The following is a 57,671-nucleotide window of genomic DNA, read 5'->3' on the forward strand; positions in this document are numbered from 1 at the left end:
GCCGGCCGCGCTGTTGGGCCTGGCCTGCGACGCCGAACCAGAGTTGGACCCTGAGGCCTTGCTGGCCCGCCGCGACGCCAGTTTCGCCCGTTCGCAAAAGCACTATTATGCCGACCCGCCACGCATCGAACGTGGCTGGCGCAACCACCTGATCGACATGCAGGGCCGTTCCTACCTGGACATGCTCAACAACGTCGCCGTGCTGGGCCATGGTCACCCGCGCATGGCGGCAGTGGCAGCGCGGCAGTGGTCGTTGCTCAATACCAACTCGCGTTTCCATTACGCGGCCGTTGCCGAATTTTCCGAGCGTTTGCTGGCGCTGGCGCCTGAGGGCATGGACCGGGTGTTCCTGGTCAACAGCGGCACCGAGGCCAATGATTTGGCGATCCGCCTGGCCTGGGCCTACAGCGGCGGACGCGACATGCTCAGCGTGCTGGAGGCGTACCACGGCTGGTCGGTGGCGGCGGATGCGGTGTCCACGTCGATTGCCGACAATCCCCAGGCGTTGAGCAGCCGCCCGGACTGGGTGCACCCGGTGACCGCGCCCAATACGTATCGCGGTGAGTTCCGCGGGCAGGACAGTGCGCCGGATTACGTCCGAAGCGTGGAGCACAACCTGGCGAAAATTGCCGCGAGCCAACGCCAACTGGCGGGTTTCATCTGCGAGCCGGTGTATGGCAATGCAGGTGGCATCTCGTTGCCGCCGGGCTATTTGCAGCAGGTGTACGGACTCGTCCGCGCCCAGGGTGGCGTGTGCATCGCCGATGAAGTGCAGGTGGGTTACGGCCGTATGGGGCATTTTTTCTGGGGCTTTGAAGAGCAAGGCGTGGTGCCTGACATCATTACAATGGCCAAGGGCATGGGGAATGGCCAGCCGCTGGGCGCGGTCATTACTCGGCGGGAAATCGCCGAGGCGCTGGAAGCTGAGGGGTATTTCTTCTCGTCGTCGGGAGGCAGTCCGGTGAGTTGCCGGATCGGAATGGCCGTGCTGGATGTGATGGAAGAGGAAAAGTTGTGGGAAAACGCCCGGGTGGTTGGTGGGCATTTCAAGGCCCGGTTGGAAGAACTGATTGATCGTCATCCGTTAGTGGGGGCTGTCCACGGCTCAGGTTTTTATCTTGGACTGGAGTTGGTCCGCGATCGGCAAACCCTGGAACCCGCTACTGAAGAGACCACGTTGCTGTGTGATCGCCTGCGGGAATTGGGGATTTTCATGCAACCGACGGGGGATTATTTGAACATCCTCAAGATCAAGCCGCCGATGGTCACGTCTCGACACAGTGTGGATTTCTTCGTCGACATGCTGTCGAAAGTGCTGGATGAACAGTTGTAGATAGTCGATTCTTATCGGCTAAATAATCTCATGGTTATCAGCCATGATGTTTTGTCGCTTCTAAAGCCGATTTTTATCCGTTATAAAGTCGGCTTTACCCCCATTCGGAGTCCTGATCGCCATGACCACCCTGCACAGCACCCCACGCGCCGATGGCTTCCGCATGCCTGCCGAATGGGCACCACAGACTCAGGTCTGGATGATCTGGCCTGAGCGCTCGGACAACTGGCGCCTGGGCGGCAAACCGGCGCAGGCGGCTCATGTGGCGGTGGCCAAGGCCATTGCACGTTTTGAACCGGTCACGGTGGCGGTTTCCGCCGGTCAATACGAAAACGCCCGCGCGCGCCTGGATGTGCCGAACATCCGCGTGGTGGAAATGTCCAGCGATGACGCCTGGGTACGTGACACTGGCCCGACCTTCGTGATCAACGACAGCGGTGAGGTGCGCGGCGTGAACTGGGACTTCAACGCCTGGGGCGGTTTCGACGGCGGCCTGTATTCGCCGTGGAACCGCGATTCGCAAGTCGGCGGCAAGATCCTCGAAATCGAACGCGCGCCACGCTATCGCACCGAAGGCTTTGTGCTGGAAGGTGGGTCGATCCATGTCGACGGCGAAGGCACCCTGATCACCACCGAAGAATGCCTGCTCAACCGCAATCGCAACCCGCACCTCGACCGTGCCGAGATCGAAGCGGTGCTGAGCGCCAATCTGGCTGTGGATAAGATCATCTGGTTGCCGGACGGCCTGTTCAACGACGAAACTGACGGCCATGTGGATAACTTCTGCTGCTACGTGCGCCCGGGCGAAGTGCTGCTGGCCTGGACTGACGACCCGCAAGACCCGAACTACGCGCGCTGTCACGCCGCCATGGACGTGCTGCAAAGCAGCACCGACGCCCAGGGCCGCTCGTTCACAGTGCATAAAATGCCGATTCCGGGCCCGCTGTACGCGACCGAGGAAGAATGTGAGGGTGTCGACCCGGTTGACGGCACCCAGGAACGTAATCCGACGGTGCGGTTGGCGGGTTCCTACGTCAACTTCCTGATCGTCAACGGTGGCATCATCGCGCCGAGCTTCGACGACCCGCTGGACAGCCAGGCCAAGGCTATCCTGCAGGACCTGTTCCCGCAGCATGAAGTAGTGATGGTGCCGGGCCGCGAACTGTTACTGGGTGGCGGCAATATCCACTGCCTGACCCAACAACAGCCAGCGCCGCACAAAAACTGAGTGCAGTTGTAACAGCACCATGACGACGAACCGGCGCTGATCGGTTCAGGCGTCCACAACCAGCCCGCGACCCAGACAGGTCGCGGGCATTTTTGTGGCCAAACGCCTATGAACACGAGACATTGGCATAGCTCTTGTATCGCCGGTGTGACAGTGGCCCAAGGCGATGACTGCGCAGTTCTGTCATAAACCTTGAGTAAGTTAGCCGCTCACGCAGTAGGAGAGAGCGCTGAAATGAATGCCGATATCAACCTGATGTACACGCGCACGTCCCACCCTTTGCGGGTCAACGGCGACGCGATCCATGTGCTGGCGCTCTGGTTGAGGGAAAACGGCCCGCGGCAGATCAGGCAACAGCCTGACTGGCGCAGCGTGATGAGTGAACGTTATCCGGCGGGGTTGTTCAGTGAGGATGAAGTGCACGTGTTGTGCGATTTGTTGAAGAGCCTGTAGGCGCCGGCTTGCCGGCTCCTACAGGGAGAGGCGCTGCATTAGAAGCTGTAAGTCCCTGTCACTACCACGCTACGCGGTTCTCCCGGCTGAATTTGCGCCACACTGGTCGCCGACGCGTAGTAGGTTTTATCCGCGATATTGTTCAGCGCCGCCCTGACGTCCCATTCCTTCTGGCGGAACCCAGCCAACGCATCCCAGCGACCATAGCCCGGCAGCACCACGGTGTTGAGGTTGTCGGCATAGCGATCGCCGACCAGGGTCAAGCCGGTTTCCGCGTACCAGCCCATCTCCGGTTTCCAGGTAATGAACAGGCTGGCATTGCGTTTGGCCACATCGCTGACGCGCTTGCCTTCAAAGCCGTTGTTATCCTTCTCGACCGTGGCCTCTTGCAGGCCGACACCACCACGCACGTACCAGTTGCCGACGATCTTGCCGGTGGCGGTCAGCTCCACGCCGCGTGAGCGCTGCAAACCGCTGAGCAGCGTGATTGTGCGATCCAGGGGGTCGCTGGTGCGGCGGTTGTAGAGTTCCAACTCGTACACCGCCAGGGTGGTGCTCAGGCGGTCGTCGAGCCAGTCGCTCTTGACCCCGATCTCCTTCTGCTTGGTCAGCTCGGGGCTCAGGTCGTTGACGCTGCCGGCAGCGTTGGGGGTGATACCGATCAAGCCACCGCCTGCGGGAGAAAACGTCTTGCTCCACGAAGCATAGAAGGTGTGATGTTCCAGTGGCGTCCAGACCAGGCCGAAGCGCGGGCTGGTGCTGTGGCTTTTGACGTCCTGCTGGGTATTGAGCAGTTTGTTTTGGGTGTCCACTTCGAACCGGTCGTAACGCAGACCGGCCAGGACTTGCCATTGGTCATTCAGGCGCAGTTGGTCCTGCACGTAAAGGGCACGGCTTTCGACTTCGGTGTGGTTGTTGCTCGACAGGCTCATACGGCCGGTGTGGCTGAGGTTGCGGTTGGGCTGGCTGAGGTCCAGGCTCGGCACCGCCTGGCCGCCTCGGTTGACGGCGGTGGCGGTGTACAGCTTCGGATCGCGGCGCTGACTGCCCAGTTCGAGGCCGGTGAGCACGCGATGTTCCAGGCCGTAGGTACTGAAGCCACCTTCCAGCTCGACGTTGTTGAAGACATTGAGGGTGGTGAGGTCTTGCTGCCAGCGTTGGCGTGTCACGCTGTGGGTCGCCGGCACATAGGCGGTTTGATAGGTATTGTCGAAATCGCTGTCGAGCTTGAACACGCCCAGGGTCTGGCGCAGTTGCCAGTTGTCATTGAGTTCATAAGCCAGCTTGGAGCGTAGCGACTGGGTTTTGTCGTCGATGTAATCGCGGTTATCAAAGTAGGTGGTGCTGCGACTGACATCCGCGGGTCGGCCGTTGACGCCGGGAATGCCACGGTCAGGCGTGCGGTTGTAACGGCTGTATTCGTATTGCACCAGCCAGTTCAGGTCCGGCGTGAGCTGCCAGCTCATGGACGGAGCGAACAACTGGCGATTGCCGCTGACGCCATCGCGGAAGCTGTTGTTGTCTTGATTACCCATGTTCAGGCGCAGGCTGATGTTATCCGTGGGGTCGGTGCTGAGGTCGGCGTACACACTGCGCAGATCGTCGCTGCCGCCCTGGGCTTCGATGCTTGATTTGTGCCCGGCCATAGGCAGTTTGCTCACGCGGTTGACGATTCCTCCCTGACCGCCTCGCCCGTAGAGTACGGCTGCCGGCCCCTTGAGCACTTCGATGCGCTCGATGTTGTGCAGGTCGCGCACATATTGGCTGTCGTCGCGAATGCCATCCAGATAGAAGTCATTGCTCGCGTCGAAACCCCGGATGCGCACGCTGTCGAAGCGCGTGTCGGCGCCGCTGCTGACGTTGGGGATGCCGCTCAATGCCTGGCCCAGGTCATTAGTGCCATAGGAACGCAGGCTTTCGGTCTTCACTGAGTCGATGGCCTGAGGCACATAACGCACGGGTGTGGCGGTGCGGGTGGCGGTGCTGGTTTCTTTGACGCGTGGGTCGTCTTCGTCAACTTCGGCGCTGATCGAGGTTTCAGGCAAGGTAGTGGCCGCACAAGCAAAACCGACAGACAGCAGAACGGAGAGCCCAAGGGTGATGGGCGTCAGGCGAAGGGCAGGCATGGAGAAATGTATCCGAATTGTTAGGGAGGCAAACTGCGTTAATGGTAATGCTTTGCATTTACGTGCGTTATCCATTCCCAAACGTATCGGGCCTGAAATATGTTACTAGATGTGTTTCCTGCCTGTTTTGCTGCGGTTTTATGTCGCTTTCAGAACGGCTGTAGGTCCCTCCTTAGAATTATTTCGCCTAAATACAGACGATTCGCGAAATTGACACATAGTTCCGGGCGCGACTAGGATTGCGCCCAACGCCTGTGGCTAACCGCCATGACTCATCCAATAAAAAAAGGCCCGCGGCCTGTTAAGTCGTCCGCGGGCCTTCTTTTTTCCGGAATCAGTCGACACCAGAAAAAGCGACATGGAGCCTGGTGTCACAGCGCGTACTCAACCAGGAATAAGGAATATAAGAAAATGTTGAAGCAACGGATGAGTCTGATCGCTCTGGGGATTTTGAGCGCATCGACAGCCATGGCAAACGATCAGGACCAGTCGAAGGGTTTTATCGAAGACAGCCACCTGAACATCGCCGCACGTAACGCCTACATCAGCCGTGACTACAAGAACGGCAAGCAAGACAAAGCCGAGTGGGGCCAAGGCTTCATCGGCAAGCTCGAATCCGGCTTCACCCAAGGCACCGTTGGTGTGGGTGTGGACGTGATTGGCCAATACGCTATCCGTCTGGACGGTGGTAAAGGCCGTGCCGGCGCTGGCGGTATCGACTTCTTCAAACAGGGCAATGGCACTACCAACCCTGATGGCTCGAACAACCCTGGCTCGGCCCCACACGACCTGGCCAAGGGCGGCGCTGCCGTGAAGTTCCGCGTTTCCAACACCGTGCTCAAGTACGGTGATCAGTTCCCGGCCGTGCCTGTGCTGCAGTACGACAACTCCCGTCTGTTGTCGGAAACTTACACCGGTACGTCGATCGTTTCCAAAGAGATCGCCGGTCTGCAACTGGACGCAGGTCACTTCACCAAAGAAGCCCGCAAGAGCATGGAAGGCACCGACAGCGGTCGCCTGAAAAGCATCGACTACATCGGTGGTAGCTACAAATTCACCGAAAGCCTGTCGGCTGCCCTGTACGCCTCCGATATGCAGGACGTGCTGAAGAAGCAATACGTCAACGTCAACTACGTGCTGGCCCTGCCAGAAAAGCAGTCGCTGACGTTTGACTTCAACGGCTACAAAACCAAGCTGGACCGCAGCTTCGCCCTGGAAAACCAGAAAGACGCTGACGCCCGTGACAACAAGATTTGGAGCCTGGGCGCTACGTGGGCTGTCGGCCCGCACAGCTTCACCGTCGCTCACCAGCGCAGCACCGGCGACACCGGCTACCTCTACGGCGGCTACCGCAACGCTGGCGGCATCGGTGACGGTGGTAACACCATCTTGCTGGCGAACTCCTACTGGTCCGACTTCAACGGCAAGGACGAGCGTTCCTGGCAGCTTGGCTACGGCATCGACTTCGCCACCTTCGGCGTACCGGGCCTGACCTACAACGTTGCCTACGTGCGCGGTACCAACATTGACGACGGTACCAACCGTGGCGATGGTACCGAGCGTGAAATCTGGAACCAGTTCAAATACGTCGTACAGAGCGGTCCAGCCAAAGACCTGAGCCTGCGTGCGCGTGCGTCGTGGTTGCGCGTGTCCAATAACGCCGACCAGTACAACGTGGGCGGTAACGAAATCCGTCTGTTCGCCGACTACCCGATCAACGTTTTCTAATGATCCGGCGTCGTGCCTGATTCCAGGCGATAAAAAACCCCGACTGGTTCGGGGTTTTTTTATGCGCGCTAGTGCGCTGCGGTCTTGTTACACCGCAGTATGAATGAAGTACTCGGCCCCACCTTTATCCCTCCCCGACGCAAGCCTAAATTGACCTCACTGCCCGCCCATCACCCCGATGGCCGGCCACTGGAGTCCCTGCCATGCCCTTTGTCAGCCTGCGCATCACCCGTGACGGCGTTACCTCGGAGCAAAAAGCCCAGGTCATCGCCGAGTTCACCGAAACCCTCGAACGCGTCCTGCACAAACGCCCCGATCTGACCCACATCGTCATCGAAGAAGTCGACACCGACAACTGGGGCTATGCGGGTATCACCACCACCGAATACCGCAAATCCCAAGCCTGAATCCCTACTGGAGAATCCTCATGAAGAAAGTCGTCATCATCACCGGCGCATCCCAAGGTATCGGTGCTGCCGTGGTCCAGGCCTACCGTGCCCTCGACTACCGCGTGGTCGCTACTTCGCGCTCGATCCAGCCATCCACCGACCCGGACATCCTCACCGTCGCCGGCGACATTGCTGACCGGGCCACCGCCCAGCGCGTCATCCACGAAACCCTGGCCACCTTCGGGCGCATCGACAGCCTGATCAACAACGCCGGTATCTTCGTCGCCAAACCGTTCACGGCCTACACGCAAGAGGACTACGCCAACGTCCTCGCGGTGAACCTCAACGGCTTCTTTTACATCACCCAACTCGCCATTGCCGAAATGGAAAAAAACAACGCCGGCCACATCGTCAACGTCACCACCAGCCTGGCGGATCACGCGATTGACGGCGTGCCGTCGGTACTCGCGAACCTCACCAAGGGCGGACTGAATTCGGCCACCAAGTCCCTGGCGATCGAGTACGCCAAACGTGGCATCCGGGTGAACGCGGTGAGCCCGGGGATCATCAAGACGCCGATGCACGGCGCGGAAACCCACGCGGCGCTCGGGCAATTGCATCCGGTCGGGCACATGGGCGAGGTGAGTGACATCGCCCAGGCGATTGTCTACCTGGAGAACGCCGGGTTTGTGACCGGCGAAATTCTGCATGTAGACGGTGGGCAAAGCGCCGGTCACTAAACGTCAGGCTTTGGCCGGCACGAGTTTTTTGCAGTTCTCTTTACGTGCCGGATATTGCTCACACTTGCGCAGCACGGTTTGCACCTGCTGCGCATTTTGCACTTGCTGGTTAGCCAATAATTTCTCGGTGATGAACAGTTCTTCAGAGCCGAGGTGACGTTCCGCCTTGTCGATCATCGCCAGCGCCGACTGCCCATCTCCGCGTTTGAGGTGATAGCTGATCATCAGGTCGAAGGTGGAGGGGCCCGCCAGGCTCCAGTCCTTGATCGCTTGCAGCTCTTTCAGCGCTTCGCCGCTCCGGCCCTGGGCCAGTCGCACGGTGTAGGCGGTGCGGCGGATACCGGGTTGGTCTTTGACGGGAGAGGCCAAGGCTTTGCGGATGAACCCATCAGCGTCTGGGACTTTGTTTTTCTCCAGGGCGTCGTTGGCGAAGTAGGCATCCTTGTAACCTTGCATGGCTTTCGCCACTTGCGGCGTGCTCTTCATTTTCGTCCAGCTTTGCGTGTTGATCCGTGCACGGCGCTCCTGGCGATACTCGCGTTGCAGGTACTGGCGTAACTCGGTGTCGCGATCAGTTGCCGACATATGGGAGCGATTGAAGTACTGGGCGGTCGCGGTGATGCTGGTGGTCAGGCCGTCTTTGACCAGCACATCCAGTTCCTGGGTAAACCGGTTCAGGTTGAACTGCTGCAGCGAATCCTGCATGGCGTTTTTACGCGCGGTCAGAAAGCCCGTGAGCAACGGTTTTTGCTTGCCCTGAAAATCACTGAGGCGTTCAAGGCTGTGGGTCGCGGCACGCGGTGCATAACCGGCGCGGATCATCAAGTCAGTGCCAAGCAAGTCGGCCTGGTCTTCCTGGGTGCGGCCCCAGGCGGTGCTCCAGACATGGTCGGAAAACGTGTTGGCCAGCGCGGTATACAGCACGGTATTCCCGATGGTCTTCTGGGTGCCGGCGGGGTCTTTGCTGAACAATTTCATCGTGCCGGAACTGCGATCCACGCCCGTGTCGGCAGCCATGGTGGCCAACGCGACCGTGGAGGCGACCGTGGTGAACATCTCTTTCTGCTGCTGGAAGGCGGCCATGCGATCGTGGTGGTGCAGCAATACGTGGCTCATCTCATGACCGAGCATCGCCGCGATTTCGTCTTCGCTCCCTACGTTATCCAGCATGCCCAGAGGCACGAACACATTTCCGTAAGGGTCAGCCGAAGGGCCGAAGCTGTAACTGTCGGTGATTTTTACCTGCAAGGCTGGCAACTCGCCCGGCCAGCCCTTGGATAAGCGCGTGACAATACCCTGCAGATACACCTGCAGCATCGGAATATCCACCAGGTTCTGCTGGCGAGCCTCGGCTGCGGGTACTGTGCGTCCGTCATAGCTCAAGCGTTGTTGGCTCTGGCGTTGCGGGTCGAGTTTGTAATACGGGCGCACGTCTGTGTTATCCACATAATGGCCCTGCACCCGGGATTGGGTCGAAGGTCCCACCAGATTCATGAACGCCTGATCGGCGCCCTTCAACGTGGCGCAGCCACTGAGTAGCGTGCTTGCCAGCAGGCTGGCCGCCCATAGAGATCCTTTCACCGCAGCGCTCCTTTTTATTGATTGCAGCCGGCACCAAAACCAATGGTGGAGTTGTTGCGGCTGTCTTTGGTCTGGCTTTTGGTCAGGCCTTGGCAGGGTAGGTCCACCACGTTCAGCGGCGGCTCGATGCGCAGGTCCATCGTGTCCAACCAGACCTTCTGGCCGGCCAGTTCCACCTGCACCAAGTCCAGCGCCTTGTTGTGCTGCAACACCGGCAAGGGCTGCGTAGGCGTTTCCTGCTTCGATAACTCGCGCTGTTGTTTACCTTGCTCATCGAGCACCGCTACCGGGTCGGCGAGGAATGCCTTGATGCTGTGGGTTTCCGCCCAGGCGCCCTGGGTAAAGAGGGTGGCAAGCAAGACAATGAGGCTTCTGTTCATCCTTGGGTTCCTTGAGTCAGACATCTGAGCGGCACACTCAGCGATCTCGGTCGAAGAAGGCTTCGATCCGCTCGCTGAACAGCACCAATGACAGCAATACGATGCCCAGCACGTTGACCGGGGTGATGTTGTTGACGCTCAACAACACACTCATCAGGGCAAGCACCGACATCACTAACAACCACGACGGGCACGGCGAAGAAAAAAACCGGATCTCGCGGCGGCGCCAACGGCTCCAGGGGCGGTGACCCGCCAGCCGTCGCGCATGCAGCGCCTTGAGCACGGCGATCAACGCCAATAGGGCGAGCTCCAGCAGGTCCAGCCAATTGAAGGGCAGGCCGGGAAAGTTGGCGGGCTCATGGGCGTAGTCCATGCCTGCATTGATCAGGTTATCCAAGGCCATGGCGTGCAGGTACACGCCCGGTAGCTGGCCGTGAACCGGCGAGTCCACCAAGTCTCCCGTGGAGGTGATATTGGCGCCGACCAGGACCAGGCGATCGCGCAATAACTCGGTGAGCAATGCCTGGTCCTGCGGGTCGCTGACTTCCAAGTCGCTGGCTGACACCGTCAGGGTATAAGGGCACCGGGCCTGGGCCGAGTCGTCGAGTTTCCAGAACACCGCCTGGAAAAACTGTGCGAGTCCATCCAGGACAAAATGCCGCGCCGGCGCGCAGTGGCGCACATCAGCAATACGCGCTTGCTCTGGCGCCAGCTTCAGCCCCCACTGCACCGCGATCGGCTGCCGCTGTGCGGCGGTTTGGGCATCCACCGGCGGCGACTGGCACTTCTGCGTTCTGCAGAGTTCGCGGTAGAGCACCATGGCTGGTGTTTCCATAAGCCCTAGTGGCGTCTGAACTGCCAACGGGTACTGGTCGTCCACGCCTTCCCAGGCCACCAGGCCTGGGCGGCTGACCTCGGCGAAGGGTTGCAGTGTGTTGGCCTGGCCCGCCTCTCCTCGCACGACGCCGGTATTCGCCAGCCACAGCGGGATACCCTGGCGCTGATAACGCTCGAACACATTTGCCAGTAGCTGGCTGCCCCGCGCCGGGTCGCCAAAAGAATGGTCATGGCTGTACAGCAAGTCCACGAAAACAGCCTTGGGCTTGTACGCCAGCAAACGTTTGAATAATTTGCTCTGCTCGCCGTAGGGCATCGGCCAAGAGGTGCCGTTGCGCATCAGGTAGGCGTCATCGATCACCACCACCGCCACGCGTTGTTGACCTTCGTTGGAATAGTGGCTGGCGAACATGCGGTTAAGCCACTGCGCTGACGCCTTGTCGCTGGAACTGGCCAGGCCGAAAGGGTCCAGGACCGCCAGTAGCACGATGATTGCCGCGAGCCAGTAGCGGCGGTGATTAAAAAGCGGTGGGGTCGACAAATCCATGTCTCGATTAGAAGCACAAGCAAGGCAGGGTTTTTAACGGAGCGGGGAGGGGGTGTCAATGAAAAAGGTGGCTAAGTGCCATATAGGTGTCGCACGCGCGGGTTCTCAGCAATGTTCGTGCGTGGCGAGCGTCCAGCATGGGTTTACAGGCGCGACTGAACGCCGCCTCGGACGCATAGCCAATCGCGAAGACAACGTAATGATCAATTAGCGCCGTCAATTAAATGACTTATTTATGGCTGAGGCTGCCGTTTGGCGGCAAGTTAGACAATACGTTGACAGTCCCTTTCGGATCCAACATTATTCGCGACGATTTTGATGGCTCTAAGCCATTAAAATGACATTAGTGACGCGCATTCGTCCCAGGCTGTGGTTCTTCAAGATTCAGGGATAAGGCGGCTTGGACTCGGATGGCCAGGCGACGTTGGTCAGGGTAGCCCTTAAACACTGTCACCTTTAATTAGCGGGTTCGCTGCTGCGTGCCTGCGCTCGAGTCTTAGGAAGCAAACTTCATGGCTGTAGGACGAATTCTGGTTACCGGCGGTGCAGGTTTTATTGGGTCACATCTGGTAGAAGCTTTGCTGGGTAAAGGCTACAAGATTCGCGTACTGGACAACTTGTCGACCGGTAAGGTGGCTAACCTGCCCGTCGCACATCCTGACCTGGAGCTGATGATTGGCGATGTCGCAGACAGTGCCGTGGTCGAGCAGGCCATGGCTGACTGCAGCGCAGTCGTGCATCTGGCTGCGGTGGCGTCGGTGCAGGCTTCGGTAGACGACCCCGTCGCCACCCACCAGGCCAATTTCGTCGGCACGCTCAATGTGTGCCAAAGCATGCTCAAGGCCGGCGTGACGCGGGTAGTGTTTGCCTCCAGCGCAGCCACCTACGGCAACAACGGCGAAGGCACGGCCATCGCCGAAGACACCCCCAAGTCCCCACTGACGCCTTATGCCAGCGACAAACTGGCCAGTGAGTACTACCTGGACTTCTACCGTCGCGAGCACGGCCTGGAGCCGGTGATATTCCGCTTCTTCAATATCTTCGGCCCACGCCAGGATCCGTCTTCGCCGTACTCCGGCGTGATCAGCATCTTCACCGAGCGCGCGTTGGCGGGTCAGCCAATTACCGTCTTTGGTGACGGCGAGCAAACCCGCGATTTCGTTTACGTGCAGGATCTGGTGAGCATTCTCGTCCAGGCAGTCGAGACCCGCGAACCGGCACCTGAAGCAATCAACGTAGGGCTCAGCCGCTCGACCAGTCTCAATGACCTGATCGCTGAACTGGGCAATGCCACCGGCACCGCGTTGAACGTGACGTACCAGGCACCGCGCCAAGGCGACATCCGCCATTCGCGCGCCAATAACACCCGTCTGCTGGAGCGCTTTGCACTCCCGCAACCGACGTCGATTGGCCAGGGTTTGGCGCAGCTGTTGCGCAGTTTGTAGTTCGCCGGTCACTTCGCCCGACGTTTACGCAGTATTGGCTCAGTCATCTTCAAGAGTAAATTATGGAAATCGTTTTCCGCAGGACGCGTATCCGCGCGATCGCTGAGCGGCTATTCGCCGCTTTTGCCTTATTCGTCGGTGGGCCGGCTGTGCAGGCTGCTGCTTTATCTCAACCGAGCAGCGTGGCTTTCTGGTACGCCGAGCAACCTCCGCTGCCGGAACTGTCGCAGTTCGACTGGGCCGTGGTCGAGCCGGGCCACATGACGCCCGGCGATGTGAAGACCTTGCGGGCGCTGGGTAGCCAGCCGTTTGCGTACCTGTCCATCGGTGAGTTCGATGGCAACAAGGCGGAGGTCGAGAAAGCCGGGTTGAGCAAAGCGGTTTCCCCGGTGCGTAACGACGCCTGGGACAGTCAGGTGATGGACCTCACCTCGACGGCCTGGCGTGAGCATCTCTTCGGGCGCGCCAAAGCGCTTGAAGCGCAAGGCTATGCGGGCCTGTTCCTCGATACGCTCGACAGCTTCCAACTGATGCCCCAAGCCTCGCGCGAAAGCCAACGCGTCGGCCTGGCCAGCTTGCTGCGTGAACTGCACAAGCGTCAGCCGAACCTGAAGCTGTTTTTCAACCGTGGTTTCGAAGTGTTGCCTGAACTGGACGGCGTTGCCGCCGCCGTGGCGGTCGAGTCGATTCATGCCGGTTGGGATGCTTCCGCCAAACGCTATCGCCCGGTGTCCGAGTCCGATCGCCAGTGGCTCGAAACCCATCTGCAACCGCTGCGCGCCAAGGGCGTGCCGCTGGTGGCCATCGACTACTTGCCACCGGAGCGCCGTGAAGAAGCGCGCAAGCTCGCCAAGCGTCTGCGCGATGAAGGTTTCATTCCCTACATCAGTACCCCGGACCTCAACACCTTGGGTATCAGCAGCATCGAGGTCCAGCCGCGCCGTATTGCGATGATCTTCGATCCGCGTGAAGGCGCGCTGGAAGATGCCGCCGGCCATAGCAACCTGGGTGGTTTGCTGGAGTATCTTGGCTACCGTGTCGATTATCTGCCTGCCGACAGTAACCTGCCGCTTTACGGTTTCAGTGGCTTGTACGCAGGCGTGGTCACCTGGATGACCAGCGGCCCGTCGCAGGATGCACCGGCGTTCAATCGCTTTATCAACGCACGCCTGGACGAACAGGTCCCGGTGGTGTTTTTCAGTGGCCTGCCGGTTGAGGACAAGCTGCTGCTCAAGCGCCTGGGCCTCAAGCGGGATGCGCCGCCCGCCACTCAAGTGTTGACCGTCACCCACCAGGACAAGACCCTGCTGGGCGCATTCGAGGCACCGGTGGTGCCTCGCTCCCGTGACCTGGCAGCGGTCTCGGTATTGCCCAACGGCCCCACCCCGGCGTTGTCCTTGAGCGGTGCCAATGGCGCCGTTTTCAACCCGGTGGTGGTTGGCAAATGGGGCGGCATTGCGCTCGCGCCTTACCTGCTTGAAAGCAACAACGAGCGCAGCCGCTGGATTCTCGATCCGTTTGCGTTCCTCCAGGCCAGCCTGCAGCTGCCGGCGCAACCGCGGCCGGACACCACCACCGAAAATGGCCGGCGCATTGCGACCGTGCACATCGATGGCGACGGTTTCCCCTCCCGTGCCGAAGTGCGGGGTACGCCCTACGCCGGTCGCCACACCCTGGACGACTACATCAAGCCCAACCCGTTCCTGACATCAGTGTCGATCATCGAAGGCGAGATCTCGCCGCGTGGCGCGTTCCCGTTCCTGGCGCGTGAGCTTGAGCCGATTGCCCGTGAGATCTTCGCCAACCCTAAGGTCGAAGTGGCCACGCACACCTTCAGCCACCCGTTTTTCATGCAGCCGGAAAAAGCCCAGAAGCGCGAGAATTTCAGCCCGGAATACGGCTTGAATATGAAAATCGCTGGCTACGATAAAATCGACTTTCGCCGCGAGATCTTTGGCTCGCGCGACTACATCAACCAGAACCTGACCACCCCGCAGAAGCCGGTGAAGATGGTGTTCTGGCCAGGTGATGCACTGCCGTCCTCGGACACCATCAAGCTGGCGTATGACGCTGGCCTGAAGAACGTCAACGGCGCTGAAACCATCATGACCAAGGCCAACCCGTCGCTGACCGGCCTCAACCCCTTGCTGCGCCCGACACCTGGCGGGTTGCAGTACTACGCGCCGATCATCAACGAGAACCTGTACACCAACCTGTGGAAAGGCCCGTACTACGGGTTCCGCGAGTTGATCGAGACCTTCGAGCTGACTGACAGCCCGCGCCGCCTGCGTGGCCTGCACCTCTACTACCACTTCTATTCCAGCACCAAGCAGGCCTCGATCAAGGCCATGCACGAGATCTACGGCTACATGCGCGAGCAGCAACCGATGTCGTTGTGGATGACTGACTACATCGATCGTCTGCACGGCCTGTATCAGTCGAGCCTGGCGCGTACTGCCGACGGCGCTTGGCAGATTCGCGGGATGGACGCACTGCGTACCGTGCGCCTTGACGCGCAAATGGGCTGGCCGGACTTGCTCAAATCACAAGGCATTGCTGGCGTACGCGACCTGCCGCAAGGGCGCTACGTGGCCTTGAGCAGCGACCGGGCGTTGCTGGCATTGCGTGCCGACAGAGACCCTCGACCTGCGCTGGAGGAAGCCAACGTGCCGTTACTCGATTGGCGTTACCTGGACGATCGTCGCGTGAGCTTTTCCTTTGCCGGTCAGTTCGACTTGACCTTCTCCGTGCGCTCGGCAACTGCCTGCCGCGTGGAAGTCGATGGGCAACGATTCGCGGGCAAGGCTTCGGCCGGCCTTTGGACTTTTCAACTTCCTATGAAGCAGGTGAGTAATGGTCAACTCCTCTGCAACTAAAAGCAGCCGCCTGCTCAACCCATGGGCACTGGCGGTGGTCGCGGTGGCCGTGGGTGGCCTGCTGTGGGCAACCTTCCAGCGTGAAGAAGTGTTCCAGCCCGACGGGCGTGAGCCCGACGCCGTGTCGGCCAACTATGCCGAGCTATTGCTGACGGCGCATCCGGACGACGACCACTTGCGTTTGCAACTGGTCGACTTGCTGATTCGCCTCGGTGACTACACCAAGGCGCGCCAACACGTGGATGCCTGGCCCAAGCCGCAACCCGAACTCCAGGCCTACTATCGCCTGGAACTGGACGCGCTGATCGCGGCCGGTGGCAATGATCTGATCGTGCAACAGGCGTTGGTCGAGCGTTTGCAAAGCTTCGATCATCGCAAGCTGCCGGTGGCCCAGCTGCAGAGCCTGGCGAAGCTGGCGCTGACCCTGCAGGCTCCGGCGTTTGCCGCCACGGTGTTCGAAGAGATCGCAGGGCGTGACCCGGCGCAACGTACCGATGCGCTCAAATCAGCCGCGCAGTGGTACCTGGCGGGGGAGCAACCTGCGCGCGCGGCAGACATCTATCTGCAACTTAAGCGTGACGCCCAGCAACCGGGTGAGCGACGGGAATACGCGCAACTCGCGTTCAACAGCCTGCTGTCGGCCGGCCGTGACGAGCAGGCCGCGCAAGTGCTGGCTGACGAGTTGCCCCAGCTGAAAAACCCGCAAACTGACGTGGCGTGGCTGGAGCAAGGCGTGGATGTCGCCGTTGCGACCAAGCAGTTCGAACTGGCCCAGCGTGTGCTCCAGCAGTGGCATGACCTGGAGCCTGACAATCGCAAAATCCTGGTCAAAGAATTCCATGTACGCCTGTCTATCAATGATCTGGCAGGTGCGTGGGAAACCGGTCAGGAGCTGGTCATCGATTACCCGGATGACAGCGAGTTGCTGGAGCAAATGGCCAAGCTCGGTGAGTGGCGCGGCGATAACGAAGCCGCGCTGGACTACTGGATTCACCTGCTCAAACTCAAGGAAGATCCGAAAATCCGCGAGCACGCCTGGCGCCTCGCTAGCCTGCAATTCGACTTTGCCCGTTCGATCCCATTGCTTGCAGAGATCATGCAGCAGCGTCCGCTCACGGACATCGAACTGGATGCGTTGATCTACGGCCATGAGTCTCGCGGCACTCCCGCTGAGGCCGAGTCCTGGTTGCGTACTTACCTGCGCAAGTACCCGGGCCATCGCCTGGCCTGGACACGCTTGCTGCAGAACCTGGAAAACACCGGGCAGTTCGCGGCCAAAGGCAAGCTCTACAAGGACTATGCAAACCGCTACAAGCTGACCACCGCCGAATTGGTCGATTGGGCCAGCACGGAAATGAAGTTGTTCGACGAGCAAGCGGCCTGGGAAGTGGTGAAGTCGGACGATGCGTCCATCGATGATCCTGAATACTGGCACACCCGTGCGGCGCTCGCTTGGGGCCTGGAGCGCGACGAAGACTTACGCGTCTCCCTGGAAAAGCTGCTGTCCCTCAAAGGCAAGCTGACCAGTGGCGACGAGAGCCAGTTGATCACCCTGTATCGCACCAGCGATCCGCAGCGTGCCTTGAAGTTGATGGTCGACAGTTGGCACCGTGCCCAAGACCCGCAGCGGTTGGTCGAGGCACTGCAACTGGCCCAGGAGCTCCAGGAGTGGGATCAGGTGGTTGCCCTGTTGGAAGACGCCAAAAAATACCCGGAAGCCTACGAGCAAGCCCAGGTTCTGGCGGTACGCGGTGCCCTGGCAGCGGAGCAGGGCGATGCCACCGAGGCTGAGCGTCTCTATCTGCTGGGCTTGTCGCGCTACCCCGATGACAACCTGTTCCGCGAGCGCTTGACCTGGCTGTATGTCGACCAGGCCGACACGGCAAAACTCAAACCCTTGCTGACCAAATGGCGTGCAAATGCACGGCACGACCGTCTGCTCTGGCTGCCGTTCGCCAGTGCCAGCCAGCTATTGGGGCGCGATGCCGAAGCATTGGCCTGGTATCGCCTGTACCTCAAGCTCAGCCCGAACGACTGGCTGGTGCAGGCGGCGTATGCCGACGCACTGGAAACGTCTGGCTACCAGGACGCCGCCCAGCGCCTGCGCCTGAAGTTGCTGCGCAGCCCTGAGGCCGAGAACCTGCAACCGTCGTCCCAGCGCTACGCGATCTGGTTGCGTTTGATGTCGAGCAGCTATTCACCGCAAAAGGCCCAGCAAGCACTCCTGAAGTGGAAAGACGGTTCGCCGTCGATGAAACAGCTGTGGTTCGAGCGCCTGCTGGCTCGTCTGGATGCGACCAACCAGCAAGCGCAGAAAGACGACTGGCTGGCCTGGGCGCGCACCCAGGGCCTCAAGGTTGACCGTTACGAGCAGATCCAGGAAGCCTTGCGCAGCCGTAATAAAGCCCAGGTCGAAACCCTGTTGGCCAGCAGCGACCTGAACCCGGCGCAGCGCGCACAGGCGCTCAGCCGTTTGGGGCGCACCAACGAGGCACTGGAAACAAGCCTGTCTGCACTGGGCGACGACCAGCCGGATTCGGTGAACGAGCAACTGCGTCGCCAGGCGGTGGAGATCCACGAAGCCACTCCGCAAGGCGCATTGCTGTCGTATCAGAAACAGGATTTCGGTGGCTTGTCGTTTGACTCGCCGCGCCTGGAAATCGCCCACAACCTGGGTGATAACTGGTACGCCGATGTCGAGATGGAACACGGCAACTATAAAGGCGACGACGTCATCTCCTCGCGCATTGGCGACGAGAGCAACGCGGCCCTGACCTTGGTGCGCTCAGTGGAAAACGGCAGCTGGAAGTTGTTCGCCGACACCAGCCAGCGCAAGGACGACGACCGTAACGGCCTGGGCCTGTCGCGCATGTGGCAGTTGGGCGACAGCCACCAGATCGAGACCGGCCTGGACTGGCATCGCAAAAGCGACGACAGCGGCTTGATGCGTGCTTTCGGCCAGCAGGACCGCGCCTGGGTCGGCGGCCGTCACGGCCTGACCGCGCGGGACCAGTTGAGCTGGGAAGTGGCACAGCGCTCGTTCTCGACACGTACCGACAAATCGTTGGGGAATGGTCATGCGCTGAAGCTGGAGCTGAATCACACACTGGAATTCGCCGGGCCTAACTGGACGGTGCGCAGCGGTGTGGATTACCAGAAGAACAACGTGAAGGATCGCAACCTGGATTACCTCTCCAGCGATTTCAATGGGCCGATTCGAGTGCCTGATGTCGCGCCGCCTGAGCCGGGTGATCCGATCGAGTTGCAGACCATTGCGTCGGGCGACCTGCTGCAAAGTCGCTACGGCCAACTCTACGTCGGCACGTCCTGGCGCCGCGGCATCCCTGGTGCCCTGGTGCGCAGCAAGCCGCAGTACACCTGGCTGGTGGACATGACGGCGGGGTGGCAATGGACCGACCAAACCTTCAACTACGGCATCAATACGGGCATTGGTTTCGAAGTCCTGGGTGACGACGAACTGGCCCTCACCTTCGGCTACCAATCTGCGCCACAGGGCGGGGATGGCAAGTCCGGCGGCACACTGGGTATGAGCTACGGCGTGCGTTTCGGGCGCTGATTACAGAATCTACGGGAGAAAAACCTATGCAAGCAATTCGTAACCTGAGCCTGGCTCTGACAGTACTGTTCGTCGCCGGCTGCTCCAGCTTCACCAGTGAAAGCAGCCCGAACCTGCCGCGCAATGCGCAGTGGGGCATCGTGCCGATGGTCAACTATTCGCAGACCCCGCAGGCGGGTGAGCGCAGCGAGCAGATCCTGCTCAGCGTGCTCAGCAGCCACGGCCTGCAACCTCGGGTCTACCCAACCAGCACCCAGGGCGAACAGGCGCTGATGGATGACAATGAGCGCCTCACCGGTGCCCTGGAATGGGCGCGTGAGCAGAAGCTCGATTACGTCGTCGCCGGCAGCGTCGAAGAGTGGCAGTACAAGAACGGCCTCGACGGCGAGCCAGCGGTGGGCATCAGCCTGCGCGTGCTGGAAGCCAACAGCGGTCGCGTGCTCTGGAGCAAAAGCGGCGCGCGCGCCGGTTGGTCCCGTGAAAGCCTGGCGGGCAATGCTCAGACGGTAATCGACAAATTGGTTGGCGCCCTTCGATTCGAGTGAACGCAATGAATTCTCCACACATGGATTACAGCCTGGCGCCTCGCGCCAGCGGGCCGGTGTCTTGGCTGGAAACGCTATTGGTAACGGGCTTGGCCATTGGCCTCGGCTTCTGGCTGACTCCCGAAGACCCGTTGCAAATGCACGGTGGTTTCCCCTGGCCAATCCTGGCGCCGCTGCTGTTGGGTGTGCGTTACGGTTTTGTGCGCGGCCTGTTCAGCGCCGTACTGCTGGTGGCGGCGCTGTTTGCCCTGCGCTACACCGGGCATGAAGGTTATACCCAGCTTGAGCCGTCGTTCATCGTCGGTGTGCTGGTTTGCGGGATGCTGGTGGGCGAGGTTCGCGACCTGTGGGTACGCCGTCTGGAGCGTCTGCAGATGGCCAACGAATACCGTCAGTACCGTCTCGACGAATTCACCCGTGCCCACCAGATCCTGCGGGTGTCCCATGACCTGCTGGAGCAGCGTGTGGCCGGCAGTGACCAGAGCCTGCGCAGCTCGTTGCTGGGCCTGCGTGAAAAACTGCGTGGCATGCCGGTTGAAGGCGACGCATTGAGCGAGTTGGCCGAGCCGATCGTGGCGATGCTCGGCCAATACGGTGCATTGCGCGTGGCGGGCCTGTACCGCGTCGACGAAAGCGAGAAAAACGTACTGCCCCAAGCCTTGGCAATGATCGGCGTGATGGGGCCGCTGGAAACCGATGACGGTTTGATCAAGCTCTGCCTGGAACGCGGCGAGCTGGTGAGTGTGCGTCAGGAACTGATTGATGCCGGTAACGCCGCGCAGTTTTCCTCGCTGCAGGCGTGCATTCCGTTGATCGATGCCGAAGGCCGCCTGCTGGCGATCCTGGCGGTTCGGCAGATGCCGTTCTTTGCGTTCCAGGATCGCACCTTGAGCCTCTTGTCGCTGCTGGCCGGCCACATTGCCGACCTGTTGCGACGCGATTCGCAGGTGCTGCGCCTGCCCGATGCGGACGCCCAGCAATTTTCGTTGCAGCTCAAGCGGTCGCTGGTGGATGTTGAACAGCACACCTTGCCTGCCGGGTTGTTCGCGTTCGAGATGACACGCGTCAACGACGAGCTGACACGCTTGATGGCGCGCAGCCAACGTGGCCTGGACCTGCACTTGCCAGTGCGCAACAACCGCGATCACGCACTGCTGCTGGTGCTGTTGCCGTTGACCAGCCCGGAAGGCACCCAAGGCTACCTCGCGCGTATCGGCCTGTTGCTGCACGAACACTTTGGCATCGACACGGATCTGGACAGCCTGGGTGTACGGGTCATGCCTTTCAATCTGGAGCCTGGCTGTGATCGCAACGGGCTGCGTAACTTCCTTTACAACGAGTGTGGCCTGAATGATCAGCAAGTGGCTGTTTAGCGGCGCCGTGTTGTTGGAGGCGGGCAGTTGGGCCAGTTTGTGGCTCGATGCGCCGCAGTTGCACCAACTGTTGGTGTTTATCGTCAGCCATGGCCTTGCCTGCCTGATGCTGTGCGGCGCCGTATGGTTGCTGTTGCCGGCACGCTACCGGGCACCTTTGCCGTGGAGCCCGTTGTTCATTTTCAGCCTGGCATTTTTTGTGCCGGTGATCGGCACCCTGGGCGTGGTGGCGTCGATCTTCCCGGCGCTGTACCTGCCGCGTAAACGCGACCAGCAAGCGTGGCAATCGGTCGGCATTCCTGGCCTGCCGTTCCGCGCGCAGGCCCAGACGCGCACGCCGATCTTCGCCGACGGTGGTTTGCAGGACGTGCTGCGTCACGCGCCCAACCCCGATCAGCGACTGGCCGCTCTATTGGCGACTCGCCGCATGCCGGGCAAGGACGCGGTTCCTATCCTCAAGCTGGCCTTGGGTGACCCCAGTGATGACGTCCGTCTCCTGGCGTACTCGATGCTCGACAAGCAGGAAAGCGACATCAACCTGCACATCCAGATGGCGTTGGAACAGTTGGCGGGCGTCAGTCCCCGAATGGCCGGCCCGGTGCACAGCATGTTGGCGCGCTGGTACTGGGAGTTGGCCTACCTCGGCCTGGCCCAAGGCAGTGTGCTTGAGCACGTGCTGAACCAGGCGAGTGAACACGCCGAGCAAGGTCTGGCGGCAGGTGAGGGCGGTGAGCTGTTTTTGCTGGCCGGCCGTATTGCCCTGGAGCGCGGTGAAAATGAGCGGGCTGAGGCCCTCTTGCACGAAGCTGAGCGAAACGGCCTGGGTGCGGCTCAGTTACTGCCTTTCCATGCCGAGCTGGCGTTCGAGACGGGTCGCTATCACGAAATCCCCGGGCTGCTTGCCAGCCTGCCGGAAAAAACCCGTCAGCGGCCACCCTTCGTTGAGTTGGTGAGGAGCTGGAATGAATCATAAGGAACCCACCCCGACGGCCGACATCTGCCTGCTGCTGGAAGGCACCTGGCCGTACGTGCGCGGCGGTGTATCAAGCTGGATTCACCAGATGATCCTGGGCCTGCCGGAACTGACTTTTTCGGTGATGTTCATCGGTGGCCAGCGTTCGGCGTATACCTCGCGGCGTTATGAAGTGCCGGCGAACGTGGTGCACATCGAAGAAGTGTTCCTCGAAGACGCAACGCACCCCGCCGACACCCGTGGCAAGCCACGCGATGCCGACCCGCAGCAACTGGCTGACCTCTATCGCTTTTTGCATCACCCGGACCCGCCGGAGCGGGAACTCGGTGAGCGCATGCTCAATTGCATCGCCGAGGGCCATATGACCCTGGATGATGTATTGCGCAGCCGTGCCAGCTGGGAAACCCTCAGCGAAGGCTACCGTCAGCATTGCGCCGACCCCTCGTTCGTCAACTATTTCTGGACCCTGCGCTCGTTGCAGTCACCCTTGCTGATGCTCGCCGAAGCCTCGCGCAAGATGCCGCCTGCGCGGGTGCTGCATTCGATTTCCACCGGTTACGCCGGGCTGCTGGGCTGCATCCTCAAGCACCGCTGGAAATGCACTTACCTGCTGAGCGAACACGGTATCTACACCAAGGAGCGCAAGATCGATCTGGCCCAGGCCACGTGGATTGCCGAAAGCTCCGGGCAGGCGCTCAACCGCAGCCTCGACGGGGGCTCGGGGTATATCCGCACCCTGTGGGTACGCTACTTCGAACGGATCGGCCAACTGGCGTACAACAGCGCCGACAAGATCATTGCCTTGTACGACGGCAACCGTCAGCGCCAAATCAAGGACGGTGCCGATCCGAGCCGTACACAGTTGATCGCCAATGGCATCGACCTGTCGCAATGGTCCCGTGCCATGGAAACCCGCGAGCCGGGCATCGCCCCCGTGGTGGGGTTGATCGGCCGCGTGGTGCCGATCAAAGACGTGAAAACCTTCCTGCGTGCCATGCGTGGCGTGATCAGCGCCATGCCGAATGCCGAAGGCTGGATTGTCGGCCCCGAAGAGGAAGACCCGGAATACGTCAGTGAATGCCGCAGCTTGATGGCGAGCCTTGGGCTTGAAGGCAAGGTGCACTTCCTGGGCTTCCAGCGCATCCAGGACATCTTGCCCAAGCTGGGCCTGATGGTGCTGACCTCGATCAGCGAAGCGCAACCCTTGGTGATCCTCGAAGCCTGGGCCGCCGGTACGCCAGTGATCAGCAGCGACGTCGGCTCATGCCGCGAGCTGATCGAAGGTGGCAGCGCCGAAGACCGTGACCTGGGCATGGCGGGCAAGGTGGTGGCGATTGCCGATCCACAAGCCACGTCCGCCGCCATCCTGGAACTGCTGCGCAGCCCCGCGCGCTGGAAGGCTGCGCAGGCCGCCGGCTTGCTGCGGGTCAACCGTTACTACACCGAAGCCTTGATGCTGCAGCGCTACCGCGACCTGTACCAGGCAGCCATGGAGAACAGTTAAATGGCCGGTATTGGCTTCGAACTGCGCAAGATCCTCTCGCGCGACTCATACACCGCCACCTTGCACGCGTATGTGTATGCGGGCCTGATCAGCTCCGGCCCGTGGGTGCTGTCGATCATCAGCGTGATGCTGGTGGGGATCATCAGCCTGGGCCTGCTGTTGCCCAACTCGTTGGTGGGGCAGTTCCTGGTCACGGTGACCTACCTGATGGCCAGCTCGTTGATCCTCACGGGCGGCCTGCAGTTGTTCTTCACCCGCTTTGTGTCCGACCAGCTGTTCGAGCACAACTATGAACAGATCCTGCCCAACCTGCTGGGCATCCTGTTGATGGTCACGGTCGGCGCCGGGGTGCTGGGGATTATCGTGCTGGCGGTGCTGTTCGATCAGCCGCTGATCTACCGCGTGCTGGTGCTGTCGAACTTCGTGGTGCTGTGCAACCTGTGGCTGGTGATCATCTTTCTCTCGGGGATGAAAAAGTACAACCGCATCCTGATGGTGATGGTGGTGGGTTACTCGCTGATGGTGGCGAGCGCCTACCTGCTGAGCTTCCTGAAAATGCCTGGCCTGTTGCTGGCGTTGTTGATCGGGCACGGCAGCCTGCTGTTCTTGTACCTGTACGACATCCTGCGCGAGTACCGCGCCGAGAAAATGATTGCGTTCGATTTCCTCAATCGTCGCAACGTATTCCTCAGCCTGCTGGTGACGGGGTTCTTCTACAACTTCGGCATTTGGGTCGACAAGATCCTGTTCTGGTTCAACCCAGGCACCTCCAACTCGGTCATCGGCCCGCTGCGTGCCTCGATCCTGTACGACATGCCGATCTTCATCGCCTACCTGGCGATCATCCCCGGCATGGCGGTGTTCCTGGTGCGCATCGAAACCGACTTCGCCGAATGGTACGACCGCCTGTTCCGCGCCATCCGAGACGGCGAGACCTTGCAGCACATCGGCTCGCTGAAAACCGAAATGACCCTCTCCATCCGCCAGGGCCTGCTGGAAATCTGCAAAGTCCAGGGCCTGACCGTGGTGCTGCTGTTCCTCTTCGCACCCCGCCTACTGGAGTGGATCGGCATCTCCAGCTACTACCTGCCCCTGTTCTACATCGACTTGATCGGCGTGAGCATCCAGGTGGTGTTCATGGCGTTGCTCAACGTGTTCTTCTACCTCGACAAACGCCGCGTAGTGTTGGAGCTGTGCGTACTGTTCGCCGTGCTAAACGCCGCTTTGACGCTACTGAGCATGCACCTGGGGCCTAGCTTCTTTGGGTATGGGTTCACGCTGTCGTTGCTGGTGTGTGTACTGCTGGGGCTGGCGCGGCTGTCGTCGGCGCTGGAAGATCTGGAGTATGAGACGTTTATGTTGGCGCGTTAATTGGGTTTGGTGATGTGAGAAAGGCACTTGGCGTTCGCGGCAAGTGCCTTTTTTGTTGTGGGAATGGTGGGGCGGTTTGGCGCTGAACTAGTAACTGAAAAATCAGTTACTTATGGCGTTCGGTGGAATCGAACTCGGGATTTTTTAGATGCCAGCACATTGTCGGTCTGCAAGTCATTCAGAGCCGCATACGGAATGGTAAACCTCCCGAATTCGAACGTTGATGATCATCTCTTCCGTCGAGAATAGGCAGAAGTCCGCCAAAAGCTGCCGTGGCGACAGGCAACAGACGGTCAGAAGTGGACACCTGGATGCCCCCGACCTTTGCATCGCCTTGGACGAGATCACATTGGCCAACCCAAAACGCACCTTGAGCAAACGCGGCTAGGCGCGTTCACGCCGTTATAGTCGACTCTATTGCCGACCGTACGTCCCGGAGCCTTTTCCCAGTGTCTGACATGCCGACCAACTTCGCTTACACAAAACGCTTCAACGCCGTACTCGCCTACATTGATGCCAATCTCGAAGGTGACCTGTCGGTGAAGACGTTGAGCCATGTGGCGAACTTTTCGGCGTTTCACTTCCATCGGCAATTCACCGCGTTCGTAGGAGTGACTGTCTCGCGTTATGTGCAACTGATGCGGCTACGACGCGCGGCCCATCGCTTGGCCTCCCTCGCTGATCACTCGGTACTGGACGCCGCACTCGGTGCCGGCTTTGAAAGTCCCGAGGCATTTTGCAGGGCGTTCAGGCGGGCGTTCGGTATGACGCCGAGTGCGTTCGGGAAAGAACCGAACTGGCAGGTCTGGAGTACGGTATTCGCAATCCCTCACTTTTCCAGGACTATCATCATGCAAGTACGAATCGTGGAATTCCCTGAAGTCAGGGTAGCAACGCTTGAGCACTGCGGACCCGCCGGGCTCGTCAATGAGAGCGTAGGCAAGTTCATCGAGTGGCGTATGCAGAGCGGACAGTCGCCGGTGGCATCGAGTCGCACCTTTGGCATTCCCTATGGCAACCCCGATACGACACCTCCACAAGAATTCCGCTTCGCAATCTGCGGCGAGATTCACGAGGCCGTGGCGTCGAATGAGTTCGGTGTGCACGAGATCGTCATTCCTGGCGGTCGCTGCGTCGTGGTGCGACACGCGGGGTCACCGGATCACATCGGCGAAACGATCTATCCGATTTACCGCGATTGGCTTCCGGCCAGTGGAGAGGAACTTCGTGACCAGCCGCTGTTCTTTCATTACCTGAGCGCCTATCCCGAGACACCGCAGGATCAATGGCAAACTGATGTGTATGTTCCGCTGCAATAGCGGAGCAAGCAGCTTTCGACCCTGGCGGACGTTGACGAGTGTCCGCGCAGCAATGTGACAGGTTCTAGGGGGAGTTTCCAAACCCCAGAAACAACAAAGCCCTCGCATTTCTGCGAGGGCTTTGTTTTGTATGGTGCGGCACCAGACGAACGGTAGTGGTAGGCGGGGCTAGGTTTTCTGCGGGTCTGGAATTCGGTGGAAAATTTGGTGTACCCCTAATAGTAACTATAAATAAATCGGCTCGTCATGGCGTTCAGTGGAATCGAAACCGGCATTTAAAAAGTGTCCTCGCATTGCCGACTTATAAGATTTTTTTGAATTCGTGTCGCTAAATTAAAGCGTGTTGCGCTGACACCAAGTCAAATATTATAGTATTTAGAGAAATTTTAGAAAGATGGCTCGACACCCACTCGTCTCAGTAGCTCACATTGAATTTCTACTGCGGACAATCGTCGTTTTCCTGCGTCAGTTTTAACGTAAACTTCTTGACTTCCCGTTGCGAATAGCAGGGTACGGCGAACTGCTGGGATTCTCACCTCGACAAGATATAGGCCGTCAATAATTTTCATACCGTCACTTACGGGATGCAATTCTATTTGATAAGCAGTCGGTGCTATCGCTGGCGCAATTTTATGGAGCTTCTCTGTGACGACTCGCCGAAGCTCATCACATTCTCGCTCTGACAAAGACACACCAATAATAGATAAGTCTTCGTCGCGAACACCCCAATATATTGAGCCATTTTGCGAAACTCCAGCATTCATGAACGCTACTGCATATTGATCGACAAGTGACTTTATTGACCCTATTGGATTATTTCCTTTTATCTCCTTCAGTTCGCATATACGACTCTCTTGGTTCGGGAATTTAGCCCCTTTTATCCACGCTGGAGCTTGCCTCCGTCTGCGCCCAGTGCTTTGTGGCGCGAAGAGACGGTTGTTGTAACCCGCCAACGCATCTGACATCCTCTCAGGTTGAAAAATTTCGATGGTTGTGCCACTTACGAAAAAGTCTTCCCGGTTTGTGAAAACAACTACTTGGGAAAGTTTTGCTATTTCGTTTAGAACCTCAACTGCAAAGCCCCGAGTTGGCTGATCCCAATGCATCCCGAGGCCATCTATCAAAAGCGGCAGACTTGATTTTGTCTTTTTCCGTATAGCTAGCTCTCGCACAACGAGAGCTAAGTCGTGCTCACCTCGTGACCCGATATATTGATTGGATGACCAGTTGTTACGTATCTGTAACCACCGCTCGTGATACTTGATACCTTCCGGTAACTCGCTTTCGATTACTTTCAAATCGTCATTTATCAGGTCGTGCGATTCGCCTCCTTCCGCTAGAACCAGGCGCGCCCCGTAAGGGTCACTCATTGTAGCTAAGATTTGAATCGCCAATGGACATGGCTCCTGTGAAACGGAGACCCTCCCAGGGGAGTTCTCTGTGACATAAAGCGTCGCCATCTCAGTAAGAAAACCTTCAATCAGTGTGACTGATACCTCTGACGGTCCAGTCGCACCTTCGCGAATCTGAACAGCAGGCCGCCCCACAATCGCAGCAATTATGGCACCACAAAGCTGAGTCTTCCCCGTTGCGTTGGCCCCCACTACGATGTTGATGGCAGACCCCGAAAATTCGAAATCTGCCTTGGAAAATGGACCAAAGTTTCTAAGCGAGACGTGTTTTACATACATATCTGATCCTTTAAGCTCGTAGTCCGGCTTGCAGACGTTCGTTTTCACCCAGCTTGGGCCGGTTGTTGAACCTCGCCTAGTCGTTGAGCTGCCAAGATTTTCCTAAGCGAGTCGTGAGCAAGCGCATGGTCACCAGATAGTCATAGCACGTCGATCCAGCGTGGTGGCGCACGTAGTAATTTAGAAACCATACAAAATGCTTTCGCTGCCAGCCACAGGGGCTATCTCGGTTCCAGCGATCACAGATTGCCGCTGGAATTGTCTTTGCCTGGTAGGTGACGCTGGTGCATGGAATGCGACCTAGTCAAAACACCTGCCTGGAACAGATCCATATCGAATGGCTTGCTCATGCGCGACCACCAATGTAAGCCGATACCACGTCGATACGACCGTGCCCCGGAGGAAAGGGGACGGATCTATTTTCCTGATTGAAAATGGGGTGTCTGCGCGCAGTGGTGCTAGCTTTGAACAACTGTTTGCTAATGCTTCGGTGGAGCTAATACCCACCCCAAGGAAAATTCGTGGTGGATCTACACCAGACGAACGGTATCTAGGGGCGGAGCTAGGTTTTCTGCGGGACTGGAATCCGATGGAAAATTTGGCATACCCCGATCCGTAACCATAAATGAATCAGTTAGTTATGGACTGAAGCGGAATCGAACTCGGGAGTTCCTTTCTTGTGATTGGGGTCCTTGACTCCTATCTCGAACGCAGATTCACAAGCTCAGGGTATGTGCATGTTGTTGGGCCGAGTTGAACCCTTACGGTAGACAGGTGTAATGGCATAATGATAACTTTTCAGCGCTACCGGTGAGCTAATCAGTAGGCGGTGCTTTGTGGCTGGAGCCGAATAAGGTGCAGATCATCTAGTAAAAGTTTCAGCTTACTGGTCAGTATTATTGTTCACATATCGGAGTCATCAAAAGATATGTAACTGGCCGATGGAATGTGCTAGCTAAGTTGAGAAAGATATTTCAGCTGAGAAGGGACTCGTAGATACTTCATGAATAGTACTGAAGATTTTTACTCAACAAAGCCCCGCGAACAAGTAGGTAGAGATACCTTCTTAAGGTATAGGGCTCAGATACGAGCTGCCGCACTAGCCGCCTTAGAGATTTTGGAAGGCGGCGAAGTTGATAGAGTTTTTTGCGATTACCATGACGATTTCGTGATTGGAAAGAAGGTCGCTGGTAAGCAGCAATACGAGTTTTTTCAAGTTAAAACTCGCGCTAAAACCAGTAAGAACTGGACGCTTAACGAAGTATTTGGACTTAAAACCCAAAAGAATGCGAGCCACTCCGCAGAAAATGTGAAGGCTAGTTTCGCCGGAAAATTATTGCAGCATACGGTAACTTTTCCGGACGTGTGTGCAAGAATTGTATTTATGACTAATGCTCACCTGGATGAAACTCTCGAGGCAATGTCTGTAAGCCTTGAACGTAATGATGTTGCCAATAAATATTTGAGATTTATTGTCGATAATTTTAATGACTGCTTCGTGTTGACCGAGCCAAAACTTTCAGAGACCCAAATACTTGAGAAGCTTTCTAAGCTTAGATTTGAGTCTGACGTTTCGTTTATAAAAGATAAAAACAATAGCTTCGAGTCCGATGCTCGGACCAAGATATACCAATTTAGTGAAATCGATCTGGAGTTTAATGAGGCAAGGCAGATACTGGTGAATCTGTTAGAGTTGATGTCGAAAAAAACTTCAGGGGTGATTTCTGTTTTTGATGAGGCCTCTATTAATAGTAAGGCAAGCGTTGATATAAATGACTTGCTTGATTTATTAAGTATATCTAGAGAGGCGTATCATTCTCTGATTCAAGGAGGTGATGCTAGAGCAATTAAATCGGCGTCAGTAATCCAGCGCACGATGTTTGCTTCTGGGGCTAGCAACGAGGAGATTGAATATTCGTCGAGATGTAAAACTGAGTGGGATGTTTGGCTTCGAGATAATAGAAATAAGCTTTCCGATTTTGATCTCCTTTCTATAGCTTCGAAAATTGACACGTTACTTGCCGATACACTTAATGGCACCAAATCTTTTAGGTTAGGTGCGCTGCATCCAAAACTGAAGCAGTTGATGGTGGAGCTGGATAGTTTGGGGTTGGCATACGACTTAACACCACCACTTTTGTTCGGTGGATTTATTTCTGCCCTGGTTAGGTGTAAATCATGAACTATGACGAATTCTTTGAGAGTGTAACCAGACGCGAAATTTCAATTGCGATTTTAGAAAAAGATATTCAAAAAAACTACCAGCTAAGTAATGAGGCATTATTTCAGTTGCCTCTAATCTCAATGATCGTACTTCTATTGGCTAAGGACCGGCGTAAGCCAATTGTGACTGAAATTGGGCAGATGGTGGGAGAGTCCATCGAAGCCTCATTAGTCGGGTTCAAAGGGTCTTCTAATCATTTAGGTTGGTCTGCAATTTTAAGGATACGGACGGTAAAAGCCATTAGCTTTCTAGAACGATCCGGCATGATTGAAATCCGAAAAAGCGATAATAGAATGCTAGCCACAACCCTAGGACAAAAGGTCATTGATAGAGCTTTGTCTAATGATGATGATTTATCCTATAACCTTTCGTTGATTCAACGATCTTATAGAAATATCTGTGTGAATAAGCAGATGGACCTGGAGCTTGTATGAGGCTTATCAGACTTCAAATTTTCCCGAAGGGCGATAATGGATGGAGCTCAGAGCCGTTGGTATTTGGCCAAGATGTCACTCAACTCTTCGGCCCTAATGGCTGTGGTAAATCACCGCTAATCAAGTCTATAGTTTTTTGTCTCGGCTATCCAAGTAAATTTCGAGATGACATTCTCGAGAACTGCCTGTGTGCTGAGTTGGAATTTGAAGTTAATGATGTTAATTACGTTGCTCGTCGTAATTTTAAATCGGGGCTAGATGTTGTTCTAACCGATTTTGCAGGAGTTAAGCGCGAGTTTTCAAATGAGCTTGACTACTCGAAATATCTTTTTGAGTTGTTAGGGCTTGATATACATACATTGGTCTCTAGCGATGAGAAAAAGGCGGCGCAGGCGTACTTTTCTGCTTTGCTCCCTATCTATTATTTAGATCAAGAGGAAGGCTATCGTAAGTATTATAGCCCTAGCACTTCCTTTATAAAGGATCAGCTTTCGGAGTCGATTCGGATTGTTTTGGGCGTGGCGCCGAAGAACGCATTTGATGCGAAAAAGAAACTGATTGACGCTAAGCGTGAACTCGAACAGCGCGATAAGCAAGTGTATGCACTAAAAAAAGAATATGAGTCAGCCAAAGATGTTTACGGATCTATGGATCCAGTAGGAATAGATGTGGAGCTCAAGTCTTTGTACCAGAGACTTGAGCAGCTGAAAAGTGGTACGGCAGATAAAACTGCCTCCACAGACGCTATTGATGAACTCATTGGATCGAATAACGAAACTATCCGATCTTTAGATCGGGAGTTAGGGGACATCTCCAAGCGCGACCGTAGCTTTCAAAGAATTCATGCAGAGATTCAAACCGAAATCAACACATTGAGCCTGAATGAAGAAGCGAAAAGAGTTTTTTCTTCTTTTGAGGAGATATGTAACTCTCCAGGCTGTCAATTGTTTTCATTCAGCTCAGACTCCTATGGTAAGAATTTACTCTATTTAAAGGACCAGTTAAAGGATCTGGAGCGCAATGTTGAGATTGGGCGTGGGAGGAGTGAACAATTAAGTCTTCGTCGGGGTGAGTTGGTAGCTCAAACTCAAAGCCTTACTGAACGACGAAATTCCTTGGTTAATACTTCAGATATTAAAGCTCTGGTTGAAGCGATTACTCAAATTACATCAAGGATATTTGGTCTAGAGCGGGATAAAAATTCTTTAGATTCGATCGAAGATATTTCGGCTCGCTATGTTAGAGCTTTATCAGCTCAAGATGAAGCTATTAATCGAAGGGAAGAACTAGAAAAAACTGGGCAAGGTAATCCTCTCATCATTAGATTTAGAAGTGTGCTGAGAGAGAATATGCTTAAGTGGATGGATATCCTCGATACAAATAATGTTTCTAGCGATATAAAGTTTGAGGGGGATTTCGTGCCAATTTTAGGCAGCGAGAGATTAGCTCAGTTAGGTGGGAGTACTAGGCTCCGTGTGATTCTCGCTTATCATGCCGCGCTTCTTGAGTGCTTTGAGTTTTTTAAAAGAAAGAAAGTATCGTTTATTATATTCGATACTCCAAAACAACATGAGATGCATGGGGTCGATCTGGGGCGCTATGTTGATGCGCTTAAAGTGTTTTCACGCGCGACAGGTGTTCAGATTGTTATATCCGGAACTGAATATCATTATACTGGAGATGCTAGGGATAAAGATTGGGAGCCTAAATTTCCTGGGTCTAAGCAAAAGATGTTCTTGATGCGAGGTCGATTATAAAAGTGTTGTTTGTGCGCTGCGGGAGCGTTAGCTTTTGTGGGTTTATGGCGTGTAATAGTCGCCTCAATAATTTTTATTGGTGATCGATGATAAGTTTAAAGTCTCCCGCTAGTTATAATGATCTTCTGGAGCAGTTGAATAAGATAACATTTTGCAGTAGTTTTATTTTTTTCGTATTTATGAGTTTGTTTGGATATTTGCCAGTTATAAAAATAAGTCCTGACTTGCTTCCTGCAACGGAAGACCAAGGTGTTTTATTGAAGTGGGTGGTTTCTTTTGGCCTGGTCCCAATCACATTGGCATCAATTGCTTTCCTGGCAAGTTTTTCCTTAGAAGCCCATAATATTTTAGCAAAAATTCTGGGTCTAAGATTATATTGGGATCGCGCTATTACAAAAAAGGCACTGCGCTACTCTCAGGTAGAAAGAAAAGCCACGCGTGATTTAGTGAAAAGCTTCATGCGCGATATGTATTATAAGGAGGTGGCTCTAATAAATCAGCACTATGTTCAGTTGTTTTGGCGCTATACGTTGTCTTTTTGGGCGATATTCGAACATTTCTTTGTCGTATTGCTAACTATAGTTTATTTATTGATTTTTAATAATGACAAAGTTGATAGGGCGCTTTTTTTCTATCTGTTGGGCTTGCTGCTGCTTCTGCTTTTCCATCTGTTTTTTATTACGCTTAAAAAATCATATTCTCAGGTTGATCAAATAGATAAATTGAAATTGTCTCAGTATTTTCGCGGGGTTAAATAGTGTATGAGATATTTGATTGAAGGTGAGATAATTAGATCAGAAAACGCTGCTAAATCGTACAAGCAGAAATCCAAGTTCGTTAGCAGCTACCTGAGAGCGCGACCTAGCAGTAATAGAGTAATGGATTTTGGTTGTGGGAAACTTCGATATTCAGATGAAATTGTTTCGATAAGTGAACAAGTCGTTTTCTTGGATTCTGATTTACAGCTTTCACGTAATCAGATGGTGAGAGGGGTATCTACTAGCGTAGCTGAATACGTATCAACGCACTACGCCCATGCGCAGATTTTATCCTTTGAGAGTGCAGTGGCTCAAGGCGTTCATGGTTGTTTTGATTTTATAAATTGTTCAAATGTGCTATCCGCAATCCCTTGTGTTGACTATTTGGAGAGCGCATTATGCATTATTTACTCTGCCTTGCAGGGAGGAGGTGAAGCTCTTTTTGTTAATCAATTTAGGTGTTCGTCGTTTTCTAAATTTGAATCCGGGCGTCGTCATATGTATGGCTATATTTATAAAGGGCGCTTGGGTTACACTTATTATGGCGTCATGACGAACGATGTGGTTGTGGATCTTCTCGTGCCATTAGGTTTCGAAGTTGTAAACGTTTGGTCGGAAGAGGACGTAGGCTTTGTGCTCGTGCGGCGGCCACATACAGTAATTGCATGATGGCTAGAGTTTTATTTTATGATTTGGTTCGCGATGAACGAACCAAGACTTCCCGAGTCTTTTCGCTATTAACTGTGTGGTTAGCAAATAGTAATAATTAGTTGCTTCCGAACGTTCTTCTCTTGTAGTAGTTAGGAACCAAACTAAATGCTTTTTCTGCCAGCACCATGGGTTATCTTGCTGCCAGCGCTTAGTGATTGCGTCCTGAATTACCTTTGCTTGGCGAAGGTGACGCTGGCGCGTGGTATTTGAACCGGTCAACACGCCTATTAAGAACAGCTCGATATCGAATGGCTTACTCATGCTCGACTACCGATGTAAGCCGATACCACGTCAACACGGCCGTGCCCTAGCTCATAGCTGATTTGCATTCGGGCATCCTGATTTAGGTGTCGGTCGAGCTGATCACAATGGCCACCGTTAATGGGCGCGGGATGATGGGTGATTTGTTCATAGCGTTCGCATGCATAGCCGCGCGCAACTCGTGGAAGCCTTTGAGACTGTACTGATGGAGGATGTCCCGTGCAGGACGGACGATTTCCCGTTGGAAATCGAGGTAGCTTTCGTTCGGTGCAAGCAGGTTGCGGCTACCGTCGGGCGAGACATGATGGGCGAGTGCCAGTGCACCGCGGATGTGATCGTTCACAGTGATCCAGCGAGGTGCCGCCGCGCCTGCGCGGCCACCTTTGGTGCCATTCTGGATGTTGATCTTGCCGTAATGTTCGGCCTCACGTTTTAAACGCGGTATGTCTGCCAAAATGGCCTCGCGTAAGCGCATGCCGGTGGCTCTCGCTAAGTGAGCGATGGCCGCCGCGCGCGGCATTTGGTGTTCGCAGAGCGCGTCGACGATCTGCTTCACGTGTTCGGGGTCTTGGCCTTGCGGCACCGAGCAGCGAACACTGGTGCGCCGCATTCTCAGCGCCTTGCTCGGATTCGGCACTTTCACATACTGATCACCGCGAAGCGCAGCCATAGTCCGGTTCACGCTGGATAATCTATTTTGCGCAGTGGTGATGGCGAGCTCACCTTGTTCAACGTGGTGACGCAGATGTTCGGCATAGTCCCGCAGGGTCTGCCGATCAATTTGTCGGGCATCGTTAAACTCCGGCCCATTCTCCGAGCGACACCAGCGCACAAACGCCTGCCAGCGGTCACTGTGTGCCTTGACCGTGCCGTAATGCCCGCCACCAAATAGATCGCGCAATGCCTGGGGGCCGGCATAGCTCAATTGCCGGCCATAGCCAAAATTCCGCCCATCTCGCCTGCCTACCAATGCCATGATCAATCTCCTCTCGAAGCTGCCCCTTAAAACCTTCCCCACGTCATCCCGCCAAGAATGTTGAGTGTTATCAGGGATCAAGGCCCCTGCGGCCTGTGAGGGTTGTCCACTAACGCGGGACTGGCGACTCCTTACGACCGGGAGCTTGGGCATCTCATGATCTGGCCTCCTGAGCACTTCCGAAGAAGTGGGCGGGTGGAGGCTGCGCTGGCTGACGAGACCAGCGCCGCGAGATCCTGAGTCGGGTGAAGGCAGTGAAGCGATGACCGGGGCATGCCTGACTGTCAGTCAGGTGCAGTCCATTCCCTGGGCTGCGGCACCATCATCTGCATCGCTGTTGCTGGTGACTTCGGTGTTTGTCGCGCCGATTGTCACGAGGGGGAATGCCGCAAAGCCTTCTACGAGGTGGGCTGCAGCAGCGGTAGGAGCGCCCGTCTCTTTCCGGGAGAAAGAGACGGGCGCAGGTTGGCGCATGAAATGGCCAAGCGGATAGGTTGCTGCAGGGCAGCTATGAAAGGGGATGAGTTGCCGCAGTGGGCACACTGGTAAAAGTAGGCATCCATCACATCGCTGTGACCGTGCGAGCCGCCGGACGCTAATCGCACTTTGGGAGAACCACCACGGTGTGGCGTAGCCTTAAAGGTTCCGGCTACCTGGGGTTGCTGTCGACGACAGCGCTTTGCCCGATCTTTTCTATGCCTGTGGATAATTTGGGTCAAGGCTCGAATTATCGGGAGTTCAGCGGCTGTGGATGAAATTATCCACCGGTGGAAATCCGTGGTTTTCCACAGACAGTTGCGTGGGCTTTAGATTTTTTAAGTGAGGTCCATCCAAGCAGGGCGGCTTTGCAGCCCCGCTTGGATGGACCCGCGTGGAAGGGCGGACTGCGGTGATCTCATTGGCTTACCCACGTTTGGATGCGCCACGGCTATTTTGTAGGGCTGTAATGTTGTCGCCGACCGGGTTAGCGAATTCGTGAGGCGTTACATGCCCGCTGCGGTTGGCATCAATGTAGTTGCTCCACCACGCCATGATTAGCCGGCGCTGCTCCAGAAATTCAGCTTTGTGGATATACGCGGCGCGCACGCGGTTGCGTTCCTTGTGACTCATTTGTCTTTCGATGGCTGCGTCGGTCCATAATCCGGACTCTAGTAGGGCGCTACAGGCCATGGTCCTGAAGCCGTGGCCGCACACGTCCTTGCTGGTGTCATAGCCGACGTTGCGGAGCATGGTGTTCACCGTGTTCTCGGACATGGGCTTCCAGTACTTGTGGTCGCCCGGTAGCACTAACTCTGAAAAGCGACTGAGGCTGCGCAGGCGCTCCAGTATTTCGATGACCTGCGGCGATAGCGGAACCATTTGAATGTCGCCGTTCATCTTGGTCCCACGTGTGGAGTTGCGTACCCCTTCAATCGGTGCGCGAGTATCGGGGATTTCCCACATGGCGCGTTGGAGGTCGAACTCACTCCATCGCGCGAAGCGCAACTCGCTGGAGCGGACGAACACATGCAGAGTCAGCAGCACGGCAAGGCGCGTCAGCTCGCGGCCGTTGTAGTTGTCGATTCGGTGTAGCAGTTCGGGTAGGCGGTTGAGGGAGAGGGCCGGGCGATGGATTGTGCGCGGCGCGTGAATCGAGCCTGCCAGATCCAGTGCAGGATTCATGGTGATCTGCCGAGCCCTTTTGGCCCCGCGCATGATGGTGGATAAGTAGTTCTGTACCCGTAACGCCACATCCATGGTGCCGCGTTCCTTGATGCGCTGGGTGATCTCTAGCAGGTCATGGGTATCGAGTTCAGCGATGGCTCGTTGGCCGATCAGCGGGAAGACGTGGGTACGCAGTCGGCTCATCACGGTTTTGGCGTGTCCTTCGGTCCAGCGACGGGACATGTCGGCGTGCCACTCCAGAGCAACGGTCTCGAAAAGCAGTGCCGCTCGCTGGGCTACGATCTTGGCCTTCTTCTTTTCTTCCATTGGGTCGAGGTTGTCGAGCAGCAACGCCTTGGCTTAGTCTCGCTTACGTCGTGCGACGGAAAGGGTAACGATGGGGTAATTGCCGATGATGAGCGTACCTTCCTTGCCGCTGGGCTTGGTGTACTTCAAGCGCCAGGTCTTCACGCCATTGGGTTTGACGAAAAGGTACATGCCGCCGCCGTCGAACAGTTTGTAGGCGCGTTCGCGGGTTTTTGCCGTGCGGCATTGCAGGTCGCTGAGGGGGATCGCTAGACGTGGCATAGGGGTACGCGCTCCTGACCGGGAAATCGCAGTACCCCTAACATACCCTCGGGGAAGGGGGATTTTGTTGGAACCCGACAGAGGGTCCTGGAACGAAAAAACCCGCCAAAAGGCGGGTTTTCGGGGCTTCCAGAGCATTCGGTGGAATGCAATGGAGCCTAATGTGGTGCCGGCACCAGGAGTCGAACCCGGGACCTACTGATTACAAGTCAGTTGCTCTACCAACTGAGCTATACCGGCGTGTTAGGGCGACGATTATAGCGATTGGCGAGGTTCTGTAAACCCCTGAATTCTGACTATTTTTGCAAACCTGCAGGTTTTTTCATCTTGGGCGGTTTACGGGGTGTGGCGGGGCTTCTTTCTTCAGCTTCCGTCGGCGCAGTTGTCGGCGAATTTGCTGTAGTTCAGTACGTGTTTTTGGCCGTGGGAGTCCAGGTAGGTCATGTGGGTATTGACCACGCCGCAGGAGGCGGCGTTGTCCTCCACGGTGGCGACGATGTGTTGAATGTCTGGCTTCGGCTTTGTGTCGGCGTGGGCGTTGAGGGTGAAGGCGAGCAGGCTGGCGGCGATGAAGATGTTCCAGTTGTTGGGGTTCATGGGTGCGTCCTCGGTGCAGGTCAATAGTGGGTGTGGGTCCTATTGAATGCAGGGGAGGTATATGGGGTGTGTCGCAAAACTCGGGTTTTGTTTCGTTTTGTATGGGGCGTGTGCCGAGGTACATGCCAATACGCGTCGGGCGAAATGATTGATAAGTTGATCATAAATCACGCTAAATAAATCTAAGCATTTGATTATTATAAGAAAAACGATAAGTCATATAAATGGCGCCAAGCCGCTCATCTGAAAGAAGTTAGCTGAAATCATCAAAATACTGACACTATCAAGGTGATATCACACAATGCGCGCCTTATTTTATTCAACCATTTAAAGGGGGGAGCAAAGGCAGTGAGTCGCGCAGATGACATTTCCAAACTATACGACGCACTGACTGGCACCCTCCGTGTTGATCAGCCCCAGGTCGATGAGCCGGTTTCGCCTGGCTTGCAAAGCTTGCTCGATCAGCTGAATCAGGGCGCAGCCCCGCATCTTTATCCGCTTGAACTGGGTGAGGGGCCGCTGTGCGACGTGTATTCGGAGGCAGCGGCGCCCAAGGTTGTGGTGGTGGTCTCCGCCAAGGGTGGGGTTGGCCGCACCACGCTCACGGCGGCACTCGCCAGCAGCCTGCAGCGACAGGGCCATCCTGCGCTTGCGCTGGACCTGGACCCGCAAGACGGACTGCGCCATCACCTGGCGCCCGGTGTGAATATGGCGGGCGTTGGCGCGACCAGCCTGCTCAACAAAACCTGGGAAGCGTTACCGGTTCGTGGTTTTGCCGGATGCCGGGTAGTGGCGTTCGGTGAAACCGACCCGGTGCAACAGCAAAGTTTGAATCGTTGGCTGGGCCAGGATCTGGAGTTTTTGGCCAAGCGTCTGGATGGGATGAAATTGAGTGGCCGGGACACGCTGATCATCGATGTGCCGGCAGGCAATACCGTATACCTGAGCCAGGCTATGTCGGTTGCCGACGTGGTGTTGGTGGTGGTGCAAGCGGATGTCGCGTCATTTCGCAGCCTGACTCAAATGGACCGTGTGCTTGCCCCTCACCTGGACCACGCGAAGTCACCGTACTGCTTCTATGTGATCAACCAGGTCGACCCTGCTCATCGGTTCAGCCAGGACATGGTCGACGTATTCAAGCTTCGCCTGGGGGATGCCGTGCTTGGAACCCTCCAGCGCGATCCCGCGTTTATCGAAGCTCAGGCTTACGGGCGCGACCCCCTCGATCCGGTGAGCAACAGTGCCGCGTGCCAGGATCTGAGTAGTCTATGTCGCGAATTGCTCAAACGAATCAATTAAGCGCGTCGATGGTTGAAGCATCGCAGGCCATTAAATTGACGATTTGCCGCTTATCTAAAAAATGAGCAGGTTTATCATCAAAATAATGACACTTTGTCAGTGCTGTCACAGAATGCGACAACAGAGACGCCGATAATAAGACCTGCGGTGAGCCTTCTACTTGCCGACCCTTCACGTCTTTAAGCCGCGTCGTGGGGAGTTCGGGCCATGAGCCTTGCTAACGAGTTTTTCGTGTTGTTCGGTAAAAATGTCACGCGAGATGCCCAAGGGCTCAACGCACGGCTGCATTTTTTCGGCAGCATTCCCGTCGAGGATGGCAGCCCCGTTTCGAGCACCCGCGAAGACGTGCCGTCAATGAATGTCCGCGCGGCGCGGCCCACCGTGGTGGCTTTGGTCTCCGTCAATGGCGGCGTGGGTCGCAGCACTCTGGCTACGGCCTTGAGCAGCGGCTTGCAGCGCCAGGGCGAGTCGGTGGTGGCCTTGGACCTTGACCCGCAAAATGCCCTGCGTCATCACTTCGGGGTCAGCCCGGATGCAGAGGGACTCGGCCCTGCCAGCTTGCAGAACGCGCAATGGGCGGCGATCCAGCAGCCTGGTTTCGCTGGCTGCAAGGTGATCACCTTCGGTAGCACCAGTACCCGGCAGCAAGAAAGCCTGCAGCGCTGGCTCACCCATGAGCCGGATTGGCTCGCACGGCGCCTGGAAGACTTGAGCTTGGGCGCGCGCCATACGCTGATCATCGATACCCCTGCCGGTAACAACGTTTACTTCCAGCAGGCGCTGAGCGTGGCTGATGTAGTGCTGGTCGTCACCCAGGCCGATGCAGCGTCGCTGGCCACCCTGGATCAACTGGATGCGCTGTTGGCGCCCCATCTGAAGCGCGAGCGCCCGCCGCGCGTGCATTTTGTGGTCAATCAAGTGGACGAGTGCAATGCGTTCAGCCTGGACATGGTCGAAGCATTCAAGCAGCGTTTGGGCAGCACCCTGTACGAGGTTCACCGTGATGTGGTCATCAGCGAATCCCTGGCTTTCAGCACCGACCCACTGGACAGCCAGTCGATGCGCTTGGCCGCTGACGATATCAATGACCTGTGCCGGTTGTTGAGGGTGTCGAAAAAATACGTCTAGAGCGCGGTTTATACGCTTAACGCCAGATGCTTATGCACAATCGGTTGGATGGCGGTGTCACGAAAAAGCCATTTTGTGGAGCCGTTCTCATCACGCCGCAACTGCCTGTTTTGCGTGCGTTTTATTTTATGAACAAAAAATGACCAGTGCGGTTTATGAGCTGTAGTGCAGATGGTTACAGGCCCCGTAAAGAATTCATCAACAGAGTTATCCACAGGCTGCCTGCGACAATTTCGCCCCTTAATCGCGCTCGGCAAGCACCATCAAGTTGCGCGGCGTCAGTGCGGGTTCGCAAAAGGTACCTACTTGGACGTTGTAGCCGTTTTCGTCGAGAAACAATGCCCGATCCAGCACCAGCCACATTTCCAGTGGGCGCCGAAACAGACCACGCACCAGTTCCAAATTCCTGACCTCGGCCAGGCGGCGCCAGCCGTACGCTTCCAGCGCCGCCCAATCCTGTTCAGCTGTGGATAACACTTTGAGGCCTGCCAGTTCCCGGCAATAGTCGGCAAAGGGTTTGTCCAGCCAACTGGCAGGCAGGGAGGGCGTTGGCAGGTATTCGTCGACGCCACGAAGGTCGCGTTGCAGTTGATCGAACCCCAGGCGTCGCGCCATGGACGTGTCCCGTTGCAGGCGCACGCGTTTGCCTGCGGTGACGGTTTCGCTCAGCGGCAGGCCGAGGTCATCGATCGACAGTTGCAGGCGTGACGCCCGGCCTGCATTGGACAGTGGCTGGTAGGCGTCAGCATGGATGCGGTTATAGCAGCACGGCGCCAGCGCCAGCTGTTTGCAGCCGGCCGCGCTGGCCAGGTGCAGCAGGCGCACATGCAGGTCGCCACAGGCATGCAGGGCGACGGGCGTGTGTTCGGGGGTGATCGCCACATCGGCCATCACGTCTTGCAGGCGATGGGTCACCGGCAAGCCATGATGGTCGCTCAAGGCCTGGCCTGCAGCGATCAGCGCAGGGTCGTATTCCAGGCAGGTCAGTGCCTGCCCGGTTTGTAACAGACGACGACCGAGGTGGCCCTTGCCCGCGCACCAGTCCAGCCAGTGTGTGGGTGTCTGTGCAAACTGCAGTGCCGCGCCAAAGGCTTCAATCTGTTCCCACTTGCGACCCGGAACATCCACATTCAGGCGATGGCGAGCGGCTTGCAGCGGGTGCATCGGTAACTTATCCACAGCACTGAGCTGCAGGGCTTGCGCAGCAAGCTGTGGAAAAGGTGCAGGCGCGGCGAGGTCATGGGGATGGTTGTGACGGGCTTCGGCTTCGGCCAATGAGCGTTGGCGCAGCCACTGGGCGAGGTCGGGATGCTCGGCTTCCCAAGGTAACTGGCGATGCGTAAAGGGCCGTGGTTTCCACAGCCCTTGGTGCTCGATCAGGAACGCATCCAGCGCGTGGAAGCGGGCCTCAACGTCCTTGGCAAGCATCGACGCGCAGCCAGCGTTCCAGCAGCTTGAAGCCGCGTACCAGCACGTACGCCATCAACAGGTAGAACAGGCCGGCGGCGAAGAAGATCTCTACCGGCAGGTACGTACGGGCAATGATGGTCCGCGCCATGCCGGTCAATTCCAGCAGGGTGACGGTGCTGGCCAGGGCGCTGGCCTTGAGCATCAGGATCACTTCGTTGCTGTACGCCGGCAGGCCGATGCGCGAGGCGCGCGGCAGGATGATGTAGAACAGTGTCTTCGGCTTGGACATGCCCAGGGCGCGCGCGGCTTCAATCTCGCCCGGCGGGATGGCCTGGATCGCGCCGCGCAGGATCTCGGCGATGTAGGCGGCGGTGTGCAGGGTCATGGTGGCAGTGGCGCACCAGAACGGATCGCGCAGGTAGGGCCACATGAAGCTCTCGCGCACCGAGTCGAACTGCGCCAGGCCGTAGTAGACCAGGAACAACTGCACCAGCAACGGCGTGCCACGGAAGAAGAAAATGTAGGCATAGGGCAGGGCGCTGACATACCAGCGGCGCGAGGAGCGCGCGATACCCAGCGGAATTGCCAGCAACAGGCCGGCGATGACCGCAATGGCCACCAGCTCCAGGGTGAGGATGGCACCCTGGGCCAGCTTGGGCAGCCATTTGATGATCACGGCCCAGTTCAGGCCCAGGTCGAAATGCGCCAGCCAGCTGTAGTCGCCGCTCATTGGGTGCTCCTTGCAAAGCCGCGGGCGGCGCGTTTTTCCAGGAAGTGCATGCCGGTCATGGCCAGCACGGTCAGGCCCAGGTACATGAAGGCGGCGACCATGAAGAAGGTGAATGGCTGCTTGGTGACGGTCACGCCGATCTGCGCATGGCGCATGATTTCTTCCAGACCGATCACCGATACCAGCGCGGTGTCTTTCATCAGGATCATGAACAGGTTGCCAAGGCCCGGCAGGGCGATGCGCCACATCTGCGGCATGATCAGCCGAGTGAAGATCCGGAACTTCGACAGCCCCAAGGCGATACCGGCTTCACGGTGGCCTTTGGGAATGGCGAGGATCGCGCCACGGAACACTTCCGTTGCGTAGGCACCAAAGCACAGGCCCAGGGCGATCACCCCGGCGGCAAAGGCACTGAGGGAAAGGTCGGGGTTGCCAAAGAACTCCCCGAGGGCACGCATCAGATTGACCGTGCCGAAGTAAATCAGCAGCACCCACAACAGCTCTGGAATACCGCGAACAATGGTCGAGTAAGCGCCGCCAAGCCATTGCAGCGGCTTGTACGGCGAAGTCTTGGCCAAGGCGCCGGCAAGGCCTAGCACCAGCCCCAGGCACAGGGCCGTGAGCGCCAGTTTGACGGTCATCAGCGCGCCAGCGGCGAGCGCCGGGCCGAATCCGTAGAGATCGAAATTCATGGTGTTTTCATATCGCGGCAGGCATTGCAAAAAGCCGACGCGCTCAACTGAGCGCGCCGGGCATACCGTTCAGATCATTCGATGCTGAAAGGGAAGTACTTGTCGTTGATCTTCTTGTAGGTGCCGTCTGCCTTGATCTCTGCCAGGGCTTTGTTCAGGCGCTCGCGCAGTGGGTCGCCCTTGCGTACGGCGATACCGATCTTGTCGCTTTCTACCACCGGGTCGCCTTTGAACTCGTAGGCCGAACCGTCTTTGCTCTTGAGCCATTCGTACTGCACGTACTTGTCAGCCAGGATGCCGTCCAGGCGACCGGAGGTCAGGTCGAGGTAGGCGTTTTCCTGGGTGTCGTACAGCTTGGCTTCGGTATCCGGCAGCTTGTCTTCCAGGTAAGTACCGGCCAACGTGGCGCGTTGTGCACCGATCACTTTGCCTTTGAGGTAAGCGGCGTCGGTCTTGAAGTCGGCGGTGGCTTTAGGCGCGATGAACTGCAGCTTGTTGGAGTAGTACGGGTCGGTGAAGTCGACGGCCGCCTTGCGCTCCTCGGTGATCGACAGCGAGGACACCAGGAAGTCGAACTTCTTGGCGTTCAGGGCCGGGATGATGCCGTCCCAGTCGGACACATACACTTCGCACTTCTCGACTTTCATCTTGGCGCACAGGGCGTCGCCGATGTCTTTGTCGAAGCCCACGACGTTGCCGCTGGCGTCTTTATTGTTGAACGGCGGGTAGGCCGCTTCGATCCCCATTTTCAAGGTTTCTGCCATGGCCGTGGCGCTGAACGCCATCGAGACGGCCGCAGCCAGAAGGAATTTTTTATAGTTCTGCATGCATGTTGCTCCGTTAGCGGTTGCTGGACATGAATTGTTTGCAGCGCGCCGAAAGCGGGTTTTCAAACACCTGCTGTGGCGATCCTTGCTCTTCGACCAGGCCCTGGTGCAGGAACACCACTTCACTGGACACCTGACGGGCGAAGCCCATTTCATGGGTGACCAGCAGCATGGTGCGGCCTTCTTCGGCCAGTGCGCGGATCACATTAAGTACTTCCTGAACCATTTCCGGGTCAAGCGCCGAAGTGGGCTCATCGAACAGGATGACTTTAGGCTGCATCGCCAGAGTGCGCGCAATGGCCGCCCGTTGCTGCTGGCCGCCGGACAGTTGCGCGGGGTACGCGTGGCGTTTGTCGGCAATGCCGACCTTGGCCAGCAGGGCTTCGGCGACTTCGATGGCTTCGGCTTTGCTTTGGCCGAGCACACGGCGAGGGGCCTCGATGATGTTGTCGAGGATGCTCATGTGCGGCCACAGGTTAAAGTTTTGAAACACAAAACCGATTTCGCTGCGCAGGCGGTTGATCTGCTTGCCGTCGGCGGCCATCAATTCGCCGTTTTTCGCGGCCTTGAGCTTGAGTTCTTCACCGGCCACCAGGATCTGGCCCTGGTGCGGGTTTTCCAGCAGGTTGATGCAGCGCAGGAAGGTGGACTTGCCGGAACCGGAGGAACCCAGGATCGAGATCACATCGCCGTCGCGAGCGGTCAGCGAGATACCTTTGAGTACCTCCAGCTCACCATAGCGTTTATGCAAGTTGCGGATTTCAAGCGCGGGCGTGGCCTCGGCCATGTGGGGTCCTCATTGTGTTCATTGCAATCCTGCTGTTGGGCCGCCTTCCTGGCGAGGCGCCAAGCTAGCATAGCGTCTTGATGGCAGCCAACAGCGTGGCCGGCGGTAAACAGGTGGTGTGCGGCAGGGTGTCGCATCGGCACAGCAGCGTGTCGCGCCATCAACAACCGAACATCCGTTTGAACCTGAAAAACTGCAGGCTTCGCGTAAAAAAGGGCGCGATGGTGCCAGCTTTGGTCGGGTGTTGGAAGGGTTAACCGGGCAAACGGTGCATATCAGCCCTTTTGTGGGGCGTCACGTACTTTTTGTGTGTGTTTATGGTGCGTTTATTCGTCTTGAATGTGAGTCGCACGGTAACGCTATAGCGGAATGCCATTGTTCTCAATGACTTGCGAGGCGTGTTGAAACTCCCTACAGCCCGCGTCAATCGCGGCGCTGTAACATTTTGGCGCAAATCTTGCGTAAAAAATAAAGAACGCCCTGTTGGTTTCTTTTCACGACAAAGATTCCGGGCCGGGCCGACCGTTTTCGCAATTCCTCGTAAAGGTGTGTCAATGAGTAGTACGCAAAGCTCCAATGACCTCGAACAGGGGCTCAAACCGCGTCACGTCACCATGCTGTCGATTGCCGGCGTTATCGGTGCCGGTTTGTTTGTCGGCTCCGGCCACGCGATTGCTGCCGCCGGCCCGGCCGTACTGTTGGCGTATGCCGCTGCGGGGACGCTGGTGGTGTTGGTGATGCGAATGCTGGCCGAAATGGCCGTGGCGTCGCCGGACACCGGATCGTTCTCCACCTACGCTGACCGGGCGATCGGCCACTGGGCCGGTTTCACCATTGGCTGGTTGTACTGGTGGTTCTGGGTGTTGGTGATTCCGTTGGAAGCCAACGCTGCCGCGACCATCCTTCATGCCTGGTTCCCTGATATTGCGATCTGGGTCTTTACCCTGGTCATTACCCTGCTGCTGACGGCAACCAACCTGTTCAGCGTGAAGAACTACGGCGAGTTCGAGTTCTGGTTTGCGTTGATCAAGGTCGTGGCGATCGTGGGCTTCGTGATCCTCGGCCTGGCCGCTATTTTCGGGTTCCTGCCGACCAGCCAGGTCAGCGGTGTTTCCCACCTGTTCGACACCCAAGGCTTCATGCCCAACGGCATGGGCGCTGTGTTGGCTGCAATCCTGACCACCATGTTTTCGTTCATGGGCACTGAGATTGTCACCATCGCCGCCGCTGAGTCGAAGAACCCAGGCCAGCAAATCACCAAGGCAACCAACTCGGTGATCTGGCGGATTGGTTTGTTCTACCTGTTGTCGATCTTCATCGTGGTGTCCCTGGTGCCGTGGAACGATCCGACCCTGGCAGCCGTAGGTTCCTACCAGACCGTGCTGGAACGCATGGGCATCCCGAACGCCAAGCTGATCGTCGACCTGGTGGTATTGGTTGCCGTGACCAGCTGCTTGAACTCGGCGCTGTACACCGCTTCGCGCATGCTGTTCTCCCTGGGTCGTCGCGGTGATGCGCCAGCGGTGGCCAAGCGCACCAACAAGAGCGGCACGCCTTACTGGGCTGTGCTGTTGTCGACTGGCGCGGCATTCCTGGCGGTATTCGCCAACTACGTGGCCCCGGCGGCAGTGTTCGAATTCCTGCTGGCCAGCTCCGGCGCCATTGCGCTGCTGGTGTACCTGGTGATCGCCGTGTCGCAACTGCGCATGCGCCAGAAACGCACGGCGGCGGGCGAGAAGATTGTCTTCAAGATGTGGCTGTTCCCAGGCCTGACCTACGCGGTGATGGTGTTCATCGTGGGTACGCTGACCATCATGCTGTTCCAGGAAGCGCACCGTATCGAGATCATTGCGACTGGGGTGCTGAGCTTGCTGGTGGTGGCGGCGGGGCTGTTTGTGTCGAGCCGTCGCAAGACACAGAGAGCGGGTGCGGCAGTACTGAGCTAAACATTGTGGGAGCCGGGCTTGCCCGCGATGACGGACTGACAATCGATATCTTCGTTGGCTGACACACCGTCATCGCGGGCAAGCCCGGCTCCCACATTTTGTCCGGTGTCAGTCCTGGGAGTTGGTCAGCGCTTGGGACGCCGCGACGTAATCCGCCTGGAACTGCGGCGACTCGATCCACGCCAGGGCCGCGGCTTCATCATCGGTATCTGTAGCCCACTGCCGATACTCGATCAGCGCCGCCAGGATAAAATCGGTGGCTTCTTCTTCGCCTTCCTGTTCCAGCACCAGTGCCAGCAACGGGTGGGCCAAGAACACGGCGCACAAGGCCTGTTGGCTGGTTTCGCCAGCGGTGCGCATCTCTACGAACAGCTCGGTCAAATCCACTGACTCAAGGTCAATGCGACTGTCGTCGCCGGCAAATGCGTCCGGCTTGGTCGCTACGGCGCGCTGGGTACGGTTCTGCTTGGCCTTGGCCTTTGCCCGGTGGGCACGTTTTTGTTGCTTGTTCGGCGAGGCCATGGGCTCAGCGTCCTAGGTTTCGGATCGGGATGGGGTATTGAAGCGCAGGTTGAGGGAAATCCCAAGGGTATCTGCAGCCAATTGGCCGGTTTGAAGCCACGCCAATGCAATCGGCCACAGCCGATCCTGATACTCGCTGCGAAAAAATGCGAAATGTCCGACTTCCTTTTCGCCTATGTCTTCAGGCGCGATCCGCAGATGAGTGCGCGCACTGCTGTCGAAGTAATCCAATAGTCGCTCGATGGCAGCTACCGTTCCGAAGGGGTCGTCGGTGATACTGATAGCCAGTATCTGCGCCTTCACACGACTGAATGGCAACTTACCCAAGGCTCGTCCGCTGGGGCGTGTTTCGTACCTGGGCGTCGGGGTACTCCAGTCCCGCACCACGCCCGCTGGAGTGTCTTCCAGCCAGCCCAGGCGCTTGCCGGGAAAGTGCCCGCACAGCTTGGTCAATAACGGCATCACCACATGCCACTTGGCGAACATTCGCCAGCGCACGTCCGCCGCGTAATCGCGCCAGTACGCAAACTGCGCGCCTACGGTCACCATTCGCCGAATGACCGCACCCGATGCCCCGAGCCCTGCCGCGCAGCCACCGAAGCTATGGCCGACGACATCAATCGGCTGTCCCGGAAACTCCCGTTGCGCGCGCTTCAGCATTGCCTCGAAATCCAGCGCGCCCCAATCCGACCATGAGGCCTTGAAGCCACGCAATGAGCCATTGCGGGATTCGCCGATGCCACGGTAGTCGTAGGTGATGACGTCAACGCCGTTGGCGAACAGGTAGTCGGCAAAGCGCGCGTAGTGGCGGCAGCGGACGGAGGTGGCGGCGTTGATGATGACGACCGGGCGCTCAAGGTCGGTGCGCGGGTGGTGCCAGGTGAAGCCGCCCAGGACGTAGCCGTCGGCGGCAGGTTCCTGGAAAGCTTCCGGAGTGGGGCGGGTTGGGCGGTTCATGGGACTGTCGGGTCCTTGCGCCTTGGGTAAGGGCATGCTGGCTCACGCGCTTTTTTATAAGACGCCGAACTTAACAAATTTCGGGCATTGTGATTGCGAAGATTGTCGGGGTGCTCGACCTTTCCCCCTCCAGATGCTTAGGCTGACGGCCTTTCGATCTATCTGGGCCAGCCTCATGACTCGCGACGTCCTCGAACACAACCAAATTCCGGTCTACTTCGCAGCCGTTCTGCTGGCGGTCGGCTTCGGTCTGTTCGCACCCTCATTCGCCCAGGGCCTCAACGCGTTTGTCACCCCTGCCATCGCGGTGCTGATGTACGCAATGTTCCTGCAAATCCCCTTTCTGGACGTGCGCCAAAGCCTGAGCAACAAACGCTTTTTGTCGGCATTGCTGCTCGCCAACTTCATCCTCATTCCGTTACTGGTATGGGCATTGACTCAAAGCCTGGCAGGACGCCCGGCCCTGCTGGTTGGGGCGTTGCTGGTATTGCTGACCCCGTGCATCGACTACGTGGTGGTGTTTACCCATATCGGCAAGGGCGATTCACGGCTGATGCTGGCGGCGACGCCGGTGTTGTTGTTGCTTCAGTTGGCGCTGTTGCCGATCTATTTGAGCGTGATGCTCGGGACACAGTCCGCGGTGGTGGTGGAGGTGGGGCCGTTTATCGAGGCGTTCTTCCTGCTGATCGTGGTGCCGATGGTTCTGGCCGTACTCACGACTTCTCTGGCACGGCAATCATCGCTCGTCAGTGCTTGGAACGTCGCCTGGGCGTGGATGCCGGTGCCGGCGATGGCGCTGGTGCTGTTTGTGGTGATCGGCTCGCAAATCATCTCGGTGGTGCGGGATATCAACCTGCTGCTGCCGGTGATCCCGGTGTACATCGGTTTCCTGTTGCTGGCGCCATTGATGGGGGCGCTGGCATCGCGGCTGTTTGCGCTGCCCGCGGTGACGGCCAGGGCGGTGACGTTCAGCGCGTCGACGCGCAATTCGCTGGTGGTGTTGCCCTTGGCGCTGGCGCTGCCGGAGGACGTGCGTGGGTTGGCAGCGACGGCCGTGATCCTGCAAACCTTGGTCGAATTGGTTGGCGAGTTGATTTATGTACGGCTGATTCCGAAATGGGTGTGGCCCGTGGGTCGGTAAAAACGGGAATGTTCAGGTCCGTTCAGGCGCTATTCAGCAGGGCAGTCGGCACCATAAGTCGGCGCCCCTTACCTGACAGGTCAACCGATGGATCACCGCAACCGTTTTCGCCTGGAGTCCCTAGGCATCTTCCTGTTTGCAATGCTGCTTTTTACCCTGGGTATCTGGGATCAGCAGCCCCAGGGATTTGACGGACGCTGGGCGCTGTTCCTGCAAGAAATGTTTCGCCATGGCGCGAGCCTTTTCCCGACCACCTACGGCCAGCCCTACGCGGATTACCCAGGCACCGCGACTTTCCTCAGCTTTGTGTTTGCCCGACTCTTTGGCGCGCCCAACCATCTGGCCAATGTGCTGCCCACCGCCCTGGCTTCCGCGGGCGTGGTTACCTTGATTTATCGGTTGCTGGTCCCGGCGAATCGCCAGTGGGCGCTGCTCACTGTGCTGTTGACCCTGCTTACCACTCAACTGCTCGAAAAATCCCGCTCGGTCTGCCTGGATCAGATGGTGGCGTTGTTGTGTGTAGGAAGTTTTTACCTGTTGCACAGTGGCGGGCGTTGGAGGCGGCTTGCGGTGTTTCCGTTGTTCATCCTGGGCTTTGCGATACGCGGGCCGCTGGGGTTGATCGAAGTCTGTGGCGTGGTCTGTGTGTACTGGGCGTTGGGCAAGCCTGGGGAGCGTGTGAAACAGGTGCTGATTCACGGCGCTGTTGGCCTAGTGCTGCTGGCAATCTGTTGGTGGTTGCTGATGAAGTTGGCGCGCATCAGTGGGGGCGACGCCTTTGCCGACGAGGTCTTCAGGATGCAGGTAGGCGGCCGTCTCGATGAAACCGGCGAGCCGTTCTATTTCTACTTCCAATTGAGCCTGTACCGCTATTTCCCGGTGGTGCCATTGGCGCTGGCCACAATGATTGCGCTGCGTCATCGCTGGTCCGAGCGGTTCGAAGGTGACCTGCAATGTGTGGCACGACTCGGCGCCTGCGGCTTGATGATCTTGCTCGGGCTGTCGGTGCCGCACTTCAAGCGTGCGTATTACGTCCTGCCCATGGTGCCGATGTTTGCGGCTGTCGCGGCCTATGGGTTGCTTCAGGCGCCAGGTTGGCTCTCGGGCGTGCGCCGATGCTACGAAGGGCTGATCGTGGCGCTGCCGGCGTTGTGCGTGGTTGTAGTCTTTGTCTGTCGGCATGGGTGGCAAAAGCAGGGTTACTGGCCCGACGTTTCGCTGCCGTTGCTGATTGGCGTGTTGGCGGTGTTGCAAGTCGCAGCGCTGATCGCCTGGCGGCGAGTGGGGCGGTTGGTGTGGCTCAGCCTGATCGCATTGATGGCGCAATGGTTGCTATTGGTGACGGTAGTGGAGCCGGCCAAGGACCTGCAATTCGATACCCGTAAGTTTGTGGGTCAGGTCGAAGCGATGCGTGCCACGGCGCCTGGGCCGCTGGTGTTTATCAACCTGGGCCGGGACACTTGGGCGGTGCGCTACATGATGAACCTGAATCACGATGAGCAGCCGGTATTTATCGGCAGGGCAGAGCTTGATCAGCTAGAGGGAGTGCCCCGGCCTGCGTGGGTGATTGTGGCGCGCAAGGAAACGGCATTGCTCAAAGGGACGGCGCTGGAGCATCAGCATGCGGTATTCAGTGGGCGGTTGAATGACAATCCATTGATGGTGTTTTTGCTCAACTGAAAGGCGGTGGGTTGCGTACTGTCACTTCATCTTCGGTCCCGATAAAGACAGTATTCAGTGATGCGTTCGGCTACTGTGGCCTGCGCAAAATACACTGACGCACTTTTTCAAGGATTGAAATGAAAGCCCTATTGCTTGTGTTATCCACCGTCGCCCTGCTGTACGGCTGCACCACGCCGCTCACGTCCGACATGTCTAGCCCGTCGATTGCCGACACCAAAACCGTGGTGTTCGGCGGTAAAACGTTCGTTCTCAAATTCCAGAAACCGGGCTTGTGGGAGTATTTCCCGGCAGAGGAAAGCATCGATGCCTGGAATGAAATGCTGGACTTCACCGTCGTGCCTCGGGAGATGAACCGCTTCAAACCCCTCGACCTCGCCAAGCGCGCCATCCAGCTTCACCAGCAAGAAAACCCGAACATGCCTGCGATCCTGCTGACTGACAATAAAACCGGAATCGATTATTCGATGATGTTTTATCCCACCTCATTGCGTAAAGACGGGCAATTCTCGGAAATCAGTTATTTCAAGTATTACAGGGATGGCACTACCGGGCAGACCATCATCTTTCACTTTGCCAGGAACATTCCAAGACCGAACGAGCCCTCGCAAAGCGCAATAGAAACGGGCCGGGAAATAGTGCCGCTGATAGAGGCGTTCCCGCTGTATCGGCCGTAATGCCGTTGAACGCACAGCACCGATCGATTCGCCGGCGGTGCTTGCCGGAAAAGCGTCTATAAGATTTGTATTTTGAAGGGTGGCGAGGGCCGTAAACGAAAAAACCCCTGAGACCTTTCGGAATCAGGGGTTTCGGTATTTTGGTGCCCAGAGACGGAATCGAACCGCCGACACGGGGATTTTCAATCCCCTGCTCTACCGACTGAGCTATCTGGGCAACGGGGCGCATTAAACGGGTTTTTCAGGGGGTCGTCAAGCAAGTTTTCAAAAAATATTTAATTATTACCGTCGCTTACGTGCAGACCCCGGTTTTTGATCAATTATTGAGCAGGTGGCACGTAGCCGTCGGCCTTGGCGTAATCCTCGCCGGAAAAGAACTTGTCCATTTCGCCCGCCAGGTATTTACGGTCTTCGGCGTTCATCATGTTCAGGCGCTTTTCGTTGATCAGCAGGGTCTGGTGTTTCAGCCAGTCGCCCCAGGCCTTGGCCGAGACGTGCTCGAAAATGTCCTGGCCTTTGGCGCCCGGGTAAGGAGGGCGTTCGAGGCCTGGCAGTTCTTCTTTGTACTTGCGGCACATGATGGTGCGGGTCATGACGAAACTCCTGCATTCAATACGTCGGCCGCGCGTTTCAGCAGTTTTTTTACCGGGGCGGCAAGGCCCAGGCGCGGCGGGGTGGCGAGGTTATACCAGAGCCAGTCGGCCTCGGCCACGTGATGGGCGGATTCCTCGACCTGGACCAGCCAGGGTTCGATGGCGAGCTGGAAGTGGCTGAAGGTGTGGATCAGCCCCGGCAGTTCCTGGTGCTTGCCCAGCGCCAGCGCGTGCTGGTTGGCCAGGTGTTCCAGGTCTTGCAGGTCATCCAGCTCCGGCAGACTCCAGAGACCGCCCCACAGGCCCGTCGAAGGGCGGCGGTAAAGCAGGATTGCGCCCTCGGCATTGGCCAGCAGCGGCATCAGCGTGCGCTTTTGCGGGATGGTCTTGCGTGGCTTGGGGATTGGATAACGTGTCTCCAGGCCGAGCATGTGGGCTTCGCAGCCTTTTTCCAGTGGGCACAGCAGGCAGCTGGGTTTACTGCGGGTGCAAAGCGTGGCGCCCATGTCCATCATCGCCTGGGTGTAAGCGTTGACACGGTCATGGGGCGTGAAGCGTTCTGCGGTGGCCCACAGCTGCTTGGCCACCTTGGGCTCGCCTGGGTAGCCCTCCTGCGCGGTAAAGCGCGCCAGCACGCGCTTGACGTTGCCGTCGAGGATCGGCGCGCGCAGGCCCATGCTCAGGCTGGCGATCGCGCCAGCGGTGGACAAGCCGATACCGGGCAACTCGGTGAGCTTCTCGACATCCTTGGGAAACTCGCCGCCGTACTCGGCCACGACAATCTTTGCGGTCTTCTGCAGGTTGCGCGCGCGGGTGTAGTAACCCAGGCCGGTCCACAAATGCAGTACTTCATCTTCCGGCGCCGCGGCCAGGGCCTCGACCGTAGGCAGCGAAGCCATGAAACGGTCGAAGTAATTGAGCACGGTGCTCACCTGGGTCTGTTGCAGCATGATCTCCGAGACCCACACCCGGTAAGGCGTGATGCCCTGTTGCCAGGGCAGGTCATGGCGACCGTGGCGGTCGTACCAGTCAAGCACCGCCGTTGAAAACTGCTCGTCTCTCATCGTTTGAACAGGCCTTTCAAAGCATCTTTGAGCTGCGGATTAACCTTGTCGAGCTTCTCTTCCAGCTTCTCGTTCAGGCGGTTGCCGGCGGCCTTGATGGCGACCTGGCCCAGGCCGTCCTTGTCCAGGCGGCAGGCCTTGGCGCCGAGTTCCAGCGGGCCACGGCAGCGCAACGGCACTTCGATGCCCTGGAAGTTCGAGCCCACCTGGCAGGCGGGATCCGGCGTTTCACGCTGGTCGCCTTCGACGATGATACCGACGCGGTAGTCCATGCCCAGCACGCGCAGGTCGACGTCGCCATTGCCGTTGACGGTCAGGCCCGGGATGCGCACTTTCAGGTCGGGGTTGCTGGCCACGCCGTTACGGAAGGTCAGGTTGCCCTTCAATTCCTGGAATGGCGTGTCCTTGCCTTGTGGTGTGCTGCTCAAGGTCTTGCGGTTGAGCAAGGCGATACCGGTGCACAGCTGCTGTTCAAGGTTGGCGTTGAGCAATACGCCGTTGTTGATCACAAAGCTGGCGGTGCCGTTGAGGCTGTCGATCAGGGCTTTCTGGCTATTGCCGCGGCCCGTGAGGTTGCTGTCGAGGGTGACTTGGCCCTTCACCGGCGGGTTTTGCCCCTGAGCTTGCAGGATGCGTTCGACCGGCACTTGCTTGATGTGGCTTTGCAGCGCGAGCACCGGGATGTCCTGGCGCACGTCGAGCGTGCCATTGGCCTGGAACGAACCGTTGTAGAGACCGCCGCTCAGGGTGTCGAGCTTGAGCTGGCCATCGACGCCGGACGCCTTGAGCACCGCATTCTGGATCGGCAGCTTGCTCAGGGTCAGTTGGCCGAAGGCCAGGTCGGCGTTCACATCCAGCGTGCGCAGGCGTGTCAGCGGCAACAGTTTGTCGGTGCTCCAGGCACCTTTGGTCGGCGCGTCGGGCAGTGGCGTGGTGCCGCCGGCAGCCATGGCACCGGCTTCGCTGTTCTGCACTTCGGCCTGGCGGGCTGCGGCTGCGCCTTTGGCGGATTCAGACTTGGCCGGCAGGTAATTGTCGGCGTTGAAGGTATCGCCTTTGAGTTGGACGCGCAGGGATTGCTTGGCAAAGTCTTCCACGGCGAGGCGACCGGTGAAGGTGCTGCCGTCGAGTTTCAGGTTCAGGTCTTCCAGGGCCAGGCTGGTCGGCGTGCCCTTGAGACGGCTGACCAGTTCGACTTTGCTCAGGCTGCCCTCGGCCATGGGCGGCAGCGGGTGGCCGACGCCGTCGAGGAATTTGGCCAGGTCAAACTGGGCGATGGACAGCGCGCCGCTCAACTGCGGAGTCTTGTCCAGGTCGTTGACCTTCAGCTCGCCCAAGGCGCGTAACTGGTTGGCCGAGAGCTTCACGTTGGTCCATTCGGCGATATTGGCCGCCTGATCCACCAGCAATTGGCCCTGGGTCGAGAACGTCACGGTTTTGCCTTGCAGCGGCTCGCCCGTGGCTTCGCCGGTGATCTTCATGTCTTCAAACTGATAGCGCTTGAGCGCACGCTGGATACGCAGGTTGCCGTTGAGCTCGGTCTTGACGCGCATCACCGGCTGGTTGCTGCCGAAGAAGGCAGTGAGTTTCACCGGGATGCTGGCGCCTTCGTGCACGGCACCGGCGCTCAGTTGGATGCTTTCGGCGCTGAACTGCTTGCCGGTCTGCTCGTCGTTGTATTCGACGCGGGCGTTGTTGATCGTCAGGCTGTCGATGTCCAGGCGGATGGGCTTCGAGGGCTTTTCCGGTTCGGTCTCGGCAGGCTGCTCAACCGAGCCTGGGCTGCCGACGGTCGCCTCGGTCACGTTCTTGCCGATGTCTTCCCAGTTGCCGTGGCCTTGTTTGTCACGGTTGAGGCGCAGGTTGAGGCCTTCGACGCGTACATCGCTCATCTGCACTTCGCGGCGCAGCAGCGGCAGCACGCGCACCGACAGGCCAAGCATCTGCAGGTCGGCGAACGGCTGGGTCGGCGCGGTCAGTGTCGCCACGCTGGCTTCGTGCAGTTCAAGCCCGAGCCAGGGGAATAGGCTCCAGCCGATATCGCCATTGAGCGTCAGCTCGATGTGGGCCTTGTCGCGGGCAATCTGGCGAATCTCGTCTTTATAGTCGTTGGGATCGAAGAGATGGGTCAGGGCAAAGCCTAGAGCCACAATGATCAGCAACAGCCCGAGAAGTACCAGACCCAGGATTTTGCCGAACGCTTTCATGGGCGAGTCCTTGTATGTCGATTTCAAAATTTAGCCGCAGAGTATAACGCCCGACGGCCTGCGTCAGTGCCACGATCGTTACATTGTATCCAGGGCCGGGGAAACGGGTTTTTGGCGTCAAACAAAACAGATTTCCTGAAAAAGGTGATATCAGTTTGGTTTTTCTGTCATCCACAGATGCTAATCTCTGCGAGTTCGTCCGCCTTCTGCGGCTTAACGTCGCGCCTAAAAGGGAGCTTCACTCAACAAAACGGCCACGCTTTGCGTGCAAGGCCGAGGGAGAGAGCGCCTGACGAACACATACTAACAACTGGGGGAAACACCAATGAGCACAAGCACTGCGGCAGGTTCAACTGCCGCACAGCCTGCGTTCCTGTCCAAGGAACGCATCATCGCCAAGCCCGGCTTCAACCGCTGGCTGGTTCCACCGGCCGCCCTGGCCATCCACCTGTGTATCGGCATGGCCTACGGCTTCTCGGTGTTCTGGCTGCCACTGTCCAAGGCGCTGGGTATCACCAAGCCGGTCGCCTGTGCGCCGGACATGAGTTTCATCGCCCAAGTCTTCTCGTCGCAATGCGACTGGCCCATCTCGATGCTGGGCTGGATCTATACCCTGTTCTTCATCTTCCTGGGCTGCTCGGCAGCGATCTGGGGCGGCTGGCTGGAACATGCCGGGCCACGTAAGGCCGGTGTTGTATCGGCATTGTGCTGGTGCGGTGGCCTGCTGATCTCGGCGTTGGGTATCTACACCCACCAGATCTGGCTGATGTGGATCGGCTCCGGGGTCATTGGTGGTATTGGCCTGGGCCTGGGCTATATCTCGCCCGTGTCGACCCTGATCAAGTGGTTCCCGGACAAGCGCGGCATGGCGACCGGCATGGCGATCATGGGCTTCGGTGGCGGTGCTATGGTGGGTGCTCCGCTGGCAGCGGCATTGATGGGCCACTTCGCAACGCCCGACAGTGTGGGCGTATGGCAGAGCTTCCTGGTAATGGCCGCGATCTACTTCGTGTTCATGATCGGCGGCGCCTTGTCCTACCGCGTTCCGCCGACCGGCTGGAAGCCTGAGGGCTGGACCGCGCCGGCGAAAAAAGCCAGCAACGCGATGATCACTCACCGTCATGTGCACGTGAACGTGGCGTGGAAGACCCCGCAATTCCGCCTGGTGTGGCTGGTACTGTGCCTGAACGTCTCCGCCGGTATCGGCATCCTCGGCATGGCTTCGCCACTGCTGCAGGAAGTGTTCGGCGGCAAGCTGCTGGGTGTGGATGTGCCGTTTGGCCAACTGGATGCCGGTCAACTGGCTTCCATCGCGGCGATCGCGGCAGGTTTCACCGGTCTGTTGAGCCTGTTCAACATCGGTGGCCGGTTCTTCTGGGCGTCGTTCTCCGACTACCTGGGCCGTAAAAATACCTACTTCGTGTTCTTCGCCCTGGGCTTTGCCCTGTACGCGTTGATCCCGAACCTGGGTCACCTGGGCAACGTGGCGCTGTTCGTCGCCGCGTTCTGCATCATCCTGTCGATGTACGGCGGTGGTTTTGCGACCGTTCCGGCCTACCTGGCCGACCTGTTCGGTACGCAAATGGTCGGTGCGATCCACGGTCGCCTGCTGACTGCGTGGGCGGCGGCTGGCGTGCTGGGCCCGGTGCTGGTGAACTACCTGCGTGAGTATCAGTTGAGCATCGGCGTTGAACGCGCCGCTTCCTACGACATCACGTTGTACATCCTGGCCGGCCTGCTGGTGCTGGGTTTCATCTGCAACCTGCTGGTACGCCCGGTGGCCGACAAGTACTTCATGACCGACGCCGAACTGGCCGCCGAACAGGCGCTGGGTCACGACAAAGGCGCCGATGCCACCACTTCGCTGGAGTGGAAAGCCGCCCCTGGCACTGTGCCGTTGGCGATTGCCGCCTGGCTGGTAGTGGGGATTCCGTTGGCGTGGGGTGTGTGGGTAACCCTGCAGAAAACCGCAGTACTGTTCCACTAACACCGCAATAACGGTGGGCCCGGTTCCTATGGGAGCCGGGCTTGCCTGCTCCCGCACT

44 protein-coding genes, 2 tRNA genes and 2 pseudogenes (1 of these 48 only partly in view) are annotated in these 57,671 nt (G+C 57.6%); 27 read left to right on the forward strand and 21 right to left on the reverse strand.

All coding sequences use genetic code 11. The features are described from left to right. The 3 genes from BMZ57_RS19595 to BMZ57_RS19605 all read left to right on the forward strand — a co-directional run. On the forward strand, positions 1 to 1,333 hold the 3' portion of the coding sequence (locus BMZ57_RS19595) for an aminotransferase (protein ID WP_042571318.1). Its footprint begins 1,568 nt before the window's first position; the window shows 1,333 of its 2,901 coding nt (coding positions 1,569–2,901); its start codon lies beyond the left edge, outside the window; it ends in the stop codon at positions 1,331 to 1,333. A 121-nt stretch (positions 1,334 to 1,454) separates the two neighbouring features. Then, positions 1,455 to 2,561, forward strand: coding sequence for an agmatine deiminase (aguA, locus tag BMZ57_RS19600; RefSeq protein WP_069672849.1), 1,107 nt, complete (start codon positions 1,455 to 1,457; stop codon positions 2,559 to 2,561). A 234-nt stretch (positions 2,562 to 2,795) separates the two neighbouring features. Further along, complete coding sequence (locus BMZ57_RS19605) at positions 2,796 to 3,014, forward strand: hypothetical protein (protein WP_010214036.1); 219 nt, start codon at positions 2,796 to 2,798, stop codon at positions 3,012 to 3,014. Between the two features lie 38 nt (positions 3,015 to 3,052). Here BMZ57_RS19605 and BMZ57_RS19610 read toward each other — a convergent pair whose 3' ends face one another. Further along, positions 3,053 to 5,140: a TonB-dependent receptor gene (locus tag BMZ57_RS19610; protein WP_069672848.1), complete on the reverse strand. Its 2,088-nt coding sequence runs from the start codon at positions 5,138 to 5,140 to the stop codon at positions 3,053 to 3,055. A 411-nt stretch (positions 5,141 to 5,551) separates the two neighbouring features. On the opposite strand from BMZ57_RS19610, the gene BMZ57_RS19615 reads away from it, so the two are divergent. From BMZ57_RS19615 to BMZ57_RS19625, 3 genes are all read left to right on the forward strand, one after another. Next, complete coding sequence (locus tag BMZ57_RS19615) at positions 5,552 to 6,868, forward strand: OprD family porin (RefSeq protein ID WP_010214034.1); 1,317 nt, start codon at positions 5,552 to 5,554, stop codon at positions 6,866 to 6,868. A 203-nt stretch (positions 6,869 to 7,071) separates the two neighbouring features. Then, positions 7,072 to 7,275 (forward strand): tautomerase family protein, encoded by a 204-nt coding sequence (locus BMZ57_RS19620; RefSeq protein WP_010214033.1) that lies wholly within the window; start codon positions 7,072 to 7,074, stop codon positions 7,273 to 7,275. Between the two features lie 20 nt (positions 7,276 to 7,295). After that, a complete protein-coding gene (locus BMZ57_RS19625) occupies positions 7,296 to 7,997 on the forward strand; it encodes an SDR family NAD(P)-dependent oxidoreductase (protein WP_010214032.1) in 702 nt (233 codons plus the stop codon). A 3-nt stretch (positions 7,998 to 8,000) separates the two neighbouring features. Here BMZ57_RS19625 and BMZ57_RS19630 read toward each other — a convergent pair whose 3' ends face one another. From BMZ57_RS19630 to BMZ57_RS19640, 3 genes are read right to left on the reverse strand one after another with little or no spacing between them, the layout of a single operon-like run. Next, positions 8,001 to 9,578: a M48 family metallopeptidase gene (locus BMZ57_RS19630; RefSeq protein WP_044286474.1), complete on the reverse strand. Its 1,578-nt coding sequence runs from the start codon at positions 9,576 to 9,578 to the stop codon at positions 8,001 to 8,003. A 14-nt stretch (positions 9,579 to 9,592) separates the two neighbouring features. After that, on the reverse strand, positions 9,593 to 9,958 hold the full coding sequence (locus tag BMZ57_RS19635; RefSeq protein ID WP_069672847.1) for a hypothetical protein: 366 nt from the start codon (positions 9,956 to 9,958) through the stop codon (positions 9,593 to 9,595). A 37-nt stretch (positions 9,959 to 9,995) separates the two neighbouring features. Further along, positions 9,996 to 11,342, reverse strand: coding sequence for a CHASE2 domain-containing protein (locus tag BMZ57_RS19640; protein ID WP_010214028.1), 1,347 nt, complete (start codon positions 11,340 to 11,342; stop codon positions 9,996 to 9,998). Between the two features lie 512 nt (positions 11,343 to 11,854). Between BMZ57_RS19640 and BMZ57_RS19645 the strand changes: the two genes are divergently transcribed. The 9 genes from BMZ57_RS19645 to BMZ57_RS19685 all read left to right on the forward strand — a co-directional run bounded on the left by BMZ57_RS19645 (position 11,855) and on the right by BMZ57_RS19685 (position 26,325). After that, positions 11,855 to 12,787 carry an NAD-dependent epimerase/dehydratase family protein gene (locus BMZ57_RS19645; RefSeq protein WP_069672841.1) on the forward strand — a complete coding sequence of 311 codons (933 nt, stop codon included), beginning with the start codon at positions 11,855 to 11,857 and terminating at the stop codon, positions 12,785 to 12,787. A 62-nt stretch (positions 12,788 to 12,849) separates the two neighbouring features. Further along, the gene (locus tag BMZ57_RS19650) at positions 12,850 to 15,663 is read left to right on the forward strand and encodes a bifunctional glycoside hydrolase/polysaccharide deacetylase family protein (RefSeq protein ID WP_042571320.1); all 2,814 of its coding nucleotides are present in this window, start codon (positions 12,850 to 12,852) and stop codon (positions 15,661 to 15,663) included. Beyond that, the gene (locus tag BMZ57_RS19655) at positions 15,641 to 19,240 is read left to right on the forward strand and encodes a tetratricopeptide repeat protein (protein ID WP_069672840.1); all 3,600 of its coding nucleotides are present in this window, start codon (positions 15,641 to 15,643) and stop codon (positions 19,238 to 19,240) included. The genes BMZ57_RS19650 and BMZ57_RS19655 overlap by 23 nt, the downstream gene beginning before the upstream one ends. A gap of 26 nt (positions 19,241 to 19,266) precedes the next feature. Then, entirely contained in the window at positions 19,267 to 19,785 is a 519-nt protein-coding gene (locus BMZ57_RS19660; protein WP_010214021.1) for a hypothetical protein, read from the forward strand. A gap of 5 nt (positions 19,786 to 19,790) precedes the next feature. Beyond that, positions 19,791 to 21,158 carry a PelD GGDEF domain-containing protein gene (locus BMZ57_RS19665; RefSeq protein WP_021492207.1) on the forward strand — a complete coding sequence of 456 codons (1,368 nt, stop codon included), beginning with the start codon at positions 19,791 to 19,793 and terminating at the stop codon, positions 21,156 to 21,158. Beyond that, a complete protein-coding gene (locus BMZ57_RS19670; RefSeq protein WP_010214018.1) occupies positions 21,136 to 22,131 on the forward strand; it encodes a HEAT repeat domain-containing protein in 996 nt (331 codons plus the stop codon). Before BMZ57_RS19665 ends, BMZ57_RS19670 begins: the two co-directional genes overlap by 23 nt. Further along, entirely contained in the window at positions 22,121 to 23,635 is a 1,515-nt protein-coding gene (gene pelF, locus BMZ57_RS19675; protein ID WP_010214017.1) for a GT4 family glycosyltransferase PelF, read from the forward strand. Before BMZ57_RS19670 ends, pelF begins: the two co-directional genes overlap by 11 nt. Continuing rightward, complete coding sequence (gene pelG / locus BMZ57_RS19680) at positions 23,636 to 25,006, forward strand: exopolysaccharide Pel transporter PelG (protein ID WP_010214016.1); 1,371 nt, start codon at positions 23,636 to 23,638, stop codon at positions 25,004 to 25,006. Between the two features lie 449 nt (positions 25,007 to 25,455). Further along, positions 25,456 to 26,325 carry an AraC family transcriptional regulator gene (locus tag BMZ57_RS19685; protein WP_069672839.1) on the forward strand — a complete coding sequence of 290 codons (870 nt, stop codon included), beginning with the start codon at positions 25,456 to 25,458 and terminating at the stop codon, positions 26,323 to 26,325. Positions 26,326 to 26,711: 386 nt separating this feature from the next. Here BMZ57_RS19685 and BMZ57_RS28950 read toward each other — a convergent pair whose 3' ends face one another. Then, on the reverse strand, positions 26,712 to 28,016 hold the full coding sequence (locus tag BMZ57_RS28950; protein ID WP_083266243.1) for an ATP-binding protein: 1,305 nt from the start codon (positions 28,014 to 28,016) through the stop codon (positions 26,712 to 26,714). Positions 28,017 to 29,019: 1,003 nt separating this feature from the next. Here BMZ57_RS28950 and BMZ57_RS19705 point away from each other — a divergent pair. The 5 genes from BMZ57_RS19705 to BMZ57_RS29285 all read left to right on the forward strand — a co-directional run bounded on the left by BMZ57_RS19705 (position 29,020) and on the right by BMZ57_RS29285 (position 33,858). Beyond that, positions 29,020 to 30,198, forward strand: coding sequence for a dsDNA nuclease domain-containing protein (locus BMZ57_RS19705; RefSeq protein ID WP_069672838.1), 1,179 nt, complete (start codon positions 29,020 to 29,022; stop codon positions 30,196 to 30,198). Further along, a complete protein-coding gene (locus BMZ57_RS19710; RefSeq protein WP_069672837.1) occupies positions 30,195 to 30,674 on the forward strand; it encodes a hypothetical protein in 480 nt (159 codons plus the stop codon). Before BMZ57_RS19705 ends, BMZ57_RS19710 begins: the two co-directional genes overlap by 4 nt. After that, a complete protein-coding gene (locus BMZ57_RS19715) occupies positions 30,671 to 32,431 on the forward strand; it encodes an AAA family ATPase (protein WP_069672836.1) in 1,761 nt (586 codons plus the stop codon). Before BMZ57_RS19710 ends, BMZ57_RS19715 begins: the two co-directional genes overlap by 4 nt. A gap of 86 nt (positions 32,432 to 32,517) precedes the next feature. Beyond that, positions 32,518 to 33,189, forward strand: coding sequence for a hypothetical protein (locus BMZ57_RS19720; protein ID WP_069672835.1), 672 nt, complete (start codon positions 32,518 to 32,520; stop codon positions 33,187 to 33,189). Between the two features lie 3 nt (positions 33,190 to 33,192). Next, on the forward strand, positions 33,193 to 33,858 hold the full coding sequence (locus BMZ57_RS29285) for a class I SAM-dependent methyltransferase (RefSeq protein WP_074900606.1): 666 nt from the start codon (positions 33,193 to 33,195) through the stop codon (positions 33,856 to 33,858). Between the two features lie 3 nt (positions 33,859 to 33,861). On the opposite strand, the gene BMZ57_RS19730 is transcribed toward BMZ57_RS29285, so the two are convergent. The 5 genes and pseudogenes from BMZ57_RS19730 to BMZ57_RS19755 all read right to left on the reverse strand — a co-directional run bounded on the left by BMZ57_RS19730 (position 33,862) and on the right by BMZ57_RS19755 (position 37,966). Continuing rightward, entirely contained in the window at positions 33,862 to 34,161 is a 300-nt protein-coding gene (locus BMZ57_RS19730) for a hypothetical protein (protein WP_074900609.1), read from the reverse strand. Beyond that, a pseudogene (locus BMZ57_RS19735) lies at positions 34,158 to 35,137 on the reverse strand (integrase domain-containing protein). Before BMZ57_RS19735 ends, BMZ57_RS19730 begins: the two are co-directional and overlap by 4 nt. Positions 35,138 to 36,040: 903 nt before the next feature. Further along, positions 36,041 to 37,369 (reverse strand): annotated as a pseudogene (locus BMZ57_RS19745) (tyrosine-type recombinase/integrase). A 164-nt stretch (positions 37,370 to 37,533) separates the two neighbouring features. Next, positions 37,534 to 37,609, reverse strand: a tRNA-Thr gene (locus tag BMZ57_RS19750). A 123-nt stretch (positions 37,610 to 37,732) separates the two neighbouring features. After that, positions 37,733 to 37,966, reverse strand: coding sequence for a DUF2790 domain-containing protein (locus BMZ57_RS19755; protein ID WP_010213918.1), 234 nt, complete (start codon positions 37,964 to 37,966; stop codon positions 37,733 to 37,735). Between the two features lie 348 nt (positions 37,967 to 38,314). Between BMZ57_RS19755 and bcsQ (BMZ57_RS19760) the strand changes: the two genes are divergently transcribed. Both bcsQ (BMZ57_RS19760) and bcsQ (BMZ57_RS19765) read left to right on the forward strand, forming a co-directional pair. Further along, positions 38,315 to 39,265 (forward strand): cellulose biosynthesis protein BcsQ, encoded by a 951-nt coding sequence (gene bcsQ, locus BMZ57_RS19760; RefSeq protein WP_074900613.1) that lies wholly within the window; start codon positions 38,315 to 38,317, stop codon positions 39,263 to 39,265. 207 nt (positions 39,266 to 39,472) lie between these two features. After that, positions 39,473 to 40,393 (forward strand): cellulose biosynthesis protein BcsQ, encoded by a 921-nt coding sequence (gene bcsQ, locus BMZ57_RS19765; protein WP_021492201.1) that lies wholly within the window; start codon positions 39,473 to 39,475, stop codon positions 40,391 to 40,393. 240 nt (positions 40,394 to 40,633) lie between these two features. On the opposite strand, the gene BMZ57_RS19770 is transcribed toward bcsQ (BMZ57_RS19765), so the two are convergent. From BMZ57_RS19770 to BMZ57_RS19790, 5 genes are all read right to left on the reverse strand, one after another. Next, a complete protein-coding gene (locus BMZ57_RS19770; RefSeq protein ID WP_069672833.1) occupies positions 40,634 to 41,821 on the reverse strand; it encodes a methyltransferase in 1,188 nt (395 codons plus the stop codon). Next, positions 41,802 to 42,491 carry an ABC transporter permease gene (locus tag BMZ57_RS19775; RefSeq protein WP_029529264.1) on the reverse strand — a complete coding sequence of 230 codons (690 nt, stop codon included), beginning with the start codon at positions 42,489 to 42,491 and terminating at the stop codon, positions 41,802 to 41,804. Before BMZ57_RS19775 ends, BMZ57_RS19770 begins: the two co-directional genes overlap by 20 nt. Before the next feature lie 38 nt (positions 42,492 to 42,529). After that, positions 42,530 to 43,225 (reverse strand): ABC transporter permease, encoded by a 696-nt coding sequence (locus BMZ57_RS19780; RefSeq protein WP_010213911.1) that lies wholly within the window; start codon positions 43,223 to 43,225, stop codon positions 42,530 to 42,532. 74 nt (positions 43,226 to 43,299) lie between these two features. Beyond that, positions 43,300 to 44,052: an ABC transporter substrate-binding protein gene (locus BMZ57_RS19785; RefSeq protein ID WP_010213907.1), complete on the reverse strand. Its 753-nt coding sequence runs from the start codon at positions 44,050 to 44,052 to the stop codon at positions 43,300 to 43,302. A 13-nt stretch (positions 44,053 to 44,065) separates the two neighbouring features. Further along, on the reverse strand, positions 44,066 to 44,839 hold the full coding sequence (locus BMZ57_RS19790; protein WP_010213906.1) for an ABC transporter ATP-binding protein: 774 nt from the start codon (positions 44,837 to 44,839) through the stop codon (positions 44,066 to 44,068). 554 nt (positions 44,840 to 45,393) lie between these two features. On the opposite strand from BMZ57_RS19790, the gene gabP reads away from it, so the two are divergent. After that, positions 45,394 to 46,785, forward strand: a complete 1,392-nt coding sequence (gene gabP / locus BMZ57_RS19795) for a GABA permease (protein WP_021492198.1) — start codon at positions 45,394 to 45,396, stop codon at positions 46,783 to 46,785. A 108-nt stretch (positions 46,786 to 46,893) separates the two neighbouring features. On the opposite strand, the gene BMZ57_RS19800 is transcribed toward gabP, so the two are convergent. Both BMZ57_RS19800 and BMZ57_RS19805 read right to left on the reverse strand, forming a co-directional pair. Further along, positions 46,894 to 47,307 carry a hypothetical protein gene (locus tag BMZ57_RS19800; protein ID WP_042571326.1) on the reverse strand — a complete coding sequence of 138 codons (414 nt, stop codon included), beginning with the start codon at positions 47,305 to 47,307 and terminating at the stop codon, positions 46,894 to 46,896. Between the two features lie 12 nt (positions 47,308 to 47,319). Then, the gene (locus BMZ57_RS19805) at positions 47,320 to 48,264 is read right to left on the reverse strand and encodes an alpha/beta hydrolase family protein (protein WP_021492197.1); all 945 of its coding nucleotides are present in this window, start codon (positions 48,262 to 48,264) and stop codon (positions 47,320 to 47,322) included. Between the two features lie 175 nt (positions 48,265 to 48,439). Between BMZ57_RS19805 and BMZ57_RS19810 the strand changes: the two genes are divergently transcribed. From BMZ57_RS19810 to BMZ57_RS19820, 3 genes are all read left to right on the forward strand, one after another. Continuing rightward, positions 48,440 to 49,405 (forward strand): arsenic resistance protein, encoded by a 966-nt coding sequence (locus BMZ57_RS19810; RefSeq protein ID WP_069672832.1) that lies wholly within the window; start codon positions 48,440 to 48,442, stop codon positions 49,403 to 49,405. 87 nt (positions 49,406 to 49,492) lie between these two features. After that, entirely contained in the window at positions 49,493 to 51,085 is a 1,593-nt protein-coding gene (locus BMZ57_RS19815) for an ArnT family glycosyltransferase (RefSeq protein ID WP_069672831.1), read from the forward strand. A 119-nt stretch (positions 51,086 to 51,204) separates the two neighbouring features. Further along, complete coding sequence (locus tag BMZ57_RS19820) at positions 51,205 to 51,762, forward strand: HI_0983 family protein (protein WP_021492195.1); 558 nt, start codon at positions 51,205 to 51,207, stop codon at positions 51,760 to 51,762. 141 nt (positions 51,763 to 51,903) lie between these two features. Here the strand turns inward: BMZ57_RS19820 and BMZ57_RS19825 are convergent. The 4 genes from BMZ57_RS19825 to BMZ57_RS19840 form a co-directional block, all read right to left on the reverse strand. Next, positions 51,904 to 51,979, reverse strand: a tRNA-Phe gene (locus BMZ57_RS19825). Between the two features lie 103 nt (positions 51,980 to 52,082). Next, positions 52,083 to 52,355 carry an oxidative damage protection protein gene (locus BMZ57_RS19830; protein ID WP_010213895.1) on the reverse strand — a complete coding sequence of 91 codons (273 nt, stop codon included), beginning with the start codon at positions 52,353 to 52,355 and terminating at the stop codon, positions 52,083 to 52,085. After that, positions 52,352 to 53,419: an A/G-specific adenine glycosylase gene (mutY, locus tag BMZ57_RS19835; protein WP_010213893.1), complete on the reverse strand. Its 1,068-nt coding sequence runs from the start codon at positions 53,417 to 53,419 to the stop codon at positions 52,352 to 52,354. The genes BMZ57_RS19830 and mutY overlap by 4 nt, the downstream gene beginning before the upstream one ends. Next, on the reverse strand, positions 53,416 to 55,626 hold the full coding sequence (locus tag BMZ57_RS19840) for an AsmA family protein (RefSeq protein ID WP_010213892.1): 2,211 nt from the start codon (positions 55,624 to 55,626) through the stop codon (positions 53,416 to 53,418). Before BMZ57_RS19840 ends, mutY begins: the two co-directional genes overlap by 4 nt. 325 nt (positions 55,627 to 55,951) lie before the next feature. Here BMZ57_RS19840 and BMZ57_RS19845 point away from each other — a divergent pair, with 325 nt between their 5' ends. After that, complete coding sequence (locus tag BMZ57_RS19845) at positions 55,952 to 57,613, forward strand: OFA family MFS transporter (protein ID WP_069672830.1); 1,662 nt, start codon at positions 55,952 to 55,954, stop codon at positions 57,611 to 57,613. Positions 57,614 to 57,671: the final 58 nt, after the last annotated feature.

Origin of the sequence: Pseudomonas simiae (assembly GCF_900111895.1) — a bacterium.
GTDB classification, from domain to species: Bacteria; Pseudomonadota; Gammaproteobacteria; order Pseudomonadales; family Pseudomonadaceae; genus Aquipseudomonas; species Aquipseudomonas simiae.

Excerpts from the sequence above, each read along its gene's own strand:
- BMZ57_RS19640 (WP_010214028.1), bottom strand. The coding sequence starts at position 11,342 with ATGGATTTGTCGACCCCACCGCTTTTTAATCACCGCCGCTACTGGCTC.
- BMZ57_RS19605 (WP_010214036.1), top strand. The coding sequence starts at position 2,796 with ATGAATGCCGATATCAACCTGATGTACACGCGCACGTCCCACCCTTTG.
- BMZ57_RS29285 (WP_074900606.1), top strand. The coding sequence starts at position 33,193 with ATGAGATATTTGATTGAAGGTGAGATAATTAGATCAGAAAACGCTGCT.
- BMZ57_RS19705 (WP_069672838.1), top strand. The coding sequence starts at position 29,020 with ATGAATAGTACTGAAGATTTTTACTCAACAAAGCCCCGCGAACAAGTA.
- BMZ57_RS19620 (WP_010214033.1), top strand. The coding sequence starts at position 7,072 with ATGCCCTTTGTCAGCCTGCGCATCACCCGTGACGGCGTTACCTCGGAG.
- BMZ57_RS19710 (WP_069672837.1), top strand. The coding sequence starts at position 30,195 with ATGAACTATGACGAATTCTTTGAGAGTGTAACCAGACGCGAAATTTCA.
- BMZ57_RS19820 (WP_021492195.1), top strand. The coding sequence starts at position 51,205 with ATGAAAGCCCTATTGCTTGTGTTATCCACCGTCGCCCTGCTGTACGGC.
- BMZ57_RS19660 (WP_010214021.1), top strand. The coding sequence starts at position 19,267 with ATGCAAGCAATTCGTAACCTGAGCCTGGCTCTGACAGTACTGTTCGTC.
- bcsQ (WP_021492201.1), top strand. The coding sequence starts at position 39,473 with ATGAGCCTTGCTAACGAGTTTTTCGTGTTGTTCGGTAAAAATGTCACG.
- BMZ57_RS19805 (WP_021492197.1), bottom strand. The coding sequence starts at position 48,264 with ATGAACCGCCCAACCCGCCCCACTCCGGAAGCTTTCCAGGAACCTGCC.
- aguA (WP_069672849.1), top strand. The coding sequence starts at position 1,455 with ATGACCACCCTGCACAGCACCCCACGCGCCGATGGCTTCCGCATGCCT.
- BMZ57_RS19665 (WP_021492207.1), top strand. The coding sequence starts at position 19,791 with ATGAATTCTCCACACATGGATTACAGCCTGGCGCCTCGCGCCAGCGGG.
- BMZ57_RS19790 (WP_010213906.1), bottom strand. The coding sequence starts at position 44,839 with ATGGCCGAGGCCACGCCCGCGCTTGAAATCCGCAACTTGCATAAACGC.
- pelG (WP_010214016.1), top strand. The coding sequence starts at position 23,636 with ATGGCCGGTATTGGCTTCGAACTGCGCAAGATCCTCTCGCGCGACTCA.
- BMZ57_RS19770 (WP_069672833.1), bottom strand. The coding sequence starts at position 41,821 with ATGCTTGCCAAGGACGTTGAGGCCCGCTTCCACGCGCTGGATGCGTTC.
- BMZ57_RS19670 (WP_010214018.1), top strand. The coding sequence starts at position 21,136 with ATGATCAGCAAGTGGCTGTTTAGCGGCGCCGTGTTGTTGGAGGCGGGC.
- pelF (WP_010214017.1), top strand. The coding sequence starts at position 22,121 with ATGAATCATAAGGAACCCACCCCGACGGCCGACATCTGCCTGCTGCTG.
- BMZ57_RS19615 (WP_010214034.1), top strand. The coding sequence starts at position 5,552 with ATGTTGAAGCAACGGATGAGTCTGATCGCTCTGGGGATTTTGAGCGCA.
- BMZ57_RS19755 (WP_010213918.1), bottom strand. The coding sequence starts at position 37,966 with ATGAACCCCAACAACTGGAACATCTTCATCGCCGCCAGCCTGCTCGCC.
- BMZ57_RS19625 (WP_010214032.1), top strand. The coding sequence starts at position 7,296 with ATGAAGAAAGTCGTCATCATCACCGGCGCATCCCAAGGTATCGGTGCT.
- BMZ57_RS19840 (WP_010213892.1), bottom strand. The coding sequence starts at position 55,626 with ATGAAAGCGTTCGGCAAAATCCTGGGTCTGGTACTTCTCGGGCTGTTG.
- BMZ57_RS19655 (WP_069672840.1), top strand. The coding sequence starts at position 15,641 with ATGGTCAACTCCTCTGCAACTAAAAGCAGCCGCCTGCTCAACCCATGG.
- BMZ57_RS19830 (WP_010213895.1), bottom strand. The coding sequence starts at position 52,355 with ATGACCCGCACCATCATGTGCCGCAAGTACAAAGAAGAACTGCCAGGC.
- mutY (WP_010213893.1), bottom strand. The coding sequence starts at position 53,419 with ATGAGAGACGAGCAGTTTTCAACGGCGGTGCTTGACTGGTACGACCGC.
- BMZ57_RS19810 (WP_069672832.1), top strand. The coding sequence starts at position 48,440 with ATGACTCGCGACGTCCTCGAACACAACCAAATTCCGGTCTACTTCGCA.
- BMZ57_RS19635 (WP_069672847.1), bottom strand. The coding sequence starts at position 9,958 with ATGAACAGAAGCCTCATTGTCTTGCTTGCCACCCTCTTTACCCAGGGC.
- BMZ57_RS19645 (WP_069672841.1), top strand. The coding sequence starts at position 11,855 with ATGGCTGTAGGACGAATTCTGGTTACCGGCGGTGCAGGTTTTATTGGG.
- BMZ57_RS28950 (WP_083266243.1), bottom strand. The coding sequence starts at position 28,016 with ATGTATGTAAAACACGTCTCGCTTAGAAACTTTGGTCCATTTTCCAAG.
- BMZ57_RS19610 (WP_069672848.1), bottom strand. The coding sequence starts at position 5,140 with ATGCCTGCCCTTCGCCTGACGCCCATCACCCTTGGGCTCTCCGTTCTG.
- BMZ57_RS19800 (WP_042571326.1), bottom strand. The coding sequence starts at position 47,307 with ATGGCCTCGCCGAACAAGCAACAAAAACGTGCCCACCGGGCAAAGGCC.
- BMZ57_RS19720 (WP_069672835.1), top strand. The coding sequence starts at position 32,518 with ATGATAAGTTTAAAGTCTCCCGCTAGTTATAATGATCTTCTGGAGCAG.
- BMZ57_RS19730 (WP_074900609.1), bottom strand. The coding sequence starts at position 34,161 with ATGAGTAAGCCATTCGATATCGAGCTGTTCTTAATAGGCGTGTTGACC.
- BMZ57_RS19780 (WP_010213911.1), bottom strand. The coding sequence starts at position 43,225 with ATGAATTTCGATCTCTACGGATTCGGCCCGGCGCTCGCCGCTGGCGCG.
- gabP (WP_021492198.1), top strand. The coding sequence starts at position 45,394 with ATGAGTAGTACGCAAAGCTCCAATGACCTCGAACAGGGGCTCAAACCG.
- BMZ57_RS19715 (WP_069672836.1), top strand. The coding sequence starts at position 30,671 with ATGAGGCTTATCAGACTTCAAATTTTCCCGAAGGGCGATAATGGATGG.
- BMZ57_RS19815 (WP_069672831.1), top strand. The coding sequence starts at position 49,493 with ATGGATCACCGCAACCGTTTTCGCCTGGAGTCCCTAGGCATCTTCCTG.
- BMZ57_RS19785 (WP_010213907.1), bottom strand. The coding sequence starts at position 44,052 with ATGCAGAACTATAAAAAATTCCTTCTGGCTGCGGCCGTCTCGATGGCG.
- BMZ57_RS19845 (WP_069672830.1), top strand. The coding sequence starts at position 55,952 with ATGAGCACAAGCACTGCGGCAGGTTCAACTGCCGCACAGCCTGCGTTC.
- BMZ57_RS19650 (WP_042571320.1), top strand. The coding sequence starts at position 12,850 with ATGGAAATCGTTTTCCGCAGGACGCGTATCCGCGCGATCGCTGAGCGG.